This window comes from Nodosilinea sp. AN01ver1 (assembly GCF_050565655.1).
Lineage (GTDB): Bacteria > Cyanobacteriota > Cyanobacteriia > Phormidesmidales > Phormidesmidaceae > Nodosilinea.
The window spans coordinates 1-56297 of the sequence record NZ_JBNXVS010000035.1 but is presented as its reverse complement, the minus strand read 5'-3'; the positions used below and the strand labels follow the sequence as shown (position 1 = coordinate 56297).

The following is a 56297-nucleotide window of genomic DNA, read 5'->3' as shown; positions in this document are numbered from 1 at the left end:
GGTGTCAGGCCCCCAAAGCGCCTTTGCCGCCGCTGGTACCACTGCAGCGCCTGGTGAAATGCGGCGCGATCGAACTCAGGCCAGAGCACATCGGTAAAGTACAGCTCGGTGTAGGCCAGCTGCCAGGGCAAAAAGTTGCTCAGTCGCTGTTCGCCGCTGGTGCGAATCAGCAAATCGGGGTCGGGGAGCGGGTAGGTCAGCAGCACGCGAGACAGAGCCTCTTCATCTACCTGCTCTAGGGATAGAGCACCGCAGGCCACCTGCTGGGCAATGTGGCGAGTCGCCGCCACCAGCTCCTGGCGGCCGCCGTAGTTGACGGCCACGTTAAACTGCACGCGCTGATTGTGGCGGGTCACGGCCATCGCCTCCTGCATCAGGTCTTGCAGGCGATCGGGCAGGGGCGACAGGTCGCCCAAAAACTGAATACGTACCCCCTGGCGCTGCATTTCGGCCAGCTCGCGGCGCAGCAGGCGGTCAAACAGGCGCAGCAAAAAGGTGATTTCTGCCATCGGTCGCCGCCAGTTTTCGGTCGAAAAGGCGTAGACTGTCAGCGCCCCAATGCCCCAGTCTTTACAGCAGCGCAGCAGATCTTTGACGGTTTTAGCCCCCTGGCGGTGGCCCGCCACTCGCGGTAGCCCCCGCTGAGTGGCCCAGCGCCCGTTGCCATCCATAATTACCGCCACGTGGGCAGGCAAGGCTTCGGGGTGCAGGTCGGCGGGCAGGGTTGAATAATTGATCGGTTGAAGCATAGGTTTAAACTCCTTAAAAACATAGACATAGGTAGGGTGCATTCGCGGCCAAGAAACCTTGGCGGCTCAGCAGTTAGATGCTGAGCCGCAATGCACCGCTCACTACGTTGAGTATTTCTTCGGTGCATTGCGGCTCCAACGATGATTCTTTGAAATTTAATGAGGGTGCTTAGCCGCGTAGGCAGAGCCGCGCCTCTGGCGCTATGCACTCTACGCGTGGGTGGGGTTGGGGCCGAATAATTCTGTTAGATGGGCGGGCGTGAGCGATCGCTCCCACCGCCACAGCACCCGCATCACCCGATCAGCGGCGTAGAGAAACGTGAACCGATGACTGAAACTCCATTGCTCCCAGGCCAACTCCGCCGTCATGCGGCGCAGGGTGTGAATCAGGCTGCCCTGGAGATGCGGCTGTCGCCACTTTTGCACCATCGCCTTAGATAGGGTGCCGACAATCATCCCCAAGTTGGTTTCGGGGTAGGCCCAGCGGCCAAAGCCCCAGAACTTGGTCATATGGTTGACTTCGTCGATCAGCAGTTCCGCCAGTACGGCCTGGGTGGGGCCGGTGGTGTAGGCCATCATCCACAGGTAGAGGCAGGCGGCTCCGTATTCTGTTGCAATGCGGTGTAGCCCGTGGCGGTAGAGGTCGGCGCGGGGATTGCCGCTGGGGGTGTAGGGTCGGGCCGCGTGGGGAACCGGGTAGGGCTGCTTCCTGCTCAGGCGGTGGTAGAGCATGGTCAGGGCCGGGGTATGGCGCTTTTCTTCGCGCTCCCACAGTCCGGGGGTAATTATCTGCCCGTCGGCATCCACTGTGCCCCCCACAAACTGGGCCATCTGGGGATAAAACTGCTCCAGGTACTGGCGGCTGGCCTGGGTGTAGCCCCGAATCGGGGCTTCGGTGTTGATGGTGCCGAGCAGAATGGCGCAGAAGGTGTCGAGCGACATACCCGTCACCTGGTCGGGGTGAATGGTGCCCCAGTTGACCCGGCTCCAGCGGCGCGGCTGCGGGGTTTGGAACTGGCGAGGCAGATCAGCGAGGCGATCGCATAAATGCTCCACCGTCACGTATCGTCGGGTGAGCGCGGCAATGCGCTGGTTGACCTGAGCCATAGCTGGGGCCGGCCACCACGGCCCCGCCAGGTCGTGCCCAGGAGAATCGACGGTTAAAAGAACAGGAGTAGCCGTCATATTTGATACACTCTCAATGCGCTACGGTTGAGTAAGTTCACCGTAGCGACTCGCAGGGCCGCCGTCAGTCGGGCCGAGTCGGGCTGGCGTCAAAGCGGTTTGGCCCCAGAGGCGGAAAAAGACGGAAACTGTCCACTGGGAATGAAAGAAACCTGAATCTTGGCTAGAGTTGGGGCCGTAGGGGATACACACGACTATGGCATCAGATGCGGTAGAACTGGCAGACCGGCTTGTCTTCACCGTCACCGGGCGGCATCTGAACGATTTGCAGCGCACCATTCTGCGTCAGGTGTGGCAGGGGCAAAAGTATCTCGATATTGCTAACACCGCCGGATACACCGAGGGCCATATCAAGGATGTCGCCTACCAGATGTGGCGGCTGCTCTCCAAGGTGACCGGCGAAAAGGTGACGAAATCGACCCTCAAGTCGGCCCTGAAGCGATCGCTGCTCAAGATGGGCATTGATGTATCGGGGGCCAGCGCCGCCCTGGGCTTGGCCGACTCGGCGGGGCCGCGAGGGGCGCTGGTTCCTGTTGATATTGCCCAAACGGCGGCTATCGCTGCGGCAAACCCTAACTTTGTCGGTCGGCAGACGGCGATCGCCCACCTCACCACCCTGATCGCCCAGGGCCACCGCACCATTCTGATTCAGGGCGAAGGCGGCCTGGGCAAAACCACCCTGGCCCAGCACTTCGTCGCCCAGCAGCCAGTCGATCTCACTCTCGAACTGCTGATGGCCAAAGACCCCGCCGACATTACCCCGGTGGAGTGGGTCGTCGAAGAATGGCTGCGTCAGGACTTTGGCGTCGAGCCGGGGCGCGAGTTTGGCGTCACCCTCGATCGCCTGCGTCGTCACCTGCGCCAGCAGCGGGTCGCCGTGCTGATCGACAACCTGGAGCCAGCGCTCGATGCCCAGGGCCAGTTTATTTCAACTCACCGTCGCTACAGCGAACTGCTGCGGGTGCTGGCCGACAGTCGAGGGCAAACGCTAACGCTGCTCACCAGCCGCGATCGCCTCTGCGAACCAGGCATTCCCATCGCCCACTACCGGCTGCCAGGGCTGAGCGTCACCGCCTGGGCCACCTACTTCGCCCACCGGGGCCTTCCTGAAAACGGCGATGTGCTAGCCGCCATGCACGGTGCCTACGGCGGCAACGCCAAGGCAATGGAAATTTTGGCCGGGGCGGTACAGGCCGACTTTGAGGGCAGCCTGGGGCTCTACTGGCAGGCCCACAGCCAGGATCTACTCGGCCCCGTGGACTTAAAAAACCTGGTCGAAAGCCAGATTTACCGCCTGCAAGCCCTCGATCCCGAGGCCTATCATCTCTTCTGTCGCCTGGGCGTCTACCGCTACCAGGATGTGCCCACTATTCCCTGGGCGGCGGTGCAGTGCCTGATGGCCGACATTCCTGCCCAGCGCCACCAGGCCATTGTCACCTCGTTGCGCAATCGATCGCTGCTAGAGTGCCGCCAGGGTCGCTACGGGCTGCACCCGGTGGTGCGAGCGGGGGCTCTGGCTCAGCTGACGTCCGATGCCCAGGATTCCTCCGAGTGGAAGTCGGCCCACCGCGCCGCCGCCCGCTGCTGGAGCGACAGCATTCAGCGCATTTGCAGCCTCGACGATGCCATCCAGGCGCTGGAAGCCTACTACCACTACGTCGCCATCGGCGACTACGGCGCGGCGGCGCGGGTGATTTTGCACAGCCGCGACAACCAGTGGCAGCAGTTTTTGCCCCTGGGCAGCACCCTCTACCGCATGGGCCTGGTGCAGCCAGTCACCGATGCCATCACCGCCATCATCGACCACATTCCGCCAGAAAATGCCGACGCCAGCGAATTGGCCAACATTCTGGGCGACCTGTACTGGATACAGGGGCGTTTGGAGCAAGCGATCGCCTGTCAGCAGAATGCGATCGCGATCGCCCAAACCTGTTTGCACACCGAGGCCCCTGACCCCACCACCCACCGCTGGTACTACCTCACCATGCTGGTCGTCGACTCTCAGCTCAGCTTGGGCCTATATCACCTCGACCTGTGGAACCTGGAGACTGCCGCCACCTGGTTTAGCCAGGTGATTGCCACCGCCACCGGCACTCGCCACCAGCCCTGGGCCGACAAGGCCACCACCTGTCTGGCGCTGGTGCTCTCCTACCAGGGCAAGCAGAGCGCTGCGAAAACGCTGGCCGATGCCGTCATTGAGCAGGTGCGAGGCCGGGGTCAGAGCGGGCGACACGCTTTCTTTGTGCAGCTTTTGGGCCACGCCTATCTCAACCTGGGCGATTTAGATACGGCTGAATCTCTGTTTAATGCTGCAATTCAGGCGGCGGCGGCGGGTCACTACCTGCAAATTAAGGCCAATGCCCTGGTGGGGCTGGGGCGCATGAAGTCTCAGCAGGGAGATTTGGCCGGGGCGGTAGAGGATTGTCGGAGCGCGATCGCCCTGCTGGATGAAGTGGGTGCCCACGGCGATCTGGCGGCGGCCTACCTGCAGTGCGCCCTCACCCTGGCCACTCGGCCCCAGCACAGGTCAGAAGCGAAAGCCTGTTTTGGCAAAGCCCTGGATTTGTTTCAGGCCATCCCTGCCCCGCAGCAGGTGGCCAGAGCCCAAAAGGCCTGGCAGGGTGATTAATAAAAAACAATTTGAATTGTAAACATATAAAAATCTGTGTGTTTTTATAATTCCTGTTAGCCGTTTGGCGGAAATTACGGAAGCCTATCCTTCACAGCATTGGGAATAATGCGAAACATCGACACCTAGGTGAAAACTAAGGAACCCACTATGCCCACTGCTGTCATTCCATCTGTAACTGAATTACGATCTGAACTTGGCGACTTTAGCAGCATTATTTGTTTTAGAGCATTAGTTGTTGGCACCGAAGAAGTTTTAGGTGAAAAGGCTGCCGCGATCGCATTGATTGGTGCGGGTCGTCAACGGGGCCGCCAGGTAGCAGAGCAATTGGGCATTGCGGAAAAAGCTATGCCGCTTGACGAGCTGGCCAATGTTCTTCAATCTGCACTGGGCAAAGACGGCACTCGCCTCTGCTTGGTCGAAAAAATTGTTGAAGCCGGCGAATCGATTTTGGTTTACTGTCGCGAAACGATTTGCTCGGCTGGCGAACCTGAAGGATCGCCCCGCAAGCTAACCTTCACGTTAGGTGCGGTTCAGGGCGTGATGGAGAGCGTCACCGGAAAGCGTTTTCGAGGCAAGCAAATAGAGTCTGTTCTGCGGGGCAGTGACTTCGATGTGATCGAATTTGAAGTGATTGGCTAAACCAAATACAGCTTAAAGTCTGTAGTTTTTTTAGTCGAAAAGCTACAGACTTTGAGTACGCAGGCGATAGCGATCGCGTGAGTCGACATCAACTGGCGCAAAGTATTCTTATTCGGGAAGGTGCAATCATCGAGCGGAGTCGAGAGCGGTCATCGAGCGGAGTCGAGAGCGGTCATCGAGCGGAGTCGAGATGCGGGTGGCTCAGATCCCAGAGTTCTAGCAAGGCTGTGGCCAAGACGGCAGATCTTGCGTCAGAATTCTGGGATCTTCGTTTCCATTGCAATCGCCGGGCGTCAGACTTGCAATACTTTTGCAATACTTAAGTAATACTCTTGTTGCTAAAGTGCTGTTGCTAACGCCCTAGATCTATGACCGCCGCCAACCCCCTGCTCGCCCTCGACTACCTGCCCGCCCTGGAATCCCTGGGCGATGACTACTATGACATCGTCCCCGCCGCCGAGTTTCCGCAGCACATGCTGCGCTTTCGCAACGATGACCTGGTGCGGCTGCTCGGCCTCGACCCGGCCACCGTCAGCGACGAAGACTTCATTGAAGCCTTTGGCAAGTTTCAGGGGCGCGAGCCCTTTTTGGCCCTGCGCTACCACGGCTACCAGTTTGGCGAATACAACCCTTTTTTGGGCGACGGGCGCGGCTTTCTCTACGGCCAGGTGCGCGGCACCAACGGCAACCTCTACGACTTTGGCACCAAAGGGTCTGGCACCACGCCCTACTCGCGCGGCGGCGACGGCAGGCTTACCCTCAAGGGTGGCGTGCGCGAGGTGCTGGCCTCCGAAGCGCTCCATGCCCTGGGGGTCAACACCTCCCGCGCCTTCAGCCTGGTTGAAACCGGCGAGGCCTTGTGGCGCGGTGACGAGCCTTCCCCAACGCGATCGGCGGTGCTGGTGCGCTTTAGCCAGTCGCATATTCGCTTTGGCACCTTTGAGCGGCTGGAGTACCACAATCGCCCCGACCTGATTGCCAAACTGCTGGAGCACGTCATCGACGTTTACTACCCCGAGGCACGGCTGTTTACCGATGCCCAGGAGCGGTATCTGCATTTTTACAAAGAGCTGTGCGATCGCGTCGCCCGTCTCGCCGCCCAGTGGATGGCAGTGGGCTTTTGCCACGCCGTACTCAACACCGACAACATGTCGATCACGGGCGAAAGCTTCGACTACGGCCCCTACGCCTTTATGGATGGCTACGACCCGCGCTTTACCGCCGCCTACTTCGACTACGCCGGGCGCTACAGCTACGGCAACCAGCCGCTGATCTGCCAGATGAACCTCAAGGCGCTGCAAAAGCCCCTCAAGCTGATTATGCCCGAGGCCGATTTGGAAGCGGCTCTGGCCCCCTTTAAAGATCGCTACGAGGCTTATTACCAGCAGCTGATGCTGCGCAAGTTAGGCTTTGAATCCCTGGCAGATGACCTGGCGACCGCTCTGGTCAGCCAAACGATCGCCCTCCTGAGTGCCGTCACTGTGGGCTACCACGACTTTTTCCTGGCCCTAGCCCAACAGTTCTCTCCAGCCTGGCGCGAGCACGCCACTCTCATCTTCAGCACCACGCTGCAAGCCTCAGACGCAGCAGCGGCCTCTCAGCTCGATGACTGGCGGCAGACCTACTACCGCTGCTTGCAGAGCCTCGATGCTGAAAAGATGGCGGGCGTTGCGTCACTGCTAAAACGCACCAATCCCGAAACCGTACTGCTGCGCCCCGCCATTGAGGAAATTTGGGAACCCATTACCACCGACGACAACTGGCAACCCTTTTACGATTTGCTCAATAAAGTTCAGCATCCCTTTGGGCAGGGCTAGGTGGTTTCTGAAAAGATGCCCGTTTCGAGTCGGTTTTTGTCTCTGGCAGACCCAGGCTATGCGCTGTGCAAATCGTATTTAGAGGGCGACGTCCCATGATGCTGATGCGCCACTTCAAACGATAAAAACACTTCCAGCCGTTCCCTTCGACTCCGCTCAGGGAACGGGCTTTCTCCCTTCGGGAGACGTTTCACGAACGACTCCGCTCAGGCCTCGATTATTTTCAGGGCAAAGTTCCCCCTTTTCAGCCTATCGATAGGCTCTGATACTCCAAATGCCCCTGGTTTGGCAATCCCTAGTTTGGCAATATGTAGTGGCAATATGTAGACAGTCTTTAATCAAGAGCCTTCATCATGTCCGACGACCCAGCTTCCGCCAGCTCTCTTGCACCGACGCCCGCCGCCAAAATTTTGCAGTGCTTTAGCGGCGCTTTTGTGGCGGGTACCATCGCTATGTTGGCCTACCGCCTGATGCTATCGATCGCCGCCAACTTTGCGGCCCATCCGGTCGTGTCAGACAATCCGGCGGTGGCTAATATCTCGGCGGCGGTGCGCACGCTGGTGGTGGGCATGGCGGCGCTGGGGTCGGGGGTGTTTGGCCTGGCGGGGTTGGGGTTGTTTCTGCTGGGCATTCAGCTGCTCTGGGGGCGACTGGCGGGTCGGCCTGCGGCCTCTGCCGAAGAGCCGTAGTCGCTTTCCATTGGCAAGCTGGTCTGCGATCGGTCAGTAACGAACACTTTGTCGGGGTTATTTTTGTTAGGTTAAAGACATCTTTAACCTAGCGGTTAGACACGAGCTATGCTGCCTGGCTCCGTTCCGACCGGATTGAAAGGTAAAAATTTGGGTCAATCATCGATCAAAGCACAAATTTTTCCTCAGTCAACCGGCCAAAGTTATATATTTAATAAAGAACGTTAGGTAAAACGCCGCACTCCACCTCAAGATTCATGGTTGCCACTCCCAGTCTCAGCACCCTTAGCCAGCGCCCTCGCACCGGGGATGCCAAAATGCTGAGAGAAATTTTCGCCGCTGTTGACGCAACCAGCTGCCCCTACACCTACAACTTTCACATGCATACCGCCTGCTCCGACGGTAAGCTCACCCCCGCCGGTTTAATGGAGCAGGTGGTGAATATTGGCCTCAGCGCCTTTGCCATTACCGACCACCACACCGTCAAGGGCTACCAGCAGGCCAAGGCCTGGCTCGAAGACTGGCAGTGGCGCAACCCCACCTCTCTGCGCCGTCGTCAGCGAGGCAAGGGAGGGGCCGTACCCCGACTGTTTACGGGCGTAGAAATTACCTCTATTTTGGCTGAAACTGAGGTTCACATTTTGGGCTACGGCTTTGCGCCCGCCCACGATGCGATCGAGCCCTACCTGCGCAGCTACGCGCCTCGGGGCGAGGCCAAGCTGGCGGCGGCGGTCATCACCGCGATTCAGGCGGCTGGGGGGATTGCTGTGCTGGCCCACCCGGCCCGCTATCGGGTCTCGGCTAAGCAGCTCATTCCCATTGCGGCGGCGCTGGGTATCGACGGGGTTGAAACCTACTACGCCTACGCTAACCCCGAAGAATGGGTGCCCTGCCCCCGCCATACCCCCACCGTTGAGCAGCTGGCCCAAGACTACGGCTTGCTAACCACCTGCGGTACCGACACCCACGGCCCTAGTCTACTGCGGCGACTGTAGCCCCTATGACCAGCTACAGTCGCCTGAAACGGGCACTTGAGCACGATTTGAAGCAGCAGGAAGCCCACCACGGTTTGATGGATGCGGCTCTGCACACGCGAGTTTGGCTGCAGGCTCAGCCCACCGATCGCGTCTGTCTATTTTTTCACGGCTTTACCGCTGGCCCCTACCAGATGGAGCGGATTGGCCAGCATTTCTACCGGGCCGGTTACAACGTCGTGGCCCCGCTGCTGCCCGGTCATGGTCGGGCTGGCAACTGGGGCAAAGATAACCCGCCGCCCCTGCCCACCGCCCCCGAGGTGTACCAAACGTTTGGCCTGCAGTGGCTGAATCTGGTCAGTCTGCTGGGCGATCGCGTGGTGGTGGGCGGCCTGTCGGGGGGCGGCACCCTGGCGGCCTGGCTGGCGCTAGAGAAACCGGCCCAGGTCGATCGCGCGGTACTCTGCGCGCCCTACCTCAGCGCCAGCAGCAGGGTAATCGACCTGTTTGTGAAAAAAGTCGATACCTACTTTGCCTGGGCCACGGCTCCCAAGCAAATCGTCGATCCGGCGACGGCGGCTCAAGCGCCACCGCTGGGCTACTCGGGCTTTACGACCCCGGCGCTGCGAGCTGTACTTGAGCTGGGCCAGCTGTGCCAGCAGCGGGTCAAACAGTCCGCGATCGCGCCCACCTTTACGATCTCTAGCGAAAGCGATCGGGCGGTCAGCAATTTTGACCATCAGCGCTTTTTTGCCGCCGCCCTCAGCCACCAGCCCACCAGCTGGCACGTGCTGTTTAACAAGGTGCTCGATATTCCCCACACCATGATGACGGCGCAGGAGGGCAACCGCTACCAACACCTGCTCAACGTCATGATCCAGGCCTTTGTCGAAAGCGATCTAACCTGGGCCGAGGTCGAAGAAATGGCCTACCGCATGACCCAAAACCGAACGTTTAACCAGGTGGTAGCCGAGCTGGGCTGGCAGAGCAAAGCGTCTAAAGACATGCCCGCCATGGTCACGATGGTCGACAAGTGGGCGATCGCAGTGAAGCGCGAACTGGACGGCAGGCGGCTGGGGCGATCGCCGCGCGATCGCTAACGCCGAAACACAAATAAATTGCCCGTGGCCCCGCGCCCAAACCGCAGATCTTCGTCCAGGTAGGAGGTAATCCACAGGGCCTCCTGGCGCAGAAACTCCAGCACAGGCACGGTAATCTGGGGCAGGTTCAGCCCGGTGATGCCCAGCAAGCGGGTAGCCTGGACGCTAAAAGCGCCAAAACTAACGCGGGCGCTTTCGCCTTCCTCAAAGGGTTGCCAGATGCCCTGGGCGGTGGCGGTGAGTTCGCCCAGAAACGGCAGCGAGAGCACGGCCCCGTTTTCGGTGGCAATAGCTCCCAGGTGCTGGTCTTTGGCGATGGCCCTCAAGGGCCGGTCAAAGACCAGCGCGCCCGACCCTCGATCTTTGGCGATCGCCTCCAGGGACTGGTCTTTGAGCATCGCTGCGCCTGTGCTCTCAGGGCTGGTCAAGCGCTGCCACACCCGCTGAATGCCGACGGGCAGCGGAAACTGGCGACCGATGCGACGCGTGACCACCGTGCCCCGCGAGGCGTAGACCAGCGCCCACGACCCCAGCAGCATGGGCCAGTGCTCCGGGCGCAGGGGCTGGTCGATGGGGTTGAGGGTTTCTAGTTCACAGATGATCTGATCGATCGCCGGGTGCTCGGCGGGCAGAATGGCGTCCTCGGGTTCCAGGGTTTCGATCTGCTGGAGCAGCTGGGTCTTGAGCTGAAGGCGGCGGTGGTGAACGGGAGTCATTGCGGCAGAAACGTGAAGGAAATGGCCGGGTTGTGGCCTAGAGTTTTAGAATACCCCCGCCCGTCAAACTTGAGTCTCTAGGGGCAGCGGCACCCCGCGAATTGAGCAGTCGAGCAGCTCGATCGGGTGAAAGAGGGGAATGGCGCGGGGCTGATCGGCCATGTGCTGCTGAATTTGCAGCGAGCAGCCGGGGTTGGGAGAGGCCACCAGGGCCGCACCGGTATTCAGCAGATTCTTCACCTTCATCTGGCCCAGCTCGGTGGCGACCTCGGGGTGCAGCATGTTGTAGACCCCGGCGCTGCCGCAGCACAGGGCCGCATCGATGGGCTCTCGCAGCGTCACGCCGGGAATTTGCTTCAGCAGCTGGCGGGGTTGGAGACTAATTTTTTGCCCGTGCAGCAGGTGGCAGGCATCCTGATAGACGATGGGCAGGGTGCCCTCGGTGAGCGGGTGCAGGGGCGTGGTCAAGCCCACCTGGGCGAGAAATTCCTGTACGTCTCTGACTTTGGCGACAAAGGCCTGGGCGCGATCGCGGTACTCCGGGTCGTCCTGCAAAATGTGGTGGTACTCCTTCAGGGTGTGGCCACAGCCCGCCGCATTAATCACCACAAAATCGACCTCGGCGGCCTCAAAGCAGTCGATCATGCGGCGGGCCAGCGCCTGGGCCTGGGCCTCCTGCCCCTGGTGGGCGGGCAGCGCCGAGCAGCAGCCCTGCTCGTGGGGAATCACCACCTCGCAGCCGTTGGCGGTCAGCACCCGTGCCGTGGCGGCATTCACATCGGAGAAAAACACCCGCTGCACGCAGCCCAGCACCATGCCCACCCGGTAGCGCTTTTCGCCCACCGCAGGCACGAGTTCGGGCAGGTCATCCTGAAAACTCTCGGCGGTAATCGGCGGCAGCAGCGACTCCATCGCCGCCAGGCTGGGGGAGAGTTTGGCCAGCAGCCCGGTTTTTTGCACCAGCCTGGAGAGGCCCAGCTTCTGGTACAGGTACAGCGGCCCCGCCACCGCCCGCAGCCGCGTGGGGTAGGGGAACAGGCTGAAAATCAGCGATCGCACCAGCCGCTCCGGCAAAGGCCGACTGTGGTTGCGCTCGACCTGAGGCCGCACCGCCGCAATCAGCTGGTCGTACTGCACCCCCGAGGGGCAGGCCGTGGTGCAGGCCAGGCAGCCCAGGCACGAGTCGAAGTGCTGAGCCGAGGTGGCCGACAGAGGCGCTTCGCCCATGTTGATCGCATCCATTAAATAGATGCGGCCCCGGGGCGAATCCATTTCTTTGCCCAGCACTCGGTAGCTGGGGCAGGTGGTGAGGCAAAACCCGCAGTGCACGCAGGCGTCGATCAGCTTGGGGTCGGGGGGATGCTGGTCATCGAAGCCGTTGGCAACACTGGCGGAGGTGGGCCAAGCGGTAGGGGCTGAAGACTCTGAGGTCGGCATGGAAACGCGGGTAAGGGCTATGTTTAGGCTAGCGCGAACGCTCCCAGCTATTGCCGCCATGCCGCAAAAATCCTGCAATGGCAACTATAGGAACTCTAGGTCTGCAACAGGGGTTCAGGGTCGGATGGCTGGGCTACGGCCTGTACCTCACTGGTCCAGCGGTTGGCGATCGGCATGCGCCAGCCCATACCAAAGGCGCGATCGGTGACCTTGAGCACGGGCGGAGCCTGGCGTCGCTTAAACTCGGCCCGCGCCACCAGCCGCACGACCTTGTCGACCACAGCGGCATCGTGGCCAGCGGCGACGATATCGGCCACCGACTCGTGGCGCTGCACCAGGCGATCGAGAATGTCGTCGAGCACGTCGTAGGAGGGCAGGGAGTCTTGATCGACCTGGCCGGGCTTGAGTTCGGCGCTGGGGGGCTTGTCGAGAATGGGCTGGGGAATAAGGCCAGTAGTGAGGGCGCTGGCGCGATCGCTCAGTTCTGCCAGGCTAGCCAGGGCCGCGCCGCTGTGCTCACTGCCGACCTGTCGGTTAAGCCACTGACAGAGGGCATAGACCCGCGTTTTGGGCACATCGGCAATCACCGCCAGGCCGCCGTTCATATCGCCGTAGAGAGTGCAGTAGCCTACCGCCATCTCTGACTTGTTGCCCGTCGACAGCAGCAGGTGACCGAATTTGTTCGAAATCGCCATCAGCAGGTTGCCGCGAATGCGCGACTGAATATTTTCCTCGGCAATGCCGGGGCTGGTGCCCGTAAACATAGGGGCTAGCACCTGGTCGTAGTCGGTCATCAGGGGACCAATCGCCAGAGTCTGGTGCGCGATGCCCAAGTTGTCGGCCAGGGCGATCGCATCGCTAACCGAATGCTCTGAGCTGTAGGGGGAGGGCATCAGCACGCCCAGCACCTGGTCGGGGCCGAGGGCGGCGGCGGCGATCGCGGCTACCAGCGCCGAGTCAATGCCGCCGCTGAGGCCAATCACCGCTTTAGAAAAACCGCATTTGCGGGTGTAGTCGCGCACCCCCAGCACCAGAGCCGACCAGAGGGCTTCGTTTTCATCGCTGGGCAGGGGCGCGAGCGCAGCCGGGCGCAGATCGTGCCCAACGGGGTCGTACTCCACCACCGCCAGCCCGGCCTCAAAGGCGGGTAGCCGCGCCACCAGGTTGCCCTGGCGATTAAAGGCCATGCTGGTGCCGTCAAAGATTAAATCGTCGTTGGCTCCCACCTGGTTGACATAGAGAATAGGGCAGCGGAACCGGGTCGCGCTGTGGGCCAGCATGGCGGCGCGCAGCTGGGCTTTGTTGAGCGAGTAGGGCGAGGCCGACAGGTTGATAACGATATCGACACCTTCGCCAGCGAGATCGGCGATCGGGTTGCGGGGGTAGCTGCGACCGCCCCAAAACTCTTCGTCGTTCCACAGGTCTTCGCAGATGGTGACGCCCACCCGAATGCCCCAGTCGCCACAGGGCAGCGTAAAGCTGCTCGGCCCCTGCCCGGCGGCAAAGTAGCGATTTTCGTCGAAAACGTCGTAGGTGGGCAACAGCTGCTTGTGAAACACCTGCTGAACCCGCCCCCCCTGGAGCAGAGCAGTGCTGTTGAACAACGGTTTTTCGCCAGAGTAGCGGGCTTTGGGGTTGGCCGCCGCATACCCCACCAGTACCGCCAGGTGAGGTGGCAAATCTTTCGCCAGGGCCTCCAGGGTGTCGGCCATCGCCTGAATAAAACCCGGTCGCAGCAGCAGATCGCGGGGCGGGTAGCCGCACAGCACCAGCTCGGTCGTGACCAGCACCTGAGCCCCCAGGCGATCGGCCTGGCGGGCGGCCTCGAGCACCTGCTTAGCGTTGTGGGTCAGGTCACCAATGGTGGGGTTAAGCTGGGCGATCGCAAATTTCATAGGGCTTAGGAAAGAAAAGTTTACTCTTAACCACTTATTTGTTCAGTCTGTTTTTTCATAAAAAACTAGGTATTAAAATCATTTAGTCTGGCTTACTAATCCAAAACTGCCTGATCTCTTCGAACCGAGCTATACGCTCTTCAATTTTTAAAATCTCTCTAGGATAGAATGTGTCTGTCAGCAGATTGCAGAGTCGAAGCATCCAGGCCTTTCGAGAATATCCATGATTAATCTGAATGTTATTAGAATTTTTTATTTGTATCTGCCCCCAGCCAAGAGCGCCAAGTGTAAGGCAACTCCAATCCAGAAATTCTATAGGTGCAAATGTAACGTCTGTGACAGTCACCTTGAGGTTTTCGACGCCGTATTTAATCATTAATAGAGAAAATACATTCTTTTCACTTTCATAGAATCTAGATATTCTTTCGACAGAGGTAAGATTAGGCATATTAAATTCCGTGTCTGCCCTGTGAGTCTTAACATCAACAACGGTGTAAAAATCTTCTGAATCAAGAAAAGCCAAGTCTGCCATGGCTCTTCTTGCAAACTCCTTAGAATACTCTTTGCAAGAATCTTGCAGAAAGGTGTCGAAAACATTGGCCACCATTCCTTCGAGTGCATCTCCTGCTGCCCTAGTGCTTCTGACAGTTCCTGCCGAGAGAAAATCGGCCTGGTCATTCAAATATGCTTTAACCTGATTAGCCACATTCAGATAGTGGCCATCATAGTAAAAAGATGGATTCATAGTTTTACAACAGAGTCATCTGCTTTTCGAGTAGTGCAAGATCTTCAGGAGTCTGAGGCGGATGATTTTTCTTTTTGGCTTGCTCCGAGAGAGTATTGCGTTCCCAGAAAACTCCATCGGAATAGCCTTGAATACTAGAGTCTAGATCTGCTAAAGCCAAGCGTTTTTCTGCCAGGCAACAGTATTCCGGTTCTACCTCAATACCCAAAAATTGTCTATTCAGTTTTTTGGCCACCACTGAGGTAGTGCCGCTGCCCAAAAAAGGATCGAATACTACGTCATTTTCTTTGGAGCTTGCCAAAATCAGTTTGGCAATAAGCTTTTCCGGCTTTTGAGTTGGATGATCTGTATTCTCTGGCATGGACCAGAAGGGAATAGTGATATCTGTCCAAATGTTAGAAGGATGGGTAAGCCGAAACCTCTCGGAACCCTTGTCCTCCCAGTCTTTTGGCTTTCCTTCTTCAGTTCTATAAGGAGCAATAACCTTCCGTTTCAATTTAACAGCCTCAACGTTGAAGTAGTAATCGTCTGAAACTGTGCAGAACCAAATATCTTCGCAGGAATTTTTCCAATTGGATTTAGCCCCACGGCCTTTTTCTCTCTCCCACGTGATTCGATTTCTAACTTTAAAGTGCTTCTTCAAAACTGGATACATAGCAACTGATGTAGCCCAATCGGCGCAAAAATATAAAGATGCATCTTCCTTTAGAACGCTTTTTATCCTCGATATCCAGGCGTCAACCCAAGCATTGTAGTCATCATCGTCTAGGCGATTAAATGTTTTCCCATTAAAATTTTTCTGAAGATTGTATGGCGGATCGACAATCATCAGATCCACAAAATTCTCAGGAAGATATAAAGATGCATCAAATATATCTTGGCAGATTGTTCGATTTATGACTTCCTCTAGCTTGTTTTTTTGATTCAAGCTAATTATTTTCTTCAATAGTGATTTTTGCTCCGCATCACTGAGGCAAAGAGTTCGATTTCGTGGGGCTTTACTTTTCATGATTCAAAAAATGACACTATTCTAGGGCAGTAATCAGGGCTCTAGCTAGATAAACACCATCGGTTTGTCTTTGCAGGGTTCAAACGCAGCAGCATCAAATCGGTATAAACTGGCGGGTCGGCCAGCCCCGCGCGAGGCTTTGTGGCCGGTATCCTGCAAAAAGCCCAGCTTTAGCAGCCGGGCGCGAAAGTTGGAATAGTCAGAGAAGCCTTCCCCCAGCACGGTGACGTAGAGCTGGTAGAGGTCGCCCAGGGTAAAAACCTCGGGCAGCACGTCGAAGGCGATCGGGCTGTACTCCAGCTTGTTGCGCAGGCGGCGATAGCCGTAGGCCAAAATTTCGTTGTGGTCGAAGGCCAGCTGAGGCACCTGGGCCAGCGGATACCAGGCAATGCCGCTGACGCCGTCGGCAATTAGCTCGGCATCCTCGAAGCGCACCAGGGCAAAGTGGCTGACGGAGAGGTAGCGCACGTCAAAGGCGGTGGGCGACTCGCGAGGGTCGCGATCGGGGCCGCCGAAGGTGTAGAGCTGCTCCAGATACAGGGTGTTAACCCGAATTTTTTCGGCCAGCACGCGGTAGGCGGCGTCTTCTAGCGATTCGCCCTGGCGCACCAGGGTGCCGGGCAGGCTCCAGTAGCCCGCAAAGGGTGGGTCAGGGCGCATGACCACCAGCACCAGCAGCCGATTCTGCTGGGTATCGACCGAAAAAATGACGTTGTCGACCCCCACCTTGAAGTCGGCCAGGGGCACTGGGCTTAGGGAGTGGTCAGAGGTGCGGTGGAGTTTTGCGGACATGGGTAGAGGTGGTGTTGAGCAATGTAGGCCTGCACCGCTGGGGTGAGCTTGGGGGCGCTAGCGGGGGCAGGGGCATCGTCGCACTGCCGGTAGCGGGACGACGACACATCGATCGCAGGCATAGCCGCTACGGTAACCCTGGTGTGCTGCCGCAGATCGGCCAACTCCGCCTCAGTGAGGTTATAGCCTGGGCGAGGAATCACCAGAATATCGACCGCCGCGAAGATCTCGTCGGCCCTATGCCAGGTGGGCAACTGCTCGACTAGATCGGCCCCAACAACCAGAGAAAACTGGGCACTGGGCCAAATTTGTCGGGCTCGCTCCAGGGTGACAACGGTGCGCATGTGGCTCAGTTCGGGATGGACCTGCACCCGGCGGGAGGGCGTGTCTAGCTCGGCAATCAGCAGTTCGAGCATGCGAAAGCGATCGCCCAAGTCGGTCTGGTGGGCCTTGAAGGGATTGTTCGCCGTCCACACGGCCACGTGGTCAAACTGAGTGGCCAGCCAGGTCAAAATGGCGGCGTGACCCCGGTGGGGCGGGTCGGCACTGGTGCCAAACAGGGCAATACGAAGCGTCTCAGGACAATCCATAGGGCAGCGGGCGGTTAGGTCAGGCGAGGTCAGGGGAGCCATCTCAGCGCTGGGGTAGCGGTGCCGGACGGCGACGGGTGCGCGCCGCCAGATCCTCCAGCGCAGCGGACAGCGCCACGGGGTAGGGGGCCGGATGCTCTAGCTGCCGCACAGACGGGGGCAGGCTGGCCACCGAGGCTGCGGTGCGGGCGGCGATCGCATCCAGCGATTCTAACCCCTGCAGGGGCTGGCCCTGCTTTACCACCAGCTGTAGCAGGGGCTGTTCGCCGGGGGCGGCTGCCTCGTCGATCAGGCCAAGGCGATCGCCGACCGCCTGCCCGCCGTCGTAGCGCCGAAAAATTTGCTTGCGTCCGGGCAGGGTGGCCTTGTGGCTCGATTCTTTCATCACCGCTATACCGTCGATCTCGACCAGCTTATACACGCCGTTGACCGGGTCGCCGGTGACCAGCTTGGTGCCCAAACCGTAGCCGTCGATCGCGGCCCCCGCCCGCTGCAGCCGCGCAATTTCGTACTCGTCCAGGTCGCCGCTGGCAAAGATTTTAGCCTGAGGCAGATGCGATCGCACCGCTTTCGACAGCTCCACCAGGTCGCCTGAATCGAGCCGCACCGCCGCTACGGGGGGAACCTGAGCCGCCAGCCGCTCTGCCGCCGCCACCGTATCGTAGGTATCGATCAGCAGGGCAGACCCCGGAAAGTAGCGCTGAAAAGCCCTGAAGGCGTCGTCTTCGTGACCCTCCAGAGCGGCAAAAACCATCACCAGGGCATGGGCCATGGTGCCCGCTGGCTGCCGCCCCAGCTCCAGCGCCGCCAGCACATTAGAGGTTTCATCTAGCCCTGCCGCCAGGGCCGCCCGTGCGCCCCAGAGCGCCCCCTGAGGGCTGAAGGCACGGCGGGTGCCAAACTCCAGCAGTTTGGTCGCTGGCCCAGCCACATCCCGCAGCCGAGCGGCGCGGGTAGCTACCAGGGTCTGATAGTTGAGGGTGTTGAGTAGGTAAGTTTCGGCCAGCTGGGCCTGCCACAGGGGAGCCTCTACCCGCAGCAGCGGCTGGTTGGCAAAGACCGCCGTCCCTTCGGGTACCGCCCACAGGTCACCGCTAAAGCCGCCCTGGCTGAGCCGCTGCCAAAATTCCGCTGGGGCATGGTCAAACAGCCCCGTTTGCCGCAGGGCCTCTAGCTGCGGCTCTGAAAACCGCAGATGGGTCAGGTAGTCGATCGCCTGAGCCAGCCCCACGGCAATCAGGTAGCCGTAACCGCTGGGCTGGCGGCGAGTAAACAGCTCAAAACTGGCCGGGCGATCGGCCATGCCCTCCCCCGCGTAGCAGCTGGCCATCGTGAGCTGGTACAGATCGGTCAGCAAACCGTAGTCTTCAGGAGCGGCTAGGAGCGCGGGATAGGTCATAACAGGTACGACTAGTTTTAGTTATTTATACCATAAATAACTAGAGATCGCCACGAATTCATTTGACCTTATCAGCTTTGCACAGCTAAAAACCCGCTCAGATTTTGGTAGTTTCTACTGATAAACGCTGCGGGGGCATGGTAGCGACTGCCGTCTCCAATTGAGCCGCCGCGCCGAACGATTCAATATCTGTCATAGGGCTGACGTTGGGCCAGCACTGTACCCTCTATCGTCCTTCATTACTGGTTTAGAGCAGTCCTGGTTTAGCGCTTCCGCTCGCGACGCAGAGCGCAACCCCAGTCCCAGCCTTGGTTCTAGGAGCTGGGCAGGACCGCCGACCCCGGAGCACCGCTACGCCACCTGGACTGTCACAGGCAGTACCCAACCATCACTTACGAGTAAGCACTCAACCCTTTATTCAAAACCTCGGGAGGATAGCGATGAATCTGACCCACACCCTGGAACTCTTTGACACCCCCAAAACCGCCCGGGTAGATTGCCCCATCACCGCTCAGCTTGAGGGCCGGGTTTATTACCAGGGCACCTACTGGCCGGCTCGCATCTACGAAGGCGTTATCGATGCCGCCGGTACTGCCCTAGCCCCGTCGAGCTGGGTCACGGTGGTGGGCCGCTACGGGCTGACGCTGCTGATTGTGCCGCCTGTGGCAGCGGCTTAGCTCAGCGCGTGAGGCGAGGCGATCGCCCAACCCACTGCCGCTCTAGCGGCAGGTTTGGTTTCCAGTGCGGCTAGCACGCCGTCTTTTGGCAATAATCCGCGAGTATTCGGCAAAAACCGATATGATTGAGGTGGTTTTGCCAAATTCTTTCTGCCATCCCCGTTGACCTATGGATAGCCTGGCTCAAAACCTGCTGTGGCTAGTTTGGGAAACTGGCCCACACAGCACCCCTAGCCCAATCCAGCCAGCGGCTTCTCAGTCGGGTGAAGGGTTGCGGCTGCCGCGCGCTGTGACTATGACCGCGGGGGCGATCGCGCTGAGCAGTGCTCTAATGGCGACTCCGGCGCTGGCCAACAGCCATAGCTGGGGCAGCACTATCTACGTGGCGACACCCGAGGGGTATGCCCTCAACGTGCGCTGGGGGCCTGGCACCAACAACGGCGTCTACCGCAAAGCGCTTCGAGGCAGCGCCCTGCAGGTGTCGGGGGTGCGCCGCAACGGCTGGGTACAGCTGGTCGATGCCACCTGGGTAGCGGGTAACTTAGTCAGCGCCTCCCCCGTAGGAACAGTGCCCCCGCCCGCGCCCGGCGATCGCAATCTGGCCACGGTAGTCACACCGCAAAACTTTGCCCTCAACATTCGCTCCGGCCCCGGCCGTGAGTACCCGGTGGTAGGGCAGTTTACCAACGGCAGCCGCATTCCGCTGACGGGGCGATTTAATGTGGGCTGGGCGCAGCTAACCAGCGGCAACTGGGTCGATAGCACTCACCTTCGTTACAGTGGCCCCATTCGCAATGACCCGGCCCCGACCACCCCTCAACCCGACAACCCCAGCCCCACAGCCGACGTTATAGAACTCCAGCGGCTGCTGCGCCAGACCGGCTTTTTGCCGCCCAACTTCATTGCCAACGGCATCTACGATGAAACGACTCAGGCCGCCGTGCGCGAGTTTCAGCGGGTCAACGGTCTGCCCGTAACCGGCATCGTCGATGGGGCCACCTGGCAAGCCCTCTACCGGGCAACGACTCCGACACCGCTGCCTTCACCCAATCCCAGCCCTAATCCCAGCCCCGATCCTACCGACCCACCCGCTAGCAGCGGCCAGAGACGTGTCGTTACCGACGGCGACTCAACCTCAGTGTTCAACGGTCCCGGTACCGAGTTTGGCGTCGCCAGAAGCGTACCCAACGGCTCAATCGTTAATGTTACGGGGCGCACCTCGGGCAACTGGAGCGAACTCAGCGACGGCACCTGGATCTTCTCGCTGTGGCTAGAACCTCTCTCCAGCGGTTAACAGAGGCTGCTTGCTATCTCACCGGACAGCGCTGGGGATAGTCTTGGCGGCTCAGTTATTGAGGAAAATCTATGATCAAAAAAAGTTCATAGAGTATTTTTAGGGAAAGCCGCAACTCCTGACCTCACAACCGTTTGGGCGTTTTTCCTGAGATGTCTGAGGCGCTCAGGTCCAACGTAACAACTTGTGACTTTGTGACGTTATGTGTATAACATATCTAAGCAAAACCATTGAGCTGCGCCTATAGATACTGTTCTAGCTGCCACAAGCGCCTCGGTGGAATTCTCAGAGATTTGGCAGATAGGCAGTTGGCTGACCTGGCGAATCTTCTGAACTGGGTCAGTAGTGCTATGAGGAGTTCTAGCCTTGCGTAACGATACCGAGTCATCCCCAGCGTTTTGGTCTGCTGTGCAAGACGTTGCCGTCCAGGTCATTCAGGTCATCGATATTCGCCTGGCTCTGCTAATTGGCCTGGCGGTTTTTATGCTAGCGGTGGGGTTCGACTCGTCAGGAAACCAGGCTGAAGCCGCAGACTTGGTTACCCAATCTGCCCTAGTGCCGGTTAGAGTATCGGCTCGGGCGGCGTCCCTTGACGGTGATTTTTTTGATCCCTCGGCGGCATCGGATGACGCTCAGCTGGTGACCGCCCGTCGCCTGCGCCACGGCAGTTTAACTAGCGCCATTCTGACCAACAATCGCCTCACCGAGGCCCACTTCTTTACCGAATTGCCTGCTGAAGAGTAGCCGTAGCGCGCCTTAGGGATGGCCAGAGGTCAATCGCCGCTTAATCTCCAGAACTCCTGACAACTGAATCAACTCACAGCGTTGAGGGCCTAAAATAGTGTGTTGGCCCTCAACGCTGTTTGTTTAAGCGCTATTTACTGTGGCGCTACTTGTTGAGTGCCCCAGGGTAAATAGCCAGCGCTGCCTTAGCCCGCCTGCTCGATTCAGTCCCCTAGCATCAGCATTCTTCCTATGACCTCCGCCATTCGCTTTCTCATGTGCGCCCCCCACCACTACGAGGTGGACTATGTGATCAACCCCTGGATGGAGGGCAATATTCACCGCTCGTCACTCGAAACGGCCCAGGAGCAGTGGCAAAGCCTCTACCAGATCATTGCCGATCGCGCCGATGTCGACCTGGTCAAGCCCCAGCAGGGCTGGCCCGATATGGTGTTCACCGCCAACGCTGGCCTGATCTTGGGCAACCAGGTGGTGCTGAGCCGCTTTTTGCACCCCGAGCGCCAGGGCGAAGAGCCCTTCTTTAAGGAATGGTTTGAGGCTCAGGGGCACCAGGTGTTTACCCTGCCCCCCGAGCTGCCCTTTGAGGGGGCTGGCGACGCCCTGCTCGATCGCGAGGGACGCTGGCTGTGGGCGGGCTACGGCTTTCGCACCGAGCTTGACTCCCACGGGCTGGTAGCCCAGTGGCTCAACATTGAGGTGCTATCGCTGCACCTGATGGATGAGCGCTTTTACCACCTCGACACCTGCTTTTGCCCGCTGACCGGCGGCTACCTGCTCTACTATCCCCCCGCCTTCGACGCCTACTCCAACCGTCTGATCGAGATGCGGGTGCCGCCCGAAAAGCGGATCGCCATCGACGAGCCCGACGCGATCAACTTCGCCTGCAACGCGGTCAATATCGATCGCATTGTGATCATGAACCAGGCCAGCGATGAGCTAAAAGCGCGGCTGGCCGAGGCGGGCTTTGAGGTAGTTGAGACGCCGCTGACCGAGTTCCTTAAGGCTGGGGGCGCGGCCAAGTGTCTCACCCTGCGCGTGACTGAGCCGCTGCATCCCGAACCGGCTCGCGAAGGCGGTCTGCTAGCGCGCACCGTCACCATGACCGGCCACCTGCTCGACTCGGGCCTGGTCAGCCGGGCTCTAGATCTGATTATGGAAGGGGGCGGCAGCTTCCAGGTGCTGAACTTTGATCTGGGCGAGCAGCGCCAGAGCACCTCCTCCGCCGAAATTCGGGTTTCAGCCCCCGATCGCGAGGTGATGGACGAGATCATGGCCCAGCTGATCGACCTGGGCGCGGTGGCGCTGCCCGAAGACCAGCAGGATGCCCGGCTGGTCACCATTACCCAGGCGGGCGTCGCCCCCGACGACTTCTACAGCTCGACCATCTACCCCACCGAGGTGCGGGTGCGGGGCCAGTGGGTGCGGGTGCAGGGCCAGCGCATGGATGGCGTGATTGTGGTCTCACAAACCGAGCCAGTCGCCATCTGCAAGCTGCTGCGCGACCTGGCCGTGGGCGACCAGGTGATCGTCGGCTACGACGGCATTCGCAGCGTGCGCAGTACCAAAGACCGCAGTCGTGCCGCCGCCACCGCCACCGCCGAAGAATTTAGCTTTATGGGCTCCGGCGTTTCGAGCGAGCGCCGGGTGGAGCTGATTGTGGAGCAGGTGGCGTGGGATCTGCGCCGTCTGCGCGACCAGGGCGGTAAAGTGGCCGTGGTCGCTGGCCCGGTGGTGATTCATACCGGCGGCGGCGATCACCTGGGTCGACTGATTCGCGAGGGCTACGTGCAGGCGCTGCTGGGGGGCAATGCGATCGCCGTCCACGACATCGAGCAGGCCATGCTCGGCACCTCCCTCGGCGTCGATATGAAGCAGGGCACCTCGGTGCGCGGCGGCCACCGCCACCACCTGCGGGCGATTAACAGCATTCGCCGCTGCGGCAGCATTGCCAACGCCGTCGAACAGGGCGTACTGACGCGCGGCGTGCTCTACGAATGCGTTAAGAACAACGTGCCCTTCTCCCTGGCCGGCTCCATTCGCGATGATGGCCCCCTACCCGACACCAAGATGAACCTGATCGAAGCCCAGGCCGACTACGCCCGCCTGATCGAAGGCTGCGACCTGATCTTGATGCTCTCGACCATGCTGCACGCGATCGGCGTCGGCAACATGACCCCGGCGGGGGTGAAAATGGTCTGCGTTGACATCAACCCCGCTGTGGTCACCAAGCTGGCCGATCGCGGCTCGCTAGAGTCAACCGGGGTGGTCACCGATGTGGGCCTCTTCCTCAGCCTGCTGGTGAAGCAGCTCGATCGCCTCACCCAGCGGCACATTGTGTCCAAGGCCTAGGCTACAGTCCTGATGGCCGCCTATCAATCGATAGGCGGCCATCAGGATCACTTGGGGTTCTGGTTTTTGCTTATAGATCGCTGGGCGTGTCGGGTGCCACTTCCATGCCCCGTTCGGCCCGCACCGCAGCGGGCTCGTCGTCCTCTAGGTCAGAAAGGCCCTCGATCTCTACATTCATCTCGCTACAGGCCGACTTCAGCGCCGTCTGAAATTTTGCCGTGTCGTTGCCATAGCCACACCGCTCGGCTGCGATCGCCAGCCCCTCGCTGGCATTGGCTCGCGCACAATCTACCAAAATCACGCCGGTCAGCGGAGATGAACTAGCCATATGCAGAGTCACTTTCGATCACGTCTGCTCTCCAAACTATTACTAACAGCCCCCCTAAACATCTAACCCACGGGAGACTTACAGCCTGAAAACAACCAGAGGGAAGAGACTGTTGTAGCGCGGTTTCCCACAGAGGGTAGATGAGATTCTCGAGTTACTGCGGTTAGATCAACTAGAACGCAGTCACAATACAAAAGAGAACCAAATTTATGAGCATTAACATTGGTCTATCTGAGCAGCAGCGCCAGGGCGTTGTTGAACTCCTCAACAAAGTTTTGGCCGATGCCTACCTGCTGTTGATCAAGACGAAAAAGTACCACTGGGATGTGGTTGGCCCTCAGTTTCGCACTCTACACGAGCTGTGGGAAGAGCAGTACGAAGCCCTGACCACCAACATCGACGCCGTCGCTGAGCGCGTTCGAGCGCTGAATGGCTACCCCTTGGGCACCGCCGACAGCTTCCTTAAGAATGCCACTATCAAAGAGCACCCCGGCGATCTGCCCAACGCCAACGAAATGGTCAAGCGCCTGGTTATTGACCACGAGCAAATTATTCGTAACCTGCGCGAATTTGTCGATCAAACCTCTGAAGAATTCCACGATGAGGGTACTTCAGACTTCTTGACCGGCCTGATGGAAGAGCACGAAGAAATGGCCTGGATGTTGCGCTCCTTCATCGAAGGTGAAGCGCTTGAAGGCAGCGGCCAGCGCGACAAAGAGCTGGTTTCTAAAAAGTAGTAGCATTACTTTCGTCACAGCATCCGTTTGTCATGCTGACCCTATGCAGAAAAAGTCAGCTTCATCCGTGACCTAGCTTTGCAATTTACCCTGCTTTGCAGCCCCTCAAATTGAGAAGGCCGCCGGGCAGGGTATTTTTGTTGTGCCCTTCCGTCCGCAAGAACCGATAACCTAGGGAATGGTCAGCTCACCCCCAACCCTATGCCCACCGTCACCTTCCCCCTCGCCTACCTGCAGCGCCTCACCGCCACCGACCCCCAGCAGCTCGAACAGCAGGCCTTTGACTACGGCCTCAACGCCACCCTGGGTGAGCAAACCCTGGAGGTCGAGGTGACCGCCGAGCGGCCCGATCTACTGGCAGCAGAAGGGTTTACCCGCGCCATTAACATCTACAACGGCCTGGCCCGCACCGTGCCCGATCAGCTTGCCCCCTCGGGACGTAAGGTTACTGTGCAGTCCGAGGTGCTGCCCCTGCGCCCCCACATTGCCGCCCTGGTGGTGCGCGGGGCCGACCTGCAGGATGGCGGGCTGGAGGTGCTGGTGCAGTTTCAGGAAAAGGTGACCCAAACCTTTGGTCGTCAGCGCAAAAAGATTGCGATCGGTGTCTACGACCTCGACCAGATCAGCGGTGACGTGACCTACGGTGCCGAATCGCTCGACGAGCTGACCTTTGTGCCCCTGCACAGCCCCCAGCCCATGACCGCCCGGCAAATTTTGCATACCCACCCGGCGGGCAAACTCTACGCCCACACGCTCAAGGCAAACCACCACGCCCCCGTCCTGCGCGATGCCGCTGGCACCGTGCTCTCCATGCCGCCGATTGTCAACGGGGCCGGGGTGGGCGAGGTAACGGCCAGCACCCGCAACCTATTCATCGATGTCACGGGCATTCTGCCGCAAACGGTGCTGGAGACCGCCAATATTCTGGCCCACAACTTCTTAGATACTGGGGCTGAGGTACAAACGGTCGAGATTGTCACCCCCCAGGGCACCTTCGTTTCCCCCAGCCTTGCCCGTCGCGCAGTACCGTTTTCAGCCAAGTACCTGAACGAAATTATGGGTACCGCCATTCCCAAAAGCAGCCTGGGGAACGTGCTGTCTCGCATGGATTTAGACGTCAGCGGTACCGATGTGGTGCATGTGCCCACCTACCGCACCGACATTTTTAGCCAGGTCGATATCGCGGGCGATTTGCTGGTGGCCCTGGGTATTGCCACCCTGCAGGCCGAACCGCTGGCGGTCAAGTTTCATCTGGGGGAGGCCGACCCACTGCGCCAGGTCATGTTTAAGGTGGGCGATTTGGCCCAGCGCATGAAGCTGACCGAAGTTAAGAGCTACGTGCTCACCGACCCCGACAGTCTCGATCTGTTTGCGACCCCGTACTTGCAGACCGGCAACGCCAAAAGCCGTACCTACAGCGCCACTCGCCCCACCCTACAGGCGGGGCTGCTCGATGTTTTGGCCCGCAATATCAGCGCCCCCAAACCCATTAACATCTACGAAACTGGAGAAGTGCTGCGGTTTGCAACAGGCGGCGATATTCACGAAAGCCAGTGCTGGGGTTTTGCCAGCCTCGATGCCCGCGCCTCGTTTACCACGGCCAAAGCCTACATGCAGACCATGCTCAAGGCGCTGGGCGTCAGCTACGACCTGGCGGAGTGCAACGCGCCCTACTACATTGCTGGCCGCGCCGCTACGGTGCTCGCCGACGGGCAGCCGGTGGGAGAATTTGGCGAAATTCATCCCCAGGTGCTGGAGCACTTTTCGTTTCCAGAGCCGGTCTGCACGGGAGAACTGAACTGTACCGCAAGTTTGATCAAGCTCTCGAGTGCGCGGGTAGATTAAACGGCGTTGCTTGGCGCAAGTAGGCTTAATGCCGTAGGGTGTGTTCCCGGCCTCCGGCCAACCCCGCGATAGTGCAAAGCACTCACGAGCCGGAACGCACCGTTTGCCTCCAGCGAAACGCTCGATGCCGAAAGCGGTGCATTGCGGTAAGAGCAGCGTTTGGAAGGCGTTGCGACGGTTTACAGGCCGCTAATGCACCCTACATCTGTCATTCCTGCCGAATACCAGCGCTGGGCAAGCGTCGTGATCAAATATTACGGTTGCACACAAAACCGTGACGCAACCCGCCAATGGGTTTTGGTTTAGCTAGTTTAGTCGGCATCTACCCTGGCAGACCCAGCCATGATTGCATCTTCTCCTGAGCAGCCTAACCGAGTCTATGCTAAACCCGCTGAAGGCCATGTTTCCCTGGGGCGCGGCGTGCGGCAGGTGCTGTTTTTTGTGCCGATGGTGGTCTTGTTTGCCCTGCTCTTTTTGGGGCTGGCTCCCCGTCAGCGCCCCGCTGGGCTAACGGCTGGCGTTGTTGTGGCGGTGGTCTGGGGCGTGGTGGTTGGTGGCGTGCGGGTGGCTGCCGAATGGGAGCGGGGGGTGATTTTGCAGCTGGGCAAAATTCAGGATGTGCGGGGGCCGGGGCTACTGTATGTAGTGCCGGTGCTGGAGTCGGTGCAGTTTATCGACACCCGCACCCTGGTTATCAATATTCCGCGCCAGAAGGTGATTACCCAGGACAACGTGCCCGCCGAAATTGACAGCGCCCTGTTTTTTCAGGTCAGCGATGCCCAGAAGGCGGTGACGTCGATTCAGGACTTTCGCTTTGCGGTGTCGCAGTATGCCCAGGCGGCGCTGCGGGACGTGGTGGGCGGCCTGTCGCTGGATGAGCTGCTGTCGGAGCGCGAGCAAATTCAAACCCAGATTGGCACCATTGTCGAAGCCCAGGTGCAGGCTTGGGGCATGCACATCGACTCCATTCGCCTGCAGGATATTGAGCTGCCCGAAGACCTGAAGCGGATGATGTCGCGCCAGGCCTCGGCGGAGCGGGAAAAGCGGGCCACAATTACCAAGGCAGATGGCGATCGCCTCGCGGCCCAGAGCCTTGCCGCCGCCGCCCAGATCATGGCGGCCAACCCCATCGCCCTAGAACTGCGCACCCTGCAAAGCATCGACGGGCTGGGGGCAAGTCCGTCTAACACGGTAATTTTGTTTCCGCTGGAGCTGTCTCAGGCGTTGGGTAATCTACGCCAGCCCGCCGAAGATTAGTACAGTCAAGCAGTGCTAAGCACACCGTTTTAGAATGTTGAAAACGCTGACATACTCAGGCCTTTTCATGCTGCACTTTGCATTTTGAACGCCGCGCAGCAGCACTAGCCTTCACCCCTGGCGGTGTCGTAGCCATAATAATAAAGATGAATTACAAGGGTAAACTCACCATGCGACTACTCCACACCATGCTGCGGGTCGGCGACCTCGATCGCTCCCTCGCCTTTTACTGCGACGTGCTGGGTATGCAGCTGCTGCGCAAAAAAGACTACCCCGGCGGCGAGTTTACCCTGGCCTTTGTCGGCTACGGCGATGAAGCTGACCACACGGTGCTGGAGCTGACCTACAACTGGGGCACGGAGTCCTACGATTTGGGCAATGCCTATGGCCACATTGCGCTGGGTGTAGACGATATCTACGGCACCTGCGATCGCATCAAAGCCCAGGGCGGCCAGGTGGTGCGCGAGCCCGGCCCGATGAAGCACGGCTCGACCGTAATCGCCTTTGTGCAAGACCCCGATGGCTACAAGGTCGAACTCATTCAGATGGGCACCTCTGAGGGACACCGCCAGGCGGCAGAACCTCAGATGGCTGCAAGCTAAGGGGAAAGGTGCCAGGTACGGAGTTTAGGGTACAGGTACGGCCTAAAACCTTGCACCTAAAACCCTGTACCCTGTGCCCTAAAACGCGTAGTTGACGGTGGCCGTAATTTCAGCGTCGGTGTTGCCGGGCTTAAACAGCACGCTGCCGTTGACGTCAATTACCACACGGCGGGTAATGCCCCAGTCGAGTCCGGCGGTGATCATGGGGTCAACGGTAGAGCGACCGTCGGCATTGTAGGCCACCCCGGCTCCGGCGTAGGGGTAAAGCCCTTGATCGAGGGCGTAGTCTACCGAAATGGGCAGCCGCAGTTCGGTGCTGTTGTCAAAAACCAGCGACGGACGCACCGACAGGGTTGTTCTGTCCCCTAGCTCCACAATTTGAGCTTTAGAATCAATTACAAACGAGGTGTTGTCGTTAAACCCGGCTCGAATGCCAGCCCCCACGTAATAGGGGGGAACCTGCTGGGCCTGGGCTGCTGCGGGGACCATTGCACCCACCGCTACAACCGATAACAGGGCAAATTTCAGATTCATCATCACTCCTCTCAGGTTAGGGGCCAGCTCGCAGGTTGGCCCGCTCGTGCATTTCACTAATTTTCAGGGGTGAGGAGGCAAAATCCTGCTAAAAGTTGGGGAAATGCAGCGATTCTGAGTAAAGGTTGTGTGAGGTTCACGGATATCAGATACCTAGGGAATCTCGCTCTAAACCGAATAGCTCAAACCCGCGCGACTGGTAGAGAGCGCTAGCTGCAACGTTGCCCGCCGTGACGCTGAGCACGAGCTGCCGCAGGCCCTGTAGACCTTGGACATGGGCGATCGCGCGATCGAGCAGTGCCGAACCAACGCTTTGACCGCGAAACTCCCTGGCCTAGCTACTGTTCTAGCCCCTTGCTGCCGCCTCGGCCCATAAACTGTCCGTGAATGCTGACGGCGTAGGGCACCAGGTAGGTTAGCCCGGCTGAGATCCATCGCGCCTGGGTCATGGTGCGCGATCGCAGCGCCGCGCCGTGGTTGATGGCAAAAAGCAGCGTGCCAATTACCAGGGCCACCCGTACAGCGCGACTGGCCAAATGCGGCGTTACCAGTGCTCTGAGGTAGCCGTTGACTGCTTCCATGCGCTGTTCCTAAACCTGCAATAACGGAGTTTACAGCACTGTCTCGTTAAGGTTGTGTAACATTGCACCCCATCTGCCGGTCCGTGCCGGTTTTGCCAACGGCATAAAAAAACCCTCTCCTAGTCGAAGAGGGGCCGGGGTAAAGGTCAAGGCCCGTAATCTAAAACACCGGGCTAAGACACCAGTTGCTTGGCTCGGTTTTCTTCCCACTTGCGGGGGGGGCTGGCGCGGCGAATATTGCGCCAGATCTGGGTGGCGGCCAGGGTGCCGTCGGCCACGGCCACCGATACCTGGTTGAGGCCCTGCTTCAGGTCGCCGATCGCAAAAATGCGATCGTGGGTGGTTTGACACATGGTGTTGGTGACCAGGTTCTCGCCATCCCACTCCAGGTTAGGAATGCCCTTGAGGTAGTGGTTGTGGTAGATCGACCCCATGTTGATCAGGCCGGTGGTGGCCTCGACGACGGTGCCATCGGTCAGCTCTACGCCGCTCATTTTGTGGTTTTCGCCCAAAAACTTGGCGATCGGCGCTTCGTAGAGGGGGTAGCCGTAGTCGGCTAGCTTGGCCCGCATCTCGTCGCCGACGGTGCAGAGACCGTGGGTGAGCACCGAAATGTAGGGGGTAAACCAATCGAGCACAAAGGCGGCGTTGATCTGCGACTCTTTGCCCGCAATCAGCACGGCTTTTTGGTCCCACATGTCGAAGCCGTCGCAGATCATGCAGACGTGGAGGGTATAGCCCGCATAGTCGTAGACGTTCTGCATGTCGTCAAGCTGGGGCAGCACGTCGATGACGCCCGAGGCCGCGATCAAGTATTTGGCGCGAAATACGGGGTAAATGCTGTCGACTTTACCCACTTTGACCTGCACCGCCAGATGGTCGCCCTCGTCAACCACATCTTCGACGAAGCCACGCAGGTAGTCGGCTCCCCACTCTACCGCCTGCTTAGCGCCGTGGATGAGCATGTTGCGACCGGGGGTATCGGGGTCTACACCGACCACGTTTCGCACCTCCTGCATCCACAGCGATCGCCCCTTGCCCTTTTCGATCACCAGGCACTTGAGCCCGTAGCGAGCCAGGTAAATAGCCGCCGACAACCCCCCCATACCGCCGCCTACAACGATGGCGTCATAAATCTGGTCGGTGCGTTCATGCAGGTTTTGACGGGATAGTTTCATAACGGTGATGGATGGAGAGGACTGCGATCGCCTAAATCGTAGAGATGAGCTAGGCCATATCTCTAGGCTAAAGGATTTAGAAAAATCGAGATGAGAATTGTTGAAGACGCTGGCATATCAGCAAATCCTGCCGGTCTGACCCCCGGATCTAAAAAGGCAAAGGGGATTGTTGCAACCCCCTTTGCCTAACTCTCACCCAGGGTGAGCTAGAGGGCAATTAGCCCACGAAGGCCAGACGAGGCTCAGAAACACCAGCAGACTCGGTACCTTTCAGGTAGGCCATCATGGTGTCGGCATCAGACACTTCGAAGGGGTCGATGGGGCAGTTGTCGCCGAAGTCGGGCTCAACAAAGATTTTTTCGATGTTGCCGTCGTTGACGAGCATGGAGTAGCGCCAGGAGCGCATGCCAAAGCCCAGGTTAGATTTGTCAACCAGCATGCCCATTTTGCGGGTAAATTCGCCGTTGCCGTCGGGCAGCAGGTAGACGTTCTTCGCGCCCACCTTCTGGCCCCACTGGAACATCACAAACGCATCGTTGACAGAGACGCAGATGATGGCGTCAATACCGTGGGCCTTGAACTCTTCGTACAGCTCTTCGTAGCGGGGCAGGTGGTTGGAGGAGCAGGTGGGGGTGAAAGCGCCGGGCAGGGAGAACACTACCACTTTCTTGCCAGCAAACAGATCGCTGGTGGTCGTGTCTTGCCAGCGGTAGGGGTTGGGCCCACCCACAGACTCGTCGCGCACGCGGGTCTTAAAGACGACGTCGGGTACGCGTCCAGTAGCAACCATAGCAACCATAAATTACCTCTTTCGTAGTTCTACAACAGTTAACTGCGTTTCCAGCCTTCGCTGCTCAACTCAGAATAATTCTAAGTTAAGAAATGTTCAATAAGCATAATAGCTTAAAAGTCATACCTTTTGTCAAACTTGGCTTATTCCTAAGTGAGAATGCTAATCTGGTAGCAGTAGGTTATTGTGATATGTCCAGCCGCGATTTACTCCTGCTGGAACTTCAGTCGTGTCAAGTGCCGGAGCCGGGCAGCAATGTCGTCCCAAGCCGACCAAATCGTTACTATGCTCAAGTCTCGGGGGCTGCGGGTCACTCCCCAGCGCTTTGCTGTGTATGCCAACCTGCTGAGCCGCTGCGACCACCCCACCGCCGACGATATTTTGCATGACCTCAACCAGGATGCGCCCACATCGTCGCAGGCGACGGTGTATAGCTCGCTGCAGGCGCTGCGCGAGGTCAATTTAGTGCGCGAGGTGCTGCTCGAAGAAGGGGTTTGCCGCTACGATGCCAACGTTGGCCCCCACCACCACTTTCGCTGTCAAAGCTGCGGCGCGATCGCCGATATTCCCTGGGAAACCCTGTCGAGCCTCAACCTGCAAACCCTTAGCCCACGCTGGCAGATTGAGGGCTACGAGGTGACCGTGCGGGGCCTGTGCGATCGCTGTCAATCCGAGTAGGTCGATCCAAACCTGAGTAAACCTATGACTGATCCTGCCCCCATCACCAGCCCCTGGCAGCTCAAACCCTGGTGGTGTCAGCCCTGGTCGATCGTGCTGACGGGGGTGGCGATCGTGGGCGGTAGCTGGGTCTTGCTCCATCGTCTCTGGCTTACAGCTCTGGTCGCCGTTCCGATCGGGGTGTGGATGGGCTTCTTTGTGCTGCTCTGGCCGCGCCTCATGCGCGAAGCTGGGCTGCTAGAGCCGCACCAGAATGTGGATAACCCTAACGCTTGATCGCCTGCTCCTGGCTGGCGGTATCCCGACCATTGCTGTTACATCGTGGGAAAATCTGCCCCATGTTGCGCCCCAAGCTGATAGCTCTCGCGGTCTTTGTTTGCTTTGCGCTGTGGTTAGGCCGGGGCCTGGCGATCGCAGCGCCAGGCCTGCTGGGTCAGGAAGCTGCTCCCCAAGCTCATCACTGTGCCCTGGCGCGCTGGCTGCGCTTAGGCCGGGGGCCGGCTCTGGCTTCCCTGGCGCGAGGGCAAGACCTGTACGTGGGCACCGCCGTCAATCTCAAAGCCCTGGGGCGCGATCGCCAGTATCGCCGCCGACTGGCCCAGGAGTTTAACCTGGTCACCGCCGAGAATGACATGAAGCTGGATCGGCTGCAGCCCCGCCCCGACCAGTTTGACTTTAGCCAGGCCGACCGCCTGATGGCTTTTGCCGCCGATCACCAGATGGCGGTGAGAGGCCATACCCTGGTGTGGCACCGGGCGGTGCCCGACTGGCTAGAGCAGCAAGACTGGAGCCGAGCTGAGCTGATGGCGCTACTTGAAAACCACATCAAAACCGTCGTCGGGCGCTATCGCGGCCAGATAGCGGCCTGGGATGTGGTGAATGAGGCGATCGCCGACGACAGCAGCCTGCGCGACACCTTTTGGCTGCGCGGCATTGGCCCCGACTACATCGAAATGGCCTTTCGCTGGGCCCACGAGGCCGACCCCGGCGCTCTGCTGATGTATAACGACTACGGCGGCGAAGGGCTAAACGCTAAGTCTGACGCCATTTATAGTCTGGTGCAGTCGCTGCGGGCCAAAGATGTCCCCATTCACGGGGTGGGGCTGCAAATGCATGTGCAGGTCAATTCCGCCCCCAGCCCTCAGGAGGTCGCCGCCAACATGGCGCGACTGGCTGACCTGGGTCTTCAGGCACAAATTACCGAAATGGACGTGCGGATTCAGCAGCCCTCTGACTCCAGCGATGCTGACCAGCAGGCCGAGATTTACCAGGCCATGCTGCAAACCTGCCTAGAAGCCGAAAACTGCAACACGTTTGTCACCTGGGGCTTCAGCGATCGCTACTCCTGGGTGCCCGGCCACTTTGAGGGCTGGGGCGAAGCGCTAATATTTGACCAAGATTACCGGGCCAAACCCGCCTACCACAGCCTGCTGAACCTGCTAACAAACTACTCACCCTCAGGCGCAGACCAGAACAGGGCAGACTAGAACGGCAGCTTTTTCTTGTTGGCTTTGTTGCTGTCGTAGTCCAGTTCCTTCAGCTTCTTCATAATGCGGCTGAAGTACTCCTGCATGTAGTCTTCAAGGGTGGTGATTTCCTCTTTAGGAATGCCAAATACCTGGTAAACCTCATCCATAGGGGCATCTAGGGGCTGACTGCCGGCAATGACCTCGACAAAGGCGAGGCGATCGGCAAAATTCCAGCCCCATTGAAAGAACTGCGCCACCTTGCGAATGGCCCGCAGCAGGTCTAGCGAAATGCGAGAAACTCTGGCCTCCTGGCCGCACTTGCGCTCGCACAGGCGCATAATTTCGTAGGCTCCCCAGGCGCGGGTGCCCGCCAGCGGAAAGCTGCGGTTCTCGGTTTCGGGCACCGACAGCGCTTTGACGGCGAACCGAGCGATGTCCTGGGTATCCATGTAGGCGATCGGGGCGGCCTCGCCCATCACCCAGATCGGCTGCTTTTCGAGAATAGGGATGGCGTACTGGCCAATCAGGCCCTGCAAAAAGCCGCAGGGCTGGAGAATGGTGTAGTTGAGCCCCGACTCGGTCAAAAATTTCTCAGTGCAGCGCTTGACGTTCATCAGCGGCACATGGGGAAACTTTTCGGAGTTAAGAATTGAAAAGAAGATGAACCGCTGAATACCGGCGTCGCGGGCGGCCTTAATTAAGTTGACCTTGCCCTGCCAGTCAACCTCCATCACCGACTCCGACGGCCGGGCCGTAGAGGCATCGATGACGGCGTCAACGCCCTCCAGAGCGGGGGGTAGGCTTTCTGGCCGACAGAGGTTGCCCCGCACCAGTTCTACTCCCCACTCTCGCAGAAAAGCAGCTCGTTGAGCGCTTCTGACCAGGCAACGAACCTCGTGCCCCTCATCCAAGGCACGGCGGGCAATTTGCCTGCCAAGAGTGCCAGTAGCGCCAACGACCAATACTTTCATGAGGGAAATGATACAAAAGTTTAACTTCCTCTAAGAATATCAGATGGCTTCACCGGATACACCACCGAGGCGAAAACTACTCCTCACCACCCTGCACCCGCAGCATTAGAAACCCAATGCCCAGGCCCACCAGGGTAAGAGTAAAGATTGTGACCGCCGTACTAAAAATTTCGCCGCCCATACGCTCTCCTTCCACAGCACTATAGTAATTGGGCCAGTTGCCCAGCCCGCCAGCGGTTGACGTAACCCCTGGCCGCCCTCATTTTAGACCAGTTTGGTATCACCCCCTGCGCCTATGACCACCCCTACCGCCTCGATTTTGCCTCAGCCTCCTGGGCGTTCCCGCCTGGCCGTTACCCTGGGCGACCCAGCTGGCATTGGGCCAGAGGTCGTGCTGAAGGCGCTGGGGGCAAAAGATTGGGCCGCGATCGCAGACATTACACTCCTGGGCACGCGATCGCTGCTTGAGCAAACCCACCAGGCAATCCAGCGGTCGGCCTACGGCGGGCCGCTCCCCGATCTAGATTCCCTACCTCTGGTCGACCTTGCCCCGCCCTTGTCCCTGGAGGTAGTGACCTTTGGCCAGGCCAGCGCTGGCACTGGGGCGGCTAGCTTTACCTATCTCAAAGCCGCCATCCAGGGAGCCGTAGCGGGCCAGTACGATGCGATCGTCACCGGGCCGATCGCCAAGTCGGCCTGGAAAGCGGCGGGCCATCACTACCCCGGTCAAACTGAGCTGCTGGCGGAGGGGGCAGGGTGCGATCGCTTTGGTATGGCCTTTGTCGCGCAGTCGCCCCACACCGGCTGGTGGCTGCGCGCCCTGCTGGCGACTACCCACATTCCCCTGCGCCAGGTGCCCAATGCTCTGACGCCAGAACTGCTGACCCAAAAGCTCGATTTATTGATCCACAGCCTGAAACAAGACTTTGGCCTCAGCCAGCCCCGCCTGGCCGTAGCGGGCCTCAACCCCCACAGCGGCGAAGGCGGGCAGCTGGGCCGCGAAGAGGTCGATTGGCTGACTCCCTGGCTAGAGTCCCAGCGCCAGCGCTACCCCCAGGTGCAACTGGATGGCCCCATTCCCCCCGATACGATGTGGGTGCGCCCTGGGCAGGCCTGGTTTGGCACCGAGGGGAGCGCTACTGAGACCGCCCACGACGCCTACCTGGCCCTGTATCACGACCAGGGGCTGATTCCGGTCAAGCTGATGGCCTTTGACCGGGCGGTGAATACTACCGTGGGGCTGCCCTTTGTGCGCACCTCGCCCGACCACGGCACGGCGTTTGATATTGCCGGTCGGGGGATTGCCGATGCCAGCAGCATGGTGGCGGCGATGGATCTGGCGGTGGCGGTGGTAAGGGAGAGGGGGAGGGTGAGTGGGTGAGTGGGTGAGTGGATGGGTAGATGGGTAGATGGAGGGATGCGGGGATGGGTGGTGTTCCCTGAGCGAAGTCGTTTGTCCTGTGGACAGGCTTCGCCAACGCGCTAGCGTCTTTCATAGGGAGAAAGGGGGCGGGGATGCGGGGAGAGGTGGTGTCCCGTTCAGCAAAGTAGGGTGGGCAATGCCCACCAGACCCTATTTCTGGCTATTCTGAGTGGGTTCCGGACTTGAGTTACAGACAATTTACGCTGCGCTATGGCTACGCAAGAGGTTCTCTACGACCAGCTTTACCGGCTCGATGGCCAGGGCTACGGGGCTTACAAGTCGCTCAAGGGGAAGTACGATTTTGAGGACTTTACTCTGCACATTGACCATGTGCAGGGCGACCCGTTTGCGGCACCAAGTCGGGTGCGGGTGGTGGTGCCGCAGGCGGTAGCGGGGTTCTCTCAAAGTCTGTGGGAAGGCCCCTGTCGGGCGATCGCCCTGGCAGACTTTTTGACCCGTGAGTTTTATCGGGCCGCCCAGGGCAACCAGCGGACCTCCGGCTCGGGAAAAAGCGGGCTGATTGGCATTGTGCGGCCCAGTCAGGCCGTCCTCAATCGCAGTGCGGCTAGGGTGACGGCAGAGGCCGTAGAACTCCGCTTTACCGTGGGCCTACCGGCCTTTGGGCGGCGGATTGCGGGGCGGCAGGCGGCGGCGGTGTTGTGTGGTTCCATCCCTGCTCTAGTGGCCAAAACGCTGCTTTACAAAGCGCTGGATGTGGCCAGCCTTGAGCACCATATCAATACGGTTGAGGACGCGGAGGCGCTGCGATCGCAGCTTCCTGCCCATAACCTAGTTGCCTTCATCGCCGATGGAGCCATTCTGCCCCGTCGCAGCGGCATCGACGAACGTCCTCTGCAAGATCAGGCGGTGCCGTTCACCTCGCCCGACTCGCTGCGGGTGACGCTTACCTGCCCCCATGCCGGAACGGTCACGGGGATGGGCGTGCCCCAGGGTATTACGCTAGTTGTAGGGGGCGGCTACCACGGCAAATCGACTCTGCTGCGCGCGATTGAGGCCGGGGTGTATAACCACGTGCCGGGCGATGGACGCCACCAGGTGGTGACCGATCCAGCCGCAGTCAAAGTGCGGTCTGAGGATGGCCGCAGCATTGCGGGAGTCGATATTTCGCCCTTTATCGGCAGCCTGCCCCAGGGCAAATCGACCCAAAAATTTTCGACGCCCAACGCCAGCGGCAGCACGTCGCAGGCTGCCAACATTGTCGAGGCAATTGAGGCCGGAGCAACGGCGCTGCTGGTAGATGAAGATACGTCGGCGACCAACTTCATGATTCGCGATCGCCGCATGCAGGCCCTAATTGCCAAAGATCGCGAGCCCATTACTCCCTTTATCGATAAGGTGCAGCAGCTCTACACCGACTGCGGCCTCTCCACGGTGCTGGTAATGGGAGGCAGCGGCGACTACTTTGACGTGGCCAATACCGTGATTGCTATGGACGAGTTTGTGCCCCAGGACGTCACCGAGCGGGCTAAAGCCATTGCAGCGGAGTTTAAGACAGAGCGCGATCGCGAGGGCGGCCAGTCCTTTGGCAGCCTTACCCCCCGCATCATTCAGCCTGACAGCATTGACCCCAGCCAAGGCCGTCACGGCGTTAAGCTGCGGACGCGCGATGTCGATCAGCTCCAGATTGGTGCCGAGGCCATTGACCTATCGGCGGTGGAGCAGCTGGTGGAATCTGGTCAGGTGCGGGCGATCGCAGCGGCGATCGTCTACGCCCAGCGCTACCGCATGACGGCCACAACCCCGCTCGCCGAGGCGATCGCCGCCGTTATGGCCGACGTAGCCCAGTACGGGCTAGACTGCTTGACCGAGTGGCCCGTGGGCGACCTGGTTTGTTTCCGTGACTTAGAACTGGCCGCTGCCATTAACCGCCTGCGCACTCTGCGCACCATTTAACAAACAGGTCAATGCACCTGGAAAACCATGTGCTTAAAGCGCACAAAAACGATTAAACCGGCTTTGCTTCTGCGACCACAGGCAAATCTACCGTCACGCTATTGGCCACTCGCTGCAGCAATCGAACTATCTGCTCAATGTGACACTCACTCGTATGGTTTTCTAAAAAGTATTGATAGGCCGCCTCTGCCCTAGCGCTAGCTTCCTCAGGATGGCTCAAGATGTACTCGACAGTCGCCTTCATCTGATCGGGAGAATCGGGCTCTACTCCCCAAACAAGCCCCCTGTTGACCATTTCAGTGGCCAAACCGACGGTTTTGGTGATTACAACAGGCCTACAGCAGGCCATTGCTTCCATTAAAACCGTTAACCCAGCGGAATAGGTATTATCAATCAAGCTCACCACGGCTATGTCTGCGCTGCGATATAGATCGCGCAACTCGACCCAGTCAAAGTAGCGCATCTCCATATTTTTAGGTAAGCGCTCTGGAACGCGGCACCGGGTTTTGGAGGTAGCATTGGGCGAGACAGCACAGACTTTCACATCTAGGTCTAAGTTCTGCAATGCGTTGGCCAGGGTGACATAGTCTCGCTGTTCTAACCCCGCGCTGGCAATTAGAGGGCGATTTTTTTGAATGGCACCAGGCGCAGGGTAAAAGAACTGCTTGTCTGTTTGCTCAGCCAGGCACAGCACACGGTCCTCAGATAGCTTGAGCATGGATCTCATCGTCTCAGCCTTGAGGGCTGTATTTACCGTAAAGGTGTGAACGAGACGATGAAGCTGCAACCCCTTGAGCAGCAGTCGAGGCCGCCAGCGTTCAGGGCACATTACATTCATAACTAAGTGGGGACGAGCTTTTTTGAGTAATGCCAGAATGGCCAACGGCAGCCCCGCATCTTCACCACAGCAGTAAATAATGTCGTTTGGCCCAGTTCGGGCAAGCACCTGCCTTGCCAAGGTCCACTGCTGAGGACGACCGATAATTTTGGCAAGCAGTTTGTCCAAAACTCCAACCGCACCATCATCTTCAAAATCTGGCTGGTGAATTTGCGCATCCAGACAGTCTTTAAGCTGTAGCACCACATGCCTGGGGCCTTTACCAAGGCTAGCTCGGGTTTCGAAGTGCTCAAAATCGATTTTTGTACTTGTCAAAAGATGAAAATTAGCTGAGGATTTTGCGGTCATTTGTATAGTCCTCTTCTGGTGTCTAAGTGGGGGCAAGATGTACGGCTAAAGCATGTTGCCCCAGCCGTAAAATGGCTAGAGTTTGACATTGGCCCCCTCATTAACGAGAAACCAAGAGTCGAGTTAGACCGGGCGAAAATGGGGGAACTTACCGGCAGAGACAAATTACCTGCAACTGTAGAAAAACTCTGTGGAAGCACGGATACACTAAAAATCACTGAAATCAAACGAAACTGTATGACTTAGCGCTATTAATCCTATTCCGCAGCTTCAATCTAAAAATTGCAAGGGGTCATCTCGGTAACATATCATCCTTAGCCTCGTACGCGATTCTCATACTTACGTGTTCAACCAATCTTAATCAAAATAGGTAATTTTTCGGTAGCTTATAAAGTTCTTATAGTTTACCCAAGCTAATTGAAGAAGGAATAGATAAATAGGCTTAGATCGACAGGGACAGTACCTTCTCTATCTAGCAGCCTCCTGATTAGGAGAATCTTTACAACCGTAGAAATGTATATTTCGCCGAAAACGTTGTAAAAATTGATATTCAGGCCTCTCTGTTATACCGGGAAGGGCTTGGGTAAGCATGCCAGCTAGCAGCTTCTCCACTGGACTGTGGGAGAAGGGAAATGGACTTGCCAATGGCGTCGGTCGATGCACACTGGAGGAAGCTAACCTTCACGTTTTAAAGCGAAGGAGCATTGCCCTACGCAGCGCAATGCTCCTAAGGTATTTGTCGGTGTGCTGGAGCGTGTCATCAATTTTGGCTACAATCCTTATTCCATCAGCGCGGCTACGCCCGACTCAAAAAACAGGCTAAAGCTGCAAACACTGATTATGGGGCCATCAGCAGGTAATTGATGACAACCCTAGGGACTGGCCAATGAGCCTAGCTTGCCCTCGGAAGTTAGGTTATGCGATACCGTCTAGCGCCGCTGCACCGGCCGCATCTGTGCAAACAGCCTTTACTCGGCAAAAAGACGCTCACCAAAGTCTCGCTGGCGCAAATAGTCTTTAATGGCTTCTCGGTGAGCCAGAGTCCTTCTCACAAATTTAAGCGGACGACCAACGGATTTTTCAATCAGCGATTGCCGCAGCCAGCGCTCGTAACCCCAGGTAATAGGGCCTTGTAAGAGCTCATGCCACTTTGAAGATATGCGGTCAGCGGTGAACTCTTGAGCCCTCATAAAGCCATTTTCTACTACCGCCTGGTATAGATTGGGCATTTCCTTCAGCTTTTGCAGAGCGGCGATGGCATCCTCAGGGCTGTGTACTTCAAAATAGTCTAGCTCTGACTGTCGCAATGCCTGAAAACTCGGCTCAGGACCGAGGATAGCTGGGCAACCGCCGTGCCAAGCGTTAATTAGTTTAGTGGGCGGTTTTAGCTTAAGGTCGGTATTAGTGATGTTACGGACTGCAATAACCGCATCGCTGCGAGAGTAGTCAGCAAAATCAATAAGCCTTTGGACCGGATCAGTGGAACTGTGAACAAACTGAATACCTAGCTTTTCTAGGCTAGCCAAAAATTCGGGAGACTGAAATGGTTTGGCTAGGTTGTACTGCACATCTCCTTTAAAGTCGAGAATCTCTAACCTGGTGCCCCTTGACTGATCTCTCGGAATTAGATTGGTCTGAGGCCATTGGGGAATGAAGTAGTCATCCTGCGTATGGAGGCAGGCTGGGCTGAGCACGGTACGCTGTTCGCAGATTTCCGGACGGGCGGAATCTAGCTGACTACCGACCATATAGCTGTGAAAGGCAAAGTCTTTGATGTAAAGGAAGTGATAGGGAGCAATGCAGATCTGGCCTCGAACTGGACGAGATACGAGATGAACGTTAAGCCCCCTGGACTTGAGCTGAAGATAGGTTTGAACGCCCCAGATATCGTTACCGCTGGCTACCTTTCTGAGTTCGGTGTCGAGGTCAATTGTAGAGAAATCTGCGTTAAACAGATGTTGCCACCTATCGACATCTTTAGTTAGAAAATAGACAGGATATTTCAAGGGCTCTAGCTTCATAGTTAACTTCAACTCCTAAAAAATAAAATAACTGATAATCCACCGTTTCAAAAATTCTTGGGAATGGCGATTTATAATTTATAAAGGTAATGTCTTGTTGCCTTTGCCTGTGGGGCAACGGCCTACAAATTTTTCGCGATCAACGTAGGATTTGTACTGTTGAAACCGGACTACATTGGATATGAGGTAGGGTTATTTAAGCGGCCTCTCTTGTATTTCAAATAAATAAAGCTGATTGGTATATCATCAATTAGCCCTAAGCAAACCTATCATATCCGCTCGCCGAGGGTGGATGTGCTTGGGGCCAGATGGCGAAAACTTAACTAGCTGGCGGGGGGGTAGGGGTTTCTATAAAGTTTTTGTGTGGCATTCTACTGGTGCGAGAGCGTGTCTGGTAGTATCCAAGCCTCTAGGCGCAAATGAGCGATCTTTTGAATTTCTTGCAGGGCGATCGCGATTTCAGCCTCCGTGGAATTGCGTAATCTTTGAGCAAAGCTTTCTAGGATTGAGGCTTTGGTATGGTTTGCCACGGCCAGAATAAAGGGAAAGCCAAACCTGTTTTTGTACTGTTGGTTGAGGGTTTGGAACTGGTGGTACTCCTCTGAGCTGAGGTTGGTGAGGCCAGCTTTGGTTTGTTCGGCCACCGATGCTTCAGCCATGGCTACCCGAGTGCCTAAATCGGGGTGAGCGCTGATCAGCGCCAGCTGATCTGCTGTGGTCATGGCCTGCACGATTTTGACCATATGCTGGTGAAGGTTGGCCACCGACGCAAACGGGCGCTGGGGCCAGACCTGGGCGGCGATAGTGGGCGTATCTTCAAAGGCGGGGCCGATCGCGGCCACAAATTCGGCCTCGGTCATGGCGTTGAGCTGGTCCAGGGTGTAGGGCATGAAGAGTGAGTGAGTGGATGGGTAAGTGAGGTGTGCCCCCTTAGGGCCGCTTCGCTAATGCCGCCGCACAGGAGCGCAGCCGCAAAGACTTATGGGCTGTACCAGATGGCTTCGATCGCGGCGGCAGCGGCGGTTGGGTCGTCTCCAGGGCTAAGCTGTTGAGTGAGGTGGCCGAGCTTGCGACCGGGGCGAATACCTTTGGTGTACCAGTAGAGGGTGGCGTTGGGCAGCTGCTTGAGAGCCTCAAGTCTCTGGTGGTGGGTGGTTTCGTCTGCCGCTAGACCCAGCAGGTTGACCATCACGGCCTGGGGACAGGTGAGGGTGGTGGGGCCAAGGGGGCGATCGCTGACTGCCCGCAGCTGCTGCTCAAACTGAGAGGTCTGGCAGGCATTGAGAGTGTAGTGGCCCGAGTTGTGAGTGCGGGGGGCGATCTCGTTGATGAGTATGCGATCGTCTTGGGTCAGAAAACACTCGATACCGACGATGCCAACCAGCTGTAGCGCCTCGACCAGGGTACGGGCGATGCCCTCCATGCGGCTGGCTACCCCGGCACTAACTCTGGCTGGGGCAAAGACGCGGCGGCAGATTTGGTCGACCTGCTCGGTTTCAACCGTAGGATAAACCGCGATCTCACCCCGGGCCGACCGAGCCACCATGATGGCCAGCTCTTGCTTAAAGGGCACAAACTCCTCTAGCAGCACCGGGGTGTGGTTGAACCTGTCCCAGGTGGGGCCGAGTTGGGAGGCCTCTTTGACGATGGCGGTGCCATAACCGTCGTAGCCCAGGCGGCGGGTTTTGATCACCAGCGGAAAGCCGATAGTCTCAGCTTTGGCGGTGAGTTCGGCGTTTTGTTCGTCGCCATCTAACCAGCTGTAGCGGGGGTTGGGCAGGCCAGTCTGGGCAAAGAACTCGCGCTGGTGGCGCTTGTCGAGCACCAGGGTCAGCACGTCCAGACTGGGGCGAAAGATGGTGCCGCGATCGGCCAGGGACTGTAGCCCCTCGCGATCGATGAATTCATTTTCAAAGGTAATGACGTCGCACTGGGCGGCCAGAGACGCCGTGGCGGCGACGTCGGTAACGGGGGCAAGCACGGTGGAGTGAGCGATCGCAACGGCAGGATCCCGTTCGCCAGGGGTTTGCACCACCAGCTCCAGGCCCAGCTTCTGCGCCGCTGGCCCCATCATCCAGGCCAGCTGACCGCCGCCAATCACGCCGACTCGTTGAATTGAATTAGCCGTTGTCTGCGCCATAGTGCCGCGCTACTGTGCTGTTGTCGTGTAGGCCGACTCCTATTATTTCAGACAATACTCTCCTCATGCCTCAGCCGCCCTGGCTCATGCGGCGAATTTTGAGCACGTCGGTCATCTTGCGAATCTGCACGAAGGTTTGGTCGAGGTGGGCGTGGTCTTTGACGTCGAGGCCCAGGTCGATTTCGGCGGTTTGGCCGGGGAAGGTTTTGACCTGGGCTTTGTGGACGTTGATTTGCAGGTCTGACAGGTGCGAGAGAATGTCTTTCAGGACGCCCACCCGGTCGATTACCTCAATGCGTACTTCCACCGGGTAGGTCTGGCGCGTGCCGTTGTGGTCACCGCAGTTCCAGCTGACCGGAATGATGCGATCGCCCGGAATGTCGGCCAGGTTGGGGCAGCCCTGGCGGTGAATGGCGATACCCCGGCTGCCCAGCGACACGCTGCCCATGATCGGCTCGCCGGGCAGCGGATTACAGCAGCCTGCGATGTGGTGCACCAGCCCCTCAATGCCCAAGATTGGGTCTTTAGAGGGGGCCTGGCGGTGGCGGTGGGGGCTGGTGACGGCCCCGGCCAGAAACTGCTCAGAATCTTGCAGCGACGACTCGGGCGATAGCACCTCCAGGGGCTGCTTGGTCTTGATCGCCTCCCGCAGGCGGTTGACAAACAGGTTGAGGGTGACTTCGCCGTAGCCCAGCCCGGCCAGCAGGTCATCGACGCTTGGGTAGTTGCAGCGCTCGGCGGCCATCTGGGCCGGTTCAGACTTAAGCAGGGCATCGAAGCCGCTGCGGCCCAGCTCTTTTTCGAGCATGTCGCGGCCTCGGGCGATATTTTCGTCGCGGTGCGATCGCTTATACCACTGACGAATGCGGTTGCGGGCGCTGGGGGTAACGACAAAGTTGAGCCAGTCGAGGCTGGGGTGACTGTTCTTTTGGGTGATGATCTCAACGATGTCGCCGTTTTCTAGCGGCGTATCGAGGGTGACGATGCGGCCATTGACCTTAGCCCCGGCGCAGTGGTTGCCCACCTCGGTGTGAATGCGGTAGGCAAAGTCAACCGACGTCGCCCCCCGGCTCAGAGGCACCACATCGCCATCGGGGGTAAACACGTAGACATCTTCGTCGAAGAGGTTGCCCTTGACGTTCTCAAGAAATTCTTGAGCATCATCTTTGAGGTCGTTTTGCCACTCTAAAAGCTGCCTGAGCCAGGTGAATTTCTCGTCGTCGGCGTTGATGCGGGTGTTGACCGAAGCCCCTGTTTCTTTGTACTTCCAGTGGGCGGCGATGCCGTACTCGGCCACGTGGTGCATTTCCAGGGTGCGAATCTGCACCTCGATGGGCTTGCCCTTGGGGCCAATCACCACCGTGTGCAGCGACTGATAGCGGTTGGGCTTGGGCAGGCCAATGTAGTCTTTGAAGCGGCCCGGCACCGGACGAAAGGCGTCGTGGACAATGGCCAGGGCGCGGTAGCACTCTTCGTTGGTGCCCACGATCAGGCGAATGGCGGCAATGTCGTAGATTTCGCTGAAATCTTTTTGCTGCCGCTCCATCTTGCGGTAAATGCCGTACAGGTGCTTGGGCCGACTGCTGACATCTACCACCTGAATCTCGGACTGGTGCATGCGCTGACGCAGGGTTTCGGCCACCTGCACCAGCCTCGCCTCGCGATCGGCCCGCTTTTCGGTGATGTGCCGCTGCATCTGCCGGTAGGCGTCGGGCTCTAGATACTTAAAGGAGAGATCTTCGAGTTCCCACTTAAAGCGCCCGATCCCCAGGCGGTTGGCCAAAGGCGCAAAGATCTCCATCGTTTCGCGGGCAATGCGGCGGCGCTTCTCGTCGCTGAGGTGCTCCAGGGTGCGCATGTTGTGGAGGCGATCGGCCAGTTTGACCACAATGACGCGAATATCCTGGGCCATGGCCAGGAACATGCGGCGAAAGTTTTCGGCCTGACGCTCGGTTTTGCTCTCAAAATTAAACTTTGAAAGCTTGGTTACCCCCTCGACCAGCCGCCGCACCTCGTCGCCAAAGTGGGCCTCAATTTCTTCGGGGGTGATGTCGGTATCTTCGACAATGTCGTGGAGAAAGCCCGAGGCAATCATGGCGCTGTCGCCACCCAGGTCGCGCAGCAGCCCGGCGACGGCAATGGGGTGACAGATGTAGGGTTCGCCCGAGGCGCGATACTGGCCTTTGTGCAGCGTGTAGGCAAACTCAAACGCCTGGCACACCAGCACATTGTTTGACTTGTCTTCGGGGTCGTGGGCAAGGTCATCCAGGGGGTCGTCGTGGTGGGTTAGCACGCAGGTCTCGAGCCAACCGGGCAGGGTGCAGTCGTCGGGCAGAGGGGGATGAACCGTTGCAGTCATACAGGTGCCAGTGACCTCTCAGGGAGACGATTAAACTTAAAGAACTGCCAGGCTGAATGGCAACTATTTGAACACTGTATTCAAAGTTGAACAGGGATCAAAAAATGTAATCGCTATATTGAACGATTTGCCACCTGAGCAAAGGAGAGATAATTGCTGAGACAGAGGAATTAAAGTTAGAAACTTTGGCAAAACTCGTACAGGTGTTCTGCCTAAGTATTTTGCCAGAGTGCGAGATGCTGCTGCCCGAGGGCAGCTTGATGAGATAGAGATAACCTACACCATAACCCTGAGGAAATTGCCTCTTCTGGCTACGGCGCAATAAATGCATATAGCCAGCTTCAAGTTGATGGAGTGTTATGTATTAACCTTAACATTTGTCCCCCCCAGGGGGAATCGGCAATTTGTCTCTGGTGGCGATCAACCGCTGCCAAGAGGCTCCGCTTACGGCCCTAATAGGGGACATACCTATATGATAAGTGCCCTGTCAAATCTGCGATCGCAGCTGCAAGCCCTGGAGACCCTGGCGCGCTCGGCCAACCCCAGCGATCGTCAGCTTCAGGAGCAATTTTTGCTGGCTCAGCAGCACTTTCAGCACCAGATTTTGCCCCTGGGCAACGAGTTGGCCAGCGCCCAGCCCATCCTCACCGAAATGAACCGCACCCTGCGGCTGCTGGCGATGGATGTCGCCTTTTTGCAGGCGGCGCGTCAGTCGAGTACGACGCAGCAGCGGCAGCGGCAGCTGATCGAGAAACTGGAGCAGCTGCTGGGCTTTTGCGATGCTCTGGAGCAGGCGATCGCCAACTCCACCTGATGCCTCAGCCCAGGTGGTTTACCCGAGTGGTTTAATAGTAGGGTTCATAGGACACCTTGGTAAAAGAACGCGGTGGAGAGTAGGTACGTTGGTTCAATGCCCTAAAGAAGGCCATATTGACCTTCAAGACAGTCAGCTGGCACCGGGTCTGCCGGTGAAAGCGTGCTCAAGCTGTGGTGGAGCCTGGATTCCGCCGGAGGACTATGCGAACTGGCAGCGATCGCAGGTTGACCCCGATACCCCCATCCGCGTAGCGGTGCTGCCCCTGTCGCTGAGCACCGCCTTTCAACCCGCCGACCTCGACAACCGGGCCGCCCTCTGCCCCGACTGCCGCAGCTACCTGGTGCGGGGCCGCATTACCCTCAAGCAGGGGTCGTTTTATGTTGAGCGCTGCCCCAACTGCAACGGCGTCTGGTGCGACGCGGGGGAGTGGGAGATGCTGGGGCAGCTCGACCTGCAGGCCCATATTGACTATATTTTTTCTGCCGACTGGCAGGGGCAGGTGCGCGAGCTTGAACACGGCGAACGCGAGCGGCAGGCCACCATCGACAAACTGGGCAATGAGATTGCCCAGCGGGTGTTTGAGCTGGCTGAGCTGCTGGAGCAGCACCCGAATGGGGATTTTGGGGTGGCGTATTTGATGCGACGAGTCGATCAGTGAGTGGATGGGTAGATGGGTGGGCGAGTGGATGGGTGGATGAGTAGATGAGTGAGTAGGCGGGTGGCTGGATGGGGGCAATCTCATTGACTCAGACTTTTGATCTCTCTTTACAGTCTTTAACTGGGCCTGCACTTCTCTCGCTGATCCACTATTTACTCCCTACCCATCCACCCCTACCCCATGCCTGACTCGCTTCTCACTCTCGAAAGTTTCTCGGTCACCTACCCTGGTCAGGCCGATCGCGCAGTCGATCGCGTATCGCTGACCCTGTCGCCGGGTGAAAAGCTGGGTCTGGTAGGCGAATCGGGCTGCGGCAAGAGCACCCTGGGGCGGGCGGCGCTGCGGCTGTTGCCCAAAGCGAGCGAGCTACAGGGGCGGGTGTGGTTTAACAGCGAGTCGGTGCTCGATTTTACCCCTCAGCGGCTGCGGCAGTTTCGGGGCGAGGCGATCGCCCTGGTGTTTCAAGACCCGATGACGCGGCTCAACCCCTTGATGACCATTGGCGATCACTGTATTGAGACGCTGCGGGCGCATCGGCCTGAGATCACCCAGGCGGAGGCCAAGGCGCGGGCGATCGCGGTGCTCGAAAAAGTCAACATTCCCGCCAGTCGGTTTGGCCAGTACCCCCACGAGTTTAGCGGCGGCATGCGCCAGCGGGTGGCGATCGCCCTGGCGATGATTCTAGAACCGCAGCTGATCGTGGCCGATGAGCCCACCACCAGCCTGGATGTAACGGTGTCGGCCCAAATTCTCGACGAGCTGACGCGGCTGTGCGACGAACTGGGCACGGCGCTGGTGCTGATCTCCCACGATCTGTCGCTGGTGGCCGAATACTGCGATCGCGTCGCCGTCATGTACGAGGGCCGCGTGGTCGAAGAGGGCACTGCCGCCACGGTGTTTCAAGACCCGCGCGATGACTATACGCGATCGCTGGTCGAGTCGGCTCTGCACATGCAGCAGGCGGAAGGGTTAGCCTATACCGCTACCGCTGCCGAACCCATTCTGCGGCTGACGGACATCAAACAGCACTACGTTTTAGAGGCCAACCCGTTTGCCCGCCTGTTGGGCAACCAGCCATCTAAGGTAATTAAGGCCGTCGATGGGGTAACGCTAGAGATTTACCCCGGTGAGGTGGTGGGGCTGGTGGGCGAGTCGGGCTGCGGCAAGAGCACCCTGTCGCGCACCATTCTGCAATTGGTCAAACCCACGGCGGGCCAGGTCGAGTTTGACGGCACTGAGTTAACCACCCTGTCGCGACAGGCCATGCGGCAGCAGCGGCGACAGCTGCAAATGGTGTTTCAAGACCCCCATGCCTGCCTCAACCCGATGATGAGCGTGGGCAGAAGCATTGCCGACCCGCTGCTAATTCACGGCCTCGCCACCGTCGCGGAGGCCGAAAAACAGGCCCACGATATGCTCGCCCGCGTCAGCCTCAACCCCACCGCCGACTATTTCAACCGCTTTCCTGGCGATCTTTCGGGGGGGCAGCAGCAGCGGGTGGCGATCGCCCGCGCCCTGATTACCAAGCCCAAGCTGGTGATCTGCGACGAACCCGTCAGCATGCTCGACGCCACGGTGCAAACCCAGGTGCTGGAGCTGATGATTGCCCTCAAGCAGGAGTTTGACCTCACCTACCTGTTTATTACCCATGACCTGTGGGTGGCGCGGTTCATGTGCGATCGCATCGCTGTCATGCAGGCGGGCAAAATTGTGGAGCTGGCCCCCACCAAAACCCTGTTTGAGTCACCCCAGCACCCCTACACCCAAACCCTGCTGCAATCGGTGCCGGTGCTGGCCAAGGGCGCTTGAGTCGAGACGCTGAATGTCAGCCTTGACCCGTCTATTTTCAGGGCAATAACAGGGTAAGTTCTTTCCTGAAAATCTCCTTAGTCTGGGTCAATGCCCAGCTCCCGCAGGCGAGCCGCCAGCGCCTCGGCTCGCTGCTGGGCCGCATCGCGCTCCTGCTGAGCGGCGTCACGCTCCTGCTGGGCCGCGTCACGCTCCTGCTGGGCCGCGTCACGCTCCTGCTGAATCAGCGCATTCTCCTGCTGCAGGGCCTCGCGCACCTGCTCGACTTCCTCACGATTGAGCAATTTGGTGCCCGTCTCGGGATCACAGAAGCGCAGGGCCCGAGGCAGCGGGGCAAGGCCCAGGGCCGGGTAGGGATTGTGCAACTGCAAGTCGAGCCCCAGCACCTGACTGTGGATGTAGGGAATCCCTTCAGGGGTTGTAGATAGAGGCAGCGGTTGGTAGGCCCCGTCGATCAGCTGAGCCCCGCGCAGCTGGGGGTTGAGGTAGTCGGCGGTGGGGTCGTACTGAAAGTATTCTGCGACCCCCAGGCTGGCGTATAGCCTGGGCTTCTCGTCTTCGTCCTGGCGCTTGGTGGTGCGGGAGGTGATTTCGAGCACGAAATTGGGCAGTTTGCCGCCCTCCTGCCAGGTTTTGTAGCTGCGGCGCTGGCGCTGGCTAACCCCAAAAATGACGAAGACATCGGGCGAAACGGATGCCCTGGGATTGCCCTCTTCGTAGTAAATAAACAGGTTGCCGGAGACGTAGACGTTGGGACGACTCTTAAAGTACAGCCGCAATACCTCAACGCAATAGATCAAGTAATCACGCGTGGCATCGCTTTCGGTCATCGGTTGCCCATCGGTGTCGGGGTAGACGATGCGATCGGAGATGAAGCCGCTGGTCTCAGCCATCGGGGCAGAATCCTCCGCAGATTCGGTATGGCCTTCATTATGACACTGATACCCTGGGCTAATTTTGGGTTCGATGGTGGCTCTACCTCAATTCGAGGATGGAAATAGAGCCTGGTGCTGGCGGCGATCGCTCTACGTTTCGTTAACGGGTCGCCTTACTGTCTGGAAAGGTCGGCTACGCTCTTGAAATCCTAACTGTTGGGTTTTTTAGGGCATCTATGAAACAGCTTCCGTTCATCATTCAAAAGTTTGTCTTTGCCGACGAGAGCCTGGCCCAAATTGTCGATTTAGACGACTCTAGCGGTGCCGAGGGCAAGGTGCCTGGCTACTTTGTCATGAGTAGCGCCCCGCCCAACATTGAAGATGCGCAAGAATCGAGCGATCGCATTCAGCAGCAGGCCATTCAGGGCATTAATGAGATTGCCGACCACCTGTGTCACATGATGAGCGATACCCCCGATCGCTGTGCTGAGCTGGTAATTTCGGTGCACGGCTACAACACCAGTTTGGATGGGGTGCAGGCCTGGTACAAAAATATCTTTAAGTATGTCAATCGCCACGACCCGGCCATTGGCAGCAGCCCCAACCAGGTTTTTGTCGGCTACCGCTGGCCCTCTGAAAATGTTGCCCTTACCAAGCTCGAAAAGGTGAAAGAAGCCCTGGGTGCGCTGCCGCCCCTGCCGCGAGATTTGCTGCTGACTGGGGCATTGTGCGCCTTGGTCCTGCTTATTTTTGAGATTTTTTTTCTGTTTGAAACCTCGTGGGTGGGGTTTGTGCTCAGCCTGGTGCTGGCGCTTTTTATGATGCTGGGGCTGCTGATGGCGGCGCTGCTGGTGCTGCGGCTGATCGTTTACTTTCGCGACAGCTACCGGGCCGACAATTTTGGCGTACTCGACCTGGTTGAGCTGCTGCGTCAGATTGACCAGGCCGTGGTGCAGCGCACGGCCAACAGTCAGTTTCCGCTGGCGGCCACCGAGCACGAGCGGCAGCAGGCGGTGCTCAAGGCCCGTGAGTACTGGAAAAAGACCGGCCGCGATAAGGTCAAGCTCAGCTTTATTGGCCACAGTATGGGCGGCTTTGTGGTGACCAATGTCATTCGCATTTTGTCGGATGTGTTTGACTCGCGATCGATCGACAAACAGCCCCCCAGCGATGTGGGCGATGTGTACCGTCTGGAGCGACTCATTCTGGCCTCACCCGACATTCCGGTGCTGACGATTGTGTCGAGCCGGGCCAACTTTTTGGCCTCGTCGCTGCGGCGGTTTTCGGAGTCGTACCTGTTCAGCAATGAGGGCGATATTGCCCTGCGCATTGCCTCGACCGCCGCTAACTATATTGCCTTTCCTAGCCGTACCCAGGCGCGGGGCTACCGCTTGGGCAATGTGGCGCTGCAAAACAAAACGGGCAGCGTGAACGACTACGGCGTAGTCAACCTAGACTCCCTCGATCGCGATTTTCCGGTCGATTTGCCGGTGGGCGAGGCGATCGCCAAAACAAACCAGAGCGTGATGGACAACCTGTTTTTGACCTACGAGCGGTTTCAGGCGCGGGGGGTGGTAACGCTGGCCAAACTGTTTGAGGTGCAGTCGCGCCGCGACAGCAGTCGCGCCACCGTGGCCGACTTTTTTACCTACTTCGACTGCACCGACTACACCGACCTCAAGTTTGACCTGCAAGCCAATGTTTGCTCGGCTCAGCCCACCGGCATTTTGACCCGCGCCCTGGGCAAGTCGGCCCTCAAACCCTGGGACTATTTTTTGCTGACGCTAGACTATGGCACCGGCAAGCGAGACGTCCACGGCGGCTACTTTGAGGGCCAGTTTAGTCAGCAGCTGCTCTACCGGCTGGCGTTCTTGGGCTTTAGCGGCTATTTGGATACGCTGGATGGCGATCGCCAGGTGGCTCTCAGCCAGCTCCATCTCAACTGCCAGAAGCTCAAAATTCAGGGCTATCTGTCGCCCATGCGCTACCGGGTCAGCATTCAGGGCGGCAGCGTGGATGGCACGAAGACGGAGATGCTGGATGCGATGAGTACGCCTCAGTAGGGGAGAAGAGTGGGAGGGTGGAATTTACCAGACTGGGGTTTGGCTTTGGCCCCAGAAGCCGTCGTATTTGGTGACGGTGATGTCGCCGAGCACCTGGGTTTGGCAGGCGAGGCGCAGGTCGCGGGTGGGGTCGTGGGGCGGGAGCGATCGGCGCGCGTTGTCTTTCCAGTTAGCGGCTGAAACTGGACCCTGAATCTCTACGGCGCAGGTGCCGCAGGTGCCAAGGCTGCGGCAGTTAATGACCTTTGCCTGACCGTTATATAGGTCCACGCCGTGGGCCAGCAACACCTGGCGCAGGTTGGCCCCGGTCTCGCACTGAATGGTCTTTCCCTGGGCGGTGACGGTGGGCATGGCATTTCCTGGCAGGCGAAGAATATCTACGTTTTATAACGCGATCGCACCCTTCCCCTCAAGCAGCCCCAGGCCAGGCCTTACGCTAGATAACTGAATCGTTTAGGTCACTGGCTATGGCTGAGCAGCGCCCCCCCATTCACATCTACGACACCACCCTGCGCGACGGAGCGCAGCGGGAGGGGCTGGCCCTCTCGATTGAAGACAAGCTGCGCATTGCGCGGCGGCTCGATGCCCTGGGTGTGCCCTTTATCGAAGGCGGCTGGCCGGGGGCCAATCCCAAAGATGTGCAGTTCTTCTGGCAGCTGAAAGAAACGCCCCTGACCCAGGCCAAAATCACCGCCTTTTGCTCCACCCGTCGCCCTGGCCAGGTTGCCGCCGAGGAGCCCATGCTGCAGCCGGTGCTGGCCGCCGGTACCGAGTGGATTACGCTGTTTGGTAAATCGTGGGATTTGCACGTCACCACCGGCCTGCAGACCACCCTGGCCGAAAACCTGGCCATGATCGACGACACCATTCGCTACTTTCGCAGCCAGGGCCGCCGGGTAATCTACGATGCCGAGCACTGGTTCGACGGCTACAAAGCCAACCCCGACTACGCCCTAGAAACCCTTGAAGCAGCGGTAAAAGCCGGGGCCGAGTGGCTGGCGCTGTGCGACACTAACGGCGGCACTCTGCCTCACGAGGTCGGCGCAATTGTCACCGCCGTCAATAGCTGGCTGCAGCAGTTTCCAGAACCCCGACCCCGGCTCGGCATTCACACCCACAACGACAGCGGCACAGCGGTGGCCAACGCTATGGCGGCGGTGGAGTCTGGGGCCACCATGGTGCAGGGCACCATCAACGGCTACGGCGAGCGCTGCGGCAACGCCAACCTCTGCACCCTGATTCCCAATTTGCAGCTCAAGCTGGGCTACCCCTGCATTGCCCCCACCGGGCTCGAAACCCTGGCCGAAACCAGCCGCTTTATCAGCGAAGTAGTTAACCTGGCCCCTGACGAGCACGCGCCCTACGTGGGGCGCTCCGCCTTCGCCCATAAGGGCGGCATTCACGTCAGCGCCGTAGAGCGCGAGCCTAAAACCTACGAGCACATCGACCCGGCTGCCGTGGGCAACAGCCGCCGCATTGTGGTGTCGGAGCAGGCGGGGCTGAGCAATGTGCTGGCGCTGGCCCGCAGCTTTGGCCTGGAGCTAGACCGCCACAACCCCGCCTCGCGCCAGCTGCTCACCCGGCTCAAAACCCTGGAGCACGAGGGCTACCAGTTTGAGGCCGCCGAGGCCAGCTTTGAACTGCTGATGCGCGAAGCTCTGGGCGATCGCCCCCGCTTTTTCGACCTCAAGGGCTTCTACATTAACTGCCAGCACCAGGGCAACGGCGACGACCACAGCAGCCAGTCGCTGGCCACCATCAAAGTCATGGTGGGGGAGGAAGACATTCTGGCCGCCGCCGAGGGCAATGGTCCTGTAGCCGCGCTCGACACCGCCCTGCGCAAGGCGCTGCTAAATTTTTACCCGGCGATCGCCAACTTTCACCTCTCCGACTACAAGGTGCGCATCATCGACAGCGGCGCGGGCACGGCGGCTAAAACCCGCGTGCTGGTCGAGTCGAGCAACGGTGCCCAGCGCTGGACCACCCTGGGGGTTTCGACCAACATCATCGAAGCCTCGTACCAGGCGGTAACCGAAGGGCTGGAGTACGGCCTGATGATGGAGACGGCGCGCCCCCACTGCGCGATCGCTTTTTAGGCGGGTCTTGGGCGATCGCCTTTCTGTCTGTACGTCTCCATCGGTTAAATGCCCCAGGACTGCGCCCGTACTATGTCCTGAGAAAACAGGCCACTGCCATATCTTTTTTTCAAAAATCGCCGCAAGTGGTCTCGCCTGAGGCTGATGTCCAACGAGTTTCTAACGTGCCTAAAACGGCCTCAGTTGATCCAAAAATGGCCAAAATACCAAAACCGCAATCAAGGCTGTAACCCTTGTCGCGCAGTGGTATGAGGTGATTTTTAGAATGGAGAACAGGAGACTCGTTTGCGAAGCGTCTCCGAAGCGTCTCCGGTTGAGCAGTTGCTGTTGGGGACTGATGATTTTGTGTGCTCAGCCTATGACTGCGAGGTCCTGCCGCATAGGGCTATTGAAGCCAACGACTGAATTTTGGCTTTCTGGTCGAATGCAATTAAAAAGCCATCAGCTCCTACCGTAACCCAGCTATGCTGAGCTAGAACCTAGGAGAAAAATGGCGATTTTTAAGCCTTCATTGCCTATAAACCTTCTGCCCTCAGCAAATCGCTTGTCCCCTCTCCCGTTGAGGCTTGCTTTTAGGGTAATGGGGGCGATGTTGTTTTGCGAATTCCTGGTGCAGTTCCCGGTGGGGGCTGGGGAGACTGAACTGCAAGCTGTGGCGATGGAACTGGCTAGCAATGGGTTATTTTCCCCGCCTGGTAGTTTGGCCGCAAAGACGGCCTTGCCTACCCTGGCCCAGGTGCCGCCCCGAACCGTCGAGCCGCGACCGTTGCCTCCCCTGCCGCCGCCCACCGATCTGCTAGAACCGACTCCGCCGGATCCTTCTCTGACGGTGCCCCCTGCTGTCCAGCCTGAAGATACAGTGCCGCCAGGAAGCGAAGTCAGCCTGGTGGTCGATCGATTTGACGTGGTGGGCAGCACAGTGTTTAGCGAGGCCGAACTGCAGGCGGTGCTGGCCCCGTTTGTGGGCCGCCCTCTGACGCTGACGGAGCTGCTGCAGGCCCGCACCGTGATTACCCAGCTCTATGTAGATCGGGGGTATGTGTCGTCGGGGGCGTTTATTCCGCCCCAGGAGCCGGAGCAGGGTACCGTCACGATTCAGGTGATTGAAGGTAGCCTGAGCGATATTCAGGTCGAGGGCACGACGCGACTCAACCCGAGCTATATCACCAGCCGTCTGGCTCTGGCGGCTACGCCTCCCCTCAGGGTCGATCGCCTGGTGGATGCGCTGCGGCTGCTCCAGCTTGACCCGCTGATTGCCAGCATTTCTGGCGATCTGTCGGCGGGGGTGGAGCCGGGTACTAGCCGCCTGACGGTGACGGTAACCGAGGCCGACAGCGTAGATGTGGACATTGCCACCAGCAACAGTCGCCCGACGTCGGTAGGCACCTGGGAGCGGGGACTGTTTCTCAACCAGCGCAATCTAACCGGCCACGGGGATGGGCTGCGGCTGGGCTACCTGAATACCGACGGCAGCGATCGCCTCAGCGTCCGTTATCAAATTCCGATCAACCCTCGCAACGGTACTGTGGGTGCCCGCTTTGAGTACACCCGCAGCCAGGTGGTTAGCCCGCCCGCTGATGTTTTGGGCATTACTACCAACAGCACCCTGCTGGATCTATTTTATCGGCAGCCGATCATTCTGACCCCGACGCAAGAATTGGCCCTGACGCTGACGGGCTCCTGGGAACGAAGCCGTACCGTCTTTCTAAAAAATATTCTCGGTGAAGCGATCCCCTTTCCGGCCTTTGGGGCCAACGCCAACGGGGAAGTGGAGGTGTTTGTGCTGCGCTTTGCCCAGGACTGGGTGCAGCGAGGTAGCCGTAGCGTGGTGGCAGCGCGATCGCAGTTTAACCTGGGGCTGGGCGGCTCAACTCCAGAGAACCTGACTGGCGATGCCCCCGATGGCGAGTTTTTCTCCTGGCTGGGGCAGGCCCAGTGGGCCCGCCTGCTCGGCCCCGACACGTTGCTACTGGTGCGAGGTGAGGCTCAGCTGTCCAGCGATACGTTGCCGTCTCAAGAATTGTTTGGCCTGGGCGGTCAGGGTACGGTGCGGGGCTATTCCCAAGACCGATTGTTGAGCGACAACGCTCTGCTGGCCTCCGCCGAGGTGCGGCTGCCGGTTTTGCGCGATCGCGATCGCCAGGGCCTGCTGCAAGTGGTACCCTTTTTCGACCTGGGCACAGGATGGAACACCCGGCTGCCCAACCCCAATCTCCACACATTGGCGGGTACTGGGGTTGGCCTGCTGTGGACCGAAGGAGACTACTGGAGCGCCCGGCTGGACTGGGGCATTCCCCTCAACGGCAGCGAATCTGGCAATTCCTGGCAGGCAAGTGGCATCTATTTTTCCATCGCTCTAACGACCTTTTAGGGCAATTTTGACAACGCAAATGTCCGAGCATTTTGCGTAATTGGTCACAGCGATAAGGGAGGCTTAATGAGAAAGCCTCCAGAGCTCCAGGATTATGCCGGTAAAAGAGCAGGGGGCGAGCACCCCGACGAGGCGATGAGCTCAAAGAGATTGTCCACGGCGT

The 56297-nt window shown here is 58.7% G+C and carries 49 protein-coding genes and 1 pseudogene (1 of these 50 running past the window's edge); 25 read left to right on the top strand and 25 right to left on the bottom strand.

Annotated elements, in window-relative coordinates; translation table 11 throughout:
- Nucleotides 1-749, bottom strand: the 5' portion of a protein-coding gene (locus ACQ4N7_RS21875) for an isoprenyl transferase (RefSeq protein WP_430713611.1). Its footprint begins 25 nt before the window's first position; the window shows 749 of its 774 coding nt (coding positions 1-749); its start codon is at nt 747-749; the stop codon falls past the left edge of the window.
- Nucleotides 750-959: 210 nt separating this feature from the next.
- Nucleotides 960-1934 (bottom strand): ferritin-like domain-containing protein, encoded by a 975-nt coding sequence (locus ACQ4N7_RS21870; protein ID WP_430713610.1) that lies wholly within the window; start codon nt 1932-1934, stop codon nt 960-962.
- Nucleotides 1935-2130: 196 nt separating this feature from the next.
- Here ACQ4N7_RS21870 and ACQ4N7_RS21865 point away from each other — a divergent pair, with 196 nt between their 5' ends.
- The 6 genes from ACQ4N7_RS21865 to ACQ4N7_RS21840 all read left to right on the top strand — a co-directional run bounded on the left by ACQ4N7_RS21865 (nt 2131) and on the right by ACQ4N7_RS21840 (nt 9785).
- Nucleotides 2131-4563, top strand: coding sequence for an NB-ARC domain-containing protein (locus tag ACQ4N7_RS21865; RefSeq protein WP_430713609.1), 2433 nt, complete (start codon nt 2131-2133; stop codon nt 4561-4563).
- Between the two features lie 150 nt (nt 4564-4713).
- On the top strand, nt 4714-5205 hold the full coding sequence (locus ACQ4N7_RS21860) for a hypothetical protein (protein ID WP_430713608.1): 492 nt from the start codon (nt 4714-4716) through the stop codon (nt 5203-5205).
- 368 nt (nt 5206-5573) lie between these two features.
- The gene (locus ACQ4N7_RS21855) at nt 5574-7022 is read left to right on the top strand and encodes a protein adenylyltransferase SelO (RefSeq protein WP_430713607.1); all 1449 of its coding nucleotides are present in this window, start codon (nt 5574-5576) and stop codon (nt 7020-7022) included.
- A gap of 353 nt (nt 7023-7375) precedes the next feature.
- Complete coding sequence (locus ACQ4N7_RS21850) at nt 7376-7711, top strand: DUF3082 domain-containing protein (protein WP_430713606.1); 336 nt, start codon at nt 7376-7378, stop codon at nt 7709-7711.
- A 257-nt stretch (nt 7712-7968) separates the two neighbouring features.
- Nucleotides 7969-8706, top strand: a complete 738-nt coding sequence (locus tag ACQ4N7_RS21845) for a PHP domain-containing protein (protein ID WP_430713605.1) — start codon at nt 7969-7971, stop codon at nt 8704-8706.
- A gap of 5 nt (nt 8707-8711) precedes the next feature.
- Nucleotides 8712-9785 carry an alpha/beta hydrolase gene (locus ACQ4N7_RS21840; protein ID WP_430713604.1) on the top strand — a complete coding sequence of 358 codons (1074 nt, stop codon included), beginning with the start codon at nt 8712-8714 and terminating at the stop codon, nt 9783-9785.
- On the opposite strand, the gene ACQ4N7_RS21835 is transcribed toward ACQ4N7_RS21840, so the two are convergent.
- From ACQ4N7_RS21835 to ACQ4N7_RS21800, 8 genes are all read right to left on the bottom strand, one after another.
- Nucleotides 9782-10501, bottom strand: a complete 720-nt coding sequence (locus ACQ4N7_RS21835) for a PAP/fibrillin family protein (protein ID WP_430713603.1) — start codon at nt 10499-10501, stop codon at nt 9782-9784. The genes ACQ4N7_RS21840 and ACQ4N7_RS21835 overlap by 4 nt on opposite strands.
- Before the next feature lie 63 nt (nt 10502-10564).
- A complete protein-coding gene (locus ACQ4N7_RS21830) occupies nt 10565-11938 on the bottom strand; it encodes a (Fe-S)-binding protein (RefSeq protein ID WP_430713602.1) in 1374 nt (457 codons plus the stop codon).
- A gap of 95 nt (nt 11939-12033) precedes the next feature.
- Complete coding sequence (locus ACQ4N7_RS21825; protein WP_430713601.1) at nt 12034-13833, bottom strand: NAD+ synthase; 1800 nt, start codon at nt 13831-13833, stop codon at nt 12034-12036.
- An 82-nt stretch (nt 13834-13915) separates the two neighbouring features.
- On the bottom strand, nt 13916-14578 hold the full coding sequence (locus tag ACQ4N7_RS21820) for a hypothetical protein (RefSeq protein ID WP_430713600.1): 663 nt from the start codon (nt 14576-14578) through the stop codon (nt 13916-13918).
- Between the two features lie 4 nt (nt 14579-14582).
- Nucleotides 14583-15587, bottom strand: coding sequence for a DNA-methyltransferase (locus ACQ4N7_RS21815; RefSeq protein WP_430713599.1), 1005 nt, complete (start codon nt 15585-15587; stop codon nt 14583-14585).
- A gap of 45 nt (nt 15588-15632) precedes the next feature.
- Nucleotides 15633-16379 carry an NUDIX hydrolase gene (locus ACQ4N7_RS21810; protein WP_430713598.1) on the bottom strand — a complete coding sequence of 249 codons (747 nt, stop codon included), beginning with the start codon at nt 16377-16379 and terminating at the stop codon, nt 15633-15635.
- Complete coding sequence (locus ACQ4N7_RS21805) at nt 16340-16969, bottom strand: nicotinate-nucleotide adenylyltransferase (RefSeq protein ID WP_430713597.1); 630 nt, start codon at nt 16967-16969, stop codon at nt 16340-16342. The genes ACQ4N7_RS21810 and ACQ4N7_RS21805 overlap by 40 nt, the downstream gene beginning before the upstream one ends.
- A 43-nt stretch (nt 16970-17012) precedes the next feature.
- Entirely contained in the window at nt 17013-18368 is a 1356-nt protein-coding gene (locus tag ACQ4N7_RS21800) for a nicotinate phosphoribosyltransferase (RefSeq protein ID WP_430713596.1), read from the bottom strand.
- Nucleotides 18369-18808: 440 nt separating this feature from the next.
- On the opposite strand from ACQ4N7_RS21800, the gene ACQ4N7_RS21795 reads away from it, so the two are divergent.
- The 4 genes from ACQ4N7_RS21795 to ACQ4N7_RS21780 all read left to right on the top strand — a co-directional run bounded on the left by ACQ4N7_RS21795 (nt 18809) and on the right by ACQ4N7_RS21780 (nt 23432).
- Nucleotides 18809-19045, top strand: coding sequence for an NfeD family protein (locus ACQ4N7_RS21795; RefSeq protein WP_430713595.1), 237 nt, complete (start codon nt 18809-18811; stop codon nt 19043-19045).
- Between the two features lie 169 nt (nt 19046-19214).
- On the top strand, nt 19215-20339 hold the full coding sequence (locus ACQ4N7_RS21790; RefSeq protein ID WP_430713594.1) for a peptidoglycan-binding protein: 1125 nt from the start codon (nt 19215-19217) through the stop codon (nt 20337-20339).
- Between the two features lie 366 nt (nt 20340-20705).
- Complete coding sequence (locus tag ACQ4N7_RS21785; RefSeq protein WP_430713593.1) at nt 20706-21083, top strand: hypothetical protein; 378 nt, start codon at nt 20706-20708, stop codon at nt 21081-21083.
- A 231-nt stretch (nt 21084-21314) separates the two neighbouring features.
- Nucleotides 21315-23432, top strand: a complete 2118-nt coding sequence (locus ACQ4N7_RS21780; RefSeq protein WP_430713592.1) for a TIGR00300 family protein — start codon at nt 21315-21317, stop codon at nt 23430-23432.
- 70 nt (nt 23433-23502) lie between these two features.
- Here ACQ4N7_RS21780 and ACQ4N7_RS21775 read toward each other — a convergent pair whose 3' ends face one another.
- Nucleotides 23503-23760: a hypothetical protein gene (locus ACQ4N7_RS21775; protein ID WP_430713591.1), complete on the bottom strand. Its 258-nt coding sequence runs from the start codon at nt 23758-23760 to the stop codon at nt 23503-23505.
- A 209-nt stretch (nt 23761-23969) separates the two neighbouring features.
- Between ACQ4N7_RS21775 and ACQ4N7_RS21770 the strand changes: the two genes are divergently transcribed.
- The 4 genes from ACQ4N7_RS21770 (at nt 23970) to gloA (ending at nt 28201) form a co-directional block, all read left to right on the top strand.
- On the top strand, nt 23970-24497 hold the full coding sequence (locus tag ACQ4N7_RS21770) for a Dps family protein (RefSeq protein WP_430713590.1): 528 nt from the start codon (nt 23970-23972) through the stop codon (nt 24495-24497).
- 201 nt (nt 24498-24698) lie between these two features.
- Nucleotides 24699-26342 carry a phenylalanine--tRNA ligase subunit beta gene (pheT, locus tag ACQ4N7_RS21765; protein WP_430713589.1) on the top strand — a complete coding sequence of 548 codons (1644 nt, stop codon included), beginning with the start codon at nt 24699-24701 and terminating at the stop codon, nt 26340-26342.
- Between the two features lie 342 nt (nt 26343-26684).
- On the top strand, nt 26685-27599 hold the full coding sequence (locus tag ACQ4N7_RS21760) for an SPFH domain-containing protein (RefSeq protein ID WP_430713588.1): 915 nt from the start codon (nt 26685-26687) through the stop codon (nt 27597-27599).
- Nucleotides 27600-27769: 170 nt separating this feature from the next.
- The gene (gloA, locus tag ACQ4N7_RS21755) at nt 27770-28201 is read left to right on the top strand and encodes a lactoylglutathione lyase (RefSeq protein WP_430713587.1); all 432 of its coding nucleotides are present in this window, start codon (nt 27770-27772) and stop codon (nt 28199-28201) included.
- Between the two features lie 78 nt (nt 28202-28279).
- Here gloA and ACQ4N7_RS21750 read toward each other — a convergent pair whose 3' ends face one another.
- The 5 genes and pseudogenes from ACQ4N7_RS21750 to ACQ4N7_RS21730 form a co-directional block, all read right to left on the bottom strand.
- Complete coding sequence (locus ACQ4N7_RS21750; RefSeq protein ID WP_430713586.1) at nt 28280-28735, bottom strand: hypothetical protein; 456 nt, start codon at nt 28733-28735, stop codon at nt 28280-28282.
- A gap of 145 nt (nt 28736-28880) precedes the next feature.
- Nucleotides 28881-29054: pseudogene (locus ACQ4N7_RS21745) on the bottom strand (GNAT family N-acetyltransferase); the annotation flags it as partial.
- 19 nt (nt 29055-29073) lie between these two features.
- The gene (nrtS, locus tag ACQ4N7_RS21740) at nt 29074-29316 is read right to left on the bottom strand and encodes a nitrate/nitrite transporter NrtS (RefSeq protein ID WP_430713585.1); all 243 of its coding nucleotides are present in this window, start codon (nt 29314-29316) and stop codon (nt 29074-29076) included.
- 173 nt (nt 29317-29489) lie between these two features.
- A complete protein-coding gene (locus ACQ4N7_RS21735; protein WP_430713584.1) occupies nt 29490-30494 on the bottom strand; it encodes an NAD(P)/FAD-dependent oxidoreductase in 1005 nt (334 codons plus the stop codon).
- A 217-nt stretch (nt 30495-30711) separates the two neighbouring features.
- Nucleotides 30712-31284: a peroxiredoxin gene (locus ACQ4N7_RS21730; protein ID WP_430713583.1), complete on the bottom strand. Its 573-nt coding sequence runs from the start codon at nt 31282-31284 to the stop codon at nt 30712-30714.
- Between the two features lie 255 nt (nt 31285-31539).
- Here ACQ4N7_RS21730 and ACQ4N7_RS21725 point away from each other — a divergent pair, with 255 nt between their 5' ends.
- From ACQ4N7_RS21725 to ACQ4N7_RS21715, 3 genes are all read left to right on the top strand, one after another.
- Nucleotides 31540-31962, top strand: a complete 423-nt coding sequence (locus tag ACQ4N7_RS21725) for a Fur family transcriptional regulator (protein ID WP_430713582.1) — start codon at nt 31540-31542, stop codon at nt 31960-31962.
- A gap of 24 nt (nt 31963-31986) precedes the next feature.
- Nucleotides 31987-32238, top strand: coding sequence for a DUF6737 family protein (locus ACQ4N7_RS21720; RefSeq protein WP_430713581.1), 252 nt, complete (start codon nt 31987-31989; stop codon nt 32236-32238).
- A 62-nt stretch (nt 32239-32300) separates the two neighbouring features.
- The gene (locus ACQ4N7_RS21715; protein ID WP_430713580.1) at nt 32301-33449 is read left to right on the top strand and encodes an endo-1,4-beta-xylanase; all 1149 of its coding nucleotides are present in this window, start codon (nt 32301-32303) and stop codon (nt 33447-33449) included.
- Here the strand turns inward: ACQ4N7_RS21715 and ACQ4N7_RS21710 are convergent.
- Together ACQ4N7_RS21710 and petM are read right to left on the bottom strand one after the other, a co-directional pair.
- The gene (locus ACQ4N7_RS21710; RefSeq protein ID WP_430713579.1) at nt 33446-34402 is read right to left on the bottom strand and encodes an SDR family oxidoreductase; all 957 of its coding nucleotides are present in this window, start codon (nt 34400-34402) and stop codon (nt 33446-33448) included. The genes ACQ4N7_RS21715 and ACQ4N7_RS21710 overlap by 4 nt on opposite strands.
- Nucleotides 34403-34478: 76 nt before the next feature.
- On the bottom strand, nt 34479-34583 hold the full coding sequence (gene petM / locus ACQ4N7_RS21705) for a cytochrome b6-f complex subunit PetM (RefSeq protein WP_106871078.1): 105 nt from the start codon (nt 34581-34583) through the stop codon (nt 34479-34481).
- A gap of 114 nt (nt 34584-34697) precedes the next feature.
- Between petM and pdxA the strand changes: the two genes are divergently transcribed.
- Both pdxA and ACQ4N7_RS21695 read left to right on the top strand, forming a co-directional pair.
- Nucleotides 34698-35783, top strand: coding sequence for a 4-hydroxythreonine-4-phosphate dehydrogenase PdxA (pdxA, locus tag ACQ4N7_RS21700; RefSeq protein WP_430713578.1), 1086 nt, complete (start codon nt 34698-34700; stop codon nt 35781-35783).
- Between the two features lie 252 nt (nt 35784-36035).
- Nucleotides 36036-37739, top strand: a complete 1704-nt coding sequence (locus ACQ4N7_RS21695; protein WP_430713577.1) for an ABC-ATPase domain-containing protein — start codon at nt 36036-36038, stop codon at nt 37737-37739.
- Nucleotides 37740-37791: 52 nt separating this feature from the next.
- Here the strand turns inward: ACQ4N7_RS21695 and ACQ4N7_RS21690 are convergent, their stop codons facing one another.
- From ACQ4N7_RS21690 to ACQ4N7_RS21670, 5 genes are all read right to left on the bottom strand, one after another.
- On the bottom strand, nt 37792-38925 hold the full coding sequence (locus tag ACQ4N7_RS21690) for a glycosyltransferase (RefSeq protein ID WP_430713576.1): 1134 nt from the start codon (nt 38923-38925) through the stop codon (nt 37792-37794).
- 968 nt (nt 38926-39893) lie between these two features.
- Nucleotides 39894-40946: a glycosyltransferase gene (locus ACQ4N7_RS21685; protein ID WP_430713575.1), complete on the bottom strand. Its 1053-nt coding sequence runs from the start codon at nt 40944-40946 to the stop codon at nt 39894-39896.
- Between the two features lie 371 nt (nt 40947-41317).
- Entirely contained in the window at nt 41318-41836 is a 519-nt protein-coding gene (gene uraD / locus ACQ4N7_RS21680; RefSeq protein ID WP_430713574.1) for a 2-oxo-4-hydroxy-4-carboxy-5-ureidoimidazoline decarboxylase, read from the bottom strand.
- A gap of 89 nt (nt 41837-41925) precedes the next feature.
- Complete coding sequence (locus ACQ4N7_RS21675) at nt 41926-43086, bottom strand: 5-(carboxyamino)imidazole ribonucleotide synthase (protein ID WP_430713573.1); 1161 nt, start codon at nt 43084-43086, stop codon at nt 41926-41928.
- Nucleotides 43087-43156: 70 nt separating this feature from the next.
- Nucleotides 43157-45445 carry a RelA/SpoT family protein gene (locus ACQ4N7_RS21670; protein ID WP_430713572.1) on the bottom strand — a complete coding sequence of 763 codons (2289 nt, stop codon included), beginning with the start codon at nt 45443-45445 and terminating at the stop codon, nt 43157-43159.
- 472 nt (nt 45446-45917) lie between these two features.
- Between ACQ4N7_RS21670 and patD the strand changes: the two genes are divergently transcribed.
- The 3 genes from patD (at nt 45918) to ACQ4N7_RS21655 (ending at nt 48729) form a co-directional block, all read left to right on the top strand.
- Nucleotides 45918-46259: a heterocyst frequency control protein PatD gene (gene patD, locus ACQ4N7_RS21665; protein ID WP_430713571.1), complete on the top strand. Its 342-nt coding sequence runs from the start codon at nt 45918-45920 to the stop codon at nt 46257-46259.
- Between the two features lie 88 nt (nt 46260-46347).
- On the top strand, nt 46348-46920 hold the full coding sequence (locus tag ACQ4N7_RS21660; RefSeq protein WP_430713570.1) for a zf-TFIIB domain-containing protein: 573 nt from the start codon (nt 46348-46350) through the stop codon (nt 46918-46920).
- Nucleotides 46921-47100: 180 nt separating this feature from the next.
- A complete protein-coding gene (locus tag ACQ4N7_RS21655; protein WP_430713569.1) occupies nt 47101-48729 on the top strand; it encodes a dipeptide ABC transporter ATP-binding protein in 1629 nt (542 codons plus the stop codon).
- 77 nt (nt 48730-48806) lie between these two features.
- On the opposite strand, the gene ACQ4N7_RS21650 is transcribed toward ACQ4N7_RS21655, so the two are convergent.
- Nucleotides 48807-49622: a Uma2 family endonuclease gene (locus ACQ4N7_RS21650; protein WP_430713568.1), complete on the bottom strand. Its 816-nt coding sequence runs from the start codon at nt 49620-49622 to the stop codon at nt 48807-48809.
- A 218-nt stretch (nt 49623-49840) separates the two neighbouring features.
- Here ACQ4N7_RS21650 and ACQ4N7_RS21645 point away from each other — a divergent pair, with 218 nt between their 5' ends.
- A complete protein-coding gene (locus ACQ4N7_RS21645) occupies nt 49841-51667 on the top strand; it encodes an alpha/beta hydrolase (protein ID WP_430713567.1) in 1827 nt (608 codons plus the stop codon).
- A 24-nt stretch (nt 51668-51691) separates the two neighbouring features.
- Here ACQ4N7_RS21645 and ACQ4N7_RS21640 read toward each other — a convergent pair whose 3' ends face one another.
- The gene (locus tag ACQ4N7_RS21640; protein ID WP_430713566.1) at nt 51692-52018 is read right to left on the bottom strand and encodes a 2Fe-2S iron-sulfur cluster-binding protein; all 327 of its coding nucleotides are present in this window, start codon (nt 52016-52018) and stop codon (nt 51692-51694) included.
- 116 nt (nt 52019-52134) lie between these two features.
- On the opposite strand from ACQ4N7_RS21640, the gene cimA reads away from it, so the two are divergent.
- Together cimA and ACQ4N7_RS21630 are read left to right on the top strand one after the other, a co-directional pair.
- The gene (gene cimA, locus ACQ4N7_RS21635) at nt 52135-53763 is read left to right on the top strand and encodes a citramalate synthase (protein ID WP_430713565.1); all 1629 of its coding nucleotides are present in this window, start codon (nt 52135-52137) and stop codon (nt 53761-53763) included.
- Between the two features lie 589 nt (nt 53764-54352).
- A complete protein-coding gene (locus tag ACQ4N7_RS21630; RefSeq protein WP_430713564.1) occupies nt 54353-56134 on the top strand; it encodes a ShlB/FhaC/HecB family hemolysin secretion/activation protein in 1782 nt (593 codons plus the stop codon).
- Nucleotides 56135-56297: the final 163 nt, after the last annotated feature.

Excerpts from the sequence above, each read along its gene's own strand:
- ACQ4N7_RS21870 (WP_430713610.1), bottom strand. The coding sequence starts at position 1,934 with ATGACGGCTACTCCTGTTCTTTTAACCGTCGATTCTCCTGGGCACGAC.
- ACQ4N7_RS21865 (WP_430713609.1), top strand. The coding sequence starts at position 2,131 with ATGGCATCAGATGCGGTAGAACTGGCAGACCGGCTTGTCTTCACCGTC.
- ACQ4N7_RS21860 (WP_430713608.1), top strand. The coding sequence starts at position 4,714 with ATGCCCACTGCTGTCATTCCATCTGTAACTGAATTACGATCTGAACTT.
- ACQ4N7_RS21855 (WP_430713607.1), top strand. The coding sequence starts at position 5,574 with ATGACCGCCGCCAACCCCCTGCTCGCCCTCGACTACCTGCCCGCCCTG.
- ACQ4N7_RS21850 (WP_430713606.1), top strand. The coding sequence starts at position 7,376 with ATGTCCGACGACCCAGCTTCCGCCAGCTCTCTTGCACCGACGCCCGCC.
- ACQ4N7_RS21845 (WP_430713605.1), top strand. The coding sequence starts at position 7,969 with ATGGTTGCCACTCCCAGTCTCAGCACCCTTAGCCAGCGCCCTCGCACC.
- ACQ4N7_RS21840 (WP_430713604.1), top strand. The coding sequence starts at position 8,712 with ATGACCAGCTACAGTCGCCTGAAACGGGCACTTGAGCACGATTTGAAG.
- ACQ4N7_RS21835 (WP_430713603.1), bottom strand. The coding sequence starts at position 10,501 with ATGACTCCCGTTCACCACCGCCGCCTTCAGCTCAAGACCCAGCTGCTC.
- ACQ4N7_RS21830 (WP_430713602.1), bottom strand. The coding sequence starts at position 11,938 with ATGCCGACCTCAGAGTCTTCAGCCCCTACCGCTTGGCCCACCTCCGCC.
- ACQ4N7_RS21825 (WP_430713601.1), bottom strand. The coding sequence starts at position 13,833 with ATGAAATTTGCGATCGCCCAGCTTAACCCCACCATTGGTGACCTGACC.
- ACQ4N7_RS21820 (WP_430713600.1), bottom strand. The coding sequence starts at position 14,578 with ATGAATCCATCTTTTTACTATGATGGCCACTATCTGAATGTGGCTAAT.
- ACQ4N7_RS21815 (WP_430713599.1), bottom strand. The coding sequence starts at position 15,587 with ATGAAAAGTAAAGCCCCACGAAATCGAACTCTTTGCCTCAGTGATGCG.
- ACQ4N7_RS21810 (WP_430713598.1), bottom strand. The coding sequence starts at position 16,379 with ATGTCCGCAAAACTCCACCGCACCTCTGACCACTCCCTAAGCCCAGTG.
- ACQ4N7_RS21805 (WP_430713597.1), bottom strand. The coding sequence starts at position 16,969 with ATGGATTGTCCTGAGACGCTTCGTATTGCCCTGTTTGGCACCAGTGCC.
- ACQ4N7_RS21800 (WP_430713596.1), bottom strand. The coding sequence starts at position 18,368 with ATGACCTATCCCGCGCTCCTAGCCGCTCCTGAAGACTACGGTTTGCTG.
- ACQ4N7_RS21795 (WP_430713595.1), top strand. The coding sequence starts at position 18,809 with ATGAATCTGACCCACACCCTGGAACTCTTTGACACCCCCAAAACCGCC.
- ACQ4N7_RS21790 (WP_430713594.1), top strand. The coding sequence starts at position 19,215 with ATGGATAGCCTGGCTCAAAACCTGCTGTGGCTAGTTTGGGAAACTGGC.
- ACQ4N7_RS21780 (WP_430713592.1), top strand. The coding sequence starts at position 21,315 with ATGACCTCCGCCATTCGCTTTCTCATGTGCGCCCCCCACCACTACGAG.
- ACQ4N7_RS21775 (WP_430713591.1), bottom strand. The coding sequence starts at position 23,760 with ATGGCTAGTTCATCTCCGCTGACCGGCGTGATTTTGGTAGATTGTGCG.
- ACQ4N7_RS21770 (WP_430713590.1), top strand. The coding sequence starts at position 23,970 with ATGAGCATTAACATTGGTCTATCTGAGCAGCAGCGCCAGGGCGTTGTT.
- pheT (WP_430713589.1), top strand. The coding sequence starts at position 24,699 with ATGCCCACCGTCACCTTCCCCCTCGCCTACCTGCAGCGCCTCACCGCC.
- ACQ4N7_RS21760 (WP_430713588.1), top strand. The coding sequence starts at position 26,685 with ATGATTGCATCTTCTCCTGAGCAGCCTAACCGAGTCTATGCTAAACCC.
- gloA (WP_430713587.1), top strand. The coding sequence starts at position 27,770 with ATGCGACTACTCCACACCATGCTGCGGGTCGGCGACCTCGATCGCTCC.
- ACQ4N7_RS21750 (WP_430713586.1), bottom strand. The coding sequence starts at position 28,735 with ATGAATCTGAAATTTGCCCTGTTATCGGTTGTAGCGGTGGGTGCAATG.
- nrtS (WP_430713585.1), bottom strand. The coding sequence starts at position 29,316 with ATGGAAGCAGTCAACGGCTACCTCAGAGCACTGGTAACGCCGCATTTG.
- ACQ4N7_RS21735 (WP_430713584.1), bottom strand. The coding sequence starts at position 30,494 with ATGAAACTATCCCGTCAAAACCTGCATGAACGCACCGACCAGATTTAT.
- ACQ4N7_RS21730 (WP_430713583.1), bottom strand. The coding sequence starts at position 31,284 with ATGGTTGCTACTGGACGCGTACCCGACGTCGTCTTTAAGACCCGCGTG.
- ACQ4N7_RS21725 (WP_430713582.1), top strand. The coding sequence starts at position 31,540 with ATGTCGTCCCAAGCCGACCAAATCGTTACTATGCTCAAGTCTCGGGGG.
- ACQ4N7_RS21720 (WP_430713581.1), top strand. The coding sequence starts at position 31,987 with ATGACTGATCCTGCCCCCATCACCAGCCCCTGGCAGCTCAAACCCTGG.
- ACQ4N7_RS21715 (WP_430713580.1), top strand. The coding sequence starts at position 32,301 with ATGTTGCGCCCCAAGCTGATAGCTCTCGCGGTCTTTGTTTGCTTTGCG.
- ACQ4N7_RS21710 (WP_430713579.1), bottom strand. The coding sequence starts at position 34,402 with ATGAAAGTATTGGTCGTTGGCGCTACTGGCACTCTTGGCAGGCAAATT.
- petM (WP_106871078.1), bottom strand. The coding sequence starts at position 34,583 with ATGGGCGGCGAAATTTTTAGTACGGCGGTCACAATCTTTACTCTTACC.
- pdxA (WP_430713578.1), top strand. The coding sequence starts at position 34,698 with ATGACCACCCCTACCGCCTCGATTTTGCCTCAGCCTCCTGGGCGTTCC.
- ACQ4N7_RS21695 (WP_430713577.1), top strand. The coding sequence starts at position 36,036 with ATGGCTACGCAAGAGGTTCTCTACGACCAGCTTTACCGGCTCGATGGC.
- ACQ4N7_RS21690 (WP_430713576.1), bottom strand. The coding sequence starts at position 38,925 with ATGACCGCAAAATCCTCAGCTAATTTTCATCTTTTGACAAGTACAAAA.
- ACQ4N7_RS21685 (WP_430713575.1), bottom strand. The coding sequence starts at position 40,946 with ATGAAGCTAGAGCCCTTGAAATATCCTGTCTATTTTCTAACTAAAGAT.
- uraD (WP_430713574.1), bottom strand. The coding sequence starts at position 41,836 with ATGCCCTACACCCTGGACCAGCTCAACGCCATGACCGAGGCCGAATTT.
- ACQ4N7_RS21675 (WP_430713573.1), bottom strand. The coding sequence starts at position 43,086 with ATGGCGCAGACAACGGCTAATTCAATTCAACGAGTCGGCGTGATTGGC.
- ACQ4N7_RS21670 (WP_430713572.1), bottom strand. The coding sequence starts at position 45,445 with ATGACTGCAACGGTTCATCCCCCTCTGCCCGACGACTGCACCCTGCCC.
- patD (WP_430713571.1), top strand. The coding sequence starts at position 45,918 with ATGATAAGTGCCCTGTCAAATCTGCGATCGCAGCTGCAAGCCCTGGAG.
- ACQ4N7_RS21655 (WP_430713569.1), top strand. The coding sequence starts at position 47,101 with ATGCCTGACTCGCTTCTCACTCTCGAAAGTTTCTCGGTCACCTACCCT.
- ACQ4N7_RS21650 (WP_430713568.1), bottom strand. The coding sequence starts at position 49,622 with ATGGCTGAGACCAGCGGCTTCATCTCCGATCGCATCGTCTACCCCGAC.
- ACQ4N7_RS21645 (WP_430713567.1), top strand. The coding sequence starts at position 49,841 with ATGAAACAGCTTCCGTTCATCATTCAAAAGTTTGTCTTTGCCGACGAG.
- ACQ4N7_RS21640 (WP_430713566.1), bottom strand. The coding sequence starts at position 52,018 with ATGCCCACCGTCACCGCCCAGGGAAAGACCATTCAGTGCGAGACCGGG.
- cimA (WP_430713565.1), top strand. The coding sequence starts at position 52,135 with ATGGCTGAGCAGCGCCCCCCCATTCACATCTACGACACCACCCTGCGC.
- ACQ4N7_RS21630 (WP_430713564.1), top strand. The coding sequence starts at position 54,353 with ATGTTGTTTTGCGAATTCCTGGTGCAGTTCCCGGTGGGGGCTGGGGAG.